Genomic DNA, 57,671 nt, shown 5'->3' on the forward strand with positions numbered 1-57,671 from the left:
ATCGCGCGATCGCTAGCGTCGAGGTATTCGTAAAGCAATTCGGGATTCGGCTTCTCGCCGATGGCGCTGAGCCGGGCGCGACGAAGGCTCCTGATCCGTTCCGAGAACTCGGCGAACTCGGCGAACGGGGATCCTCCCAGTTTTCGGCAGGCCCGGTCGTAGGTCTCGCGCAGCGAGGCGATTTCTTCCTTCTTGGCACCACCGATCTCGAGCAGTCCCAGTTCGAGCCGGGCGAGGCCGGAGGCGGTTCGCCAGAAGTTGGGGTCGGGGGGCGATTCTTCTTCGCTCGAGGTCGGGTCCAGATTCGTCGCCGACCGCGCGGCACGCTCGGCGCGGAACGCGTCCGACTCTCGCTTGAGGTGCCCTTCCGACCCGTCCGAGGACGAGGGCGAGCCGTCCGTCGGCGTCCCTTCCAGGCTTGAGGCGACGGGCCGCGAGCGAACTCGGTTGAGGAGTTTCATCCGGGTCTCGGCCGGAATCAGGGGGACCTTGAGGACCGTGTCGAGGTCGCGCCAGCGGCCCCCTTCCCACTGGTTGTGGAAGTCGTCGGTCAGTCCGCGAAACGACTCGGCAACCGCGCTGGTCTGACGCTTGATGCGCTGGATCTGCTCGTCGCGCCCCGCCAGGGGATCGCCGTCGGTTCGGAGCGGGGGAGGGACCGAGTGGATCAGTCGCGCCAGCTCCGCGGCCGAGTCAAGCAGTTCCTGAAACGCGGGGTCGAGACCGATTTCCAGTCGACCGCCGCGTCTCGCTCTCCATTCGCCGTAGTAGGGTAACTCCGCGGAGAGTTGCTCGGTCAGGTCGATGGCTTGCTCGCAGATCTCGGCGTTCTTGGTTGCGACTTGATAGGCTTCGTCCGCCAGGTCGAGAGCCTCGAGGCAGCGGGGAACGGCCGGCTCCGCGGCGAACAAGAGATCCTGGCCTTTGCGGCGGTGGATGTCCCCCGCCTCGACCCAAGGTCGGATCCAACGGTTGATTCGCTCGTCCGAAGCGGCCGCGCCCTCGGCGAGCGTGCGGGTCTGCATCGCCCTCTCGAGGGCCTCGCCGCGTCGACCTCGGAACGCGTTGCGGTCCGGACCTCGGGTCACGAAGGTGTCGGCCCAGACGACCAGTTGCGCCTCGGGGAACAAGGGACGACGATCGTCATCGAGGGCCGAGAGCCGCGCGATCGGTGAATCCGCTTTGCGACGACTCGTGAGGGTGCCGTGTCCCGACTCCGTTTTCTTCTTATCGAGAGCGCCAGGCGCTTTCTTGGCGCTGATTTCCCGCTTCGCGGGGGGGACCGGCCCCGGCTCCCCCTTTTTTTTCGCCTCGCCTTTGTCTGACTCTTTCTCTTTCTCGGTCACTGCCGCTGGCTCGTCCGCCTTCTCCGCTCCGTCCGCGTCGTCTCCAGGGGTGGCCGACTCGTCCCCACCGAGGATGAGATCGAGCGCCTCATTGATCGAGCCGCGGGCGTCTTCCAACGTTTTTTCTTGGGCTTTCTCCGGCGCGTTGGCCAACTGCTTTTCGAGGAGTGCCAGCGAACCTGCGAGTGCGGGAACTCGGGTCACCTCACCGGCCAGGTTGGGAAGGCTGTTCAGGGCCGACTCGGCCTCGGTCATCTCGCCGGAGCGGAAAAGGCGTTCGGCGCGAAGCAGAGCCTCTTGATACCGCAGCCAGGTTCGTGGCGCGGCGCGATACGGCTTTCGTTTCTGCCAATTGTCGCGTTCGGCCCAAGCCCGCTCCAGTCGTTTGAGGAATCGATTCGTTTCTTCCTTCTCCTCGTCACCCTCCGGTCGCGCCGCGGCCTGAGTCAGCTTGCGGGAGCGAGGAAGGGGGAAGTCGAGTGTGGTGTCACCGAAAAGCTCGGGGGTTTGCTCCGCCTGCCGGTGGTTGCGGACCCAGAGCGCGACCTGGGATCGGACGTAGCGGGTGAGCGATTGAACGGTGAGGCCATTCGGGGTGCTCCCCTTGCCCGCCAGGGCCTGTTCGACGAAATAGCCGAAAACGGAGCGATTGTCGAACTCGCTGGTGGCACTCGTCTGCCCTGGTGCGCATGAACTCAGGATGATCAGGCGTTTGACCGGATTCTCCGCCAGGTACGACCGGAGTTTGGGTAAGAAGCCGTTGGCGTAGACGCCCAGATTGCGATCGGTGCCAATCTGACCGGCATCCCAGATGAGAAACCGCGATTGGCTCGGAAACCGCTCGCCCGCGTCCTTGAACACCTCGAAAAGCTGTTCGAGCGAAATCGCAGACTGCTGCGCATCCGGCTCCGAGCTTTCCCCGATGATTCCGCCGTCGTCGCGGAGCAGAACCGCTCCCTTGTCGTCGACCACGCCCGCGGCCGAGACATAGAGCACCACCGGCCGATTGGCCGCCTTGTTCAAATAATCGCGGAGGACGTCGCGGAACGACCCGTAGTCCGACTCGGGCGCGGTGCCTCGCACGGCCCCCGTAATCTTTTCGATATCCGCGGCCTGGTGGCCGAGCCAGGGCCGAGTCAGCCCGCGCTGGGCGATCCAGCGGCCGCCAATCCCGCGGCGGGTGGGGTTAATCCAAAAGAGGAGCCAAATGAAGAGAACCAGGGCAATCACCATCCCGGTAAAGACCAGGATGAGTCGCGAGAGCCTCGGTTTGGAAATTCGTTGGGTATCGACCAGTCCGAATCGCCGACGGCCGGGCTGTAGCGTTGTTGTCGTCATAACCCGCTCAAAACCATGGGGACGAGACTTGCCGTAACACGGAGCGCAAAATCGACGGAGAGAATCTCGGCGTGCTCAGTTTACGATATTTCGCCTCGTGTTGTGACCGACTTTCTTCAGTATGATGGGCTGTTGGAAAGTGCGTCAATAACTTGTGTCCCAGAGCGCACACCTTCGCGTAGGAATTGAATCGGTTCCGTCTCGAAACTACGGCGCAACCGTCTCGGAGAAACGAGCCCGTTTCCGAATTCTTCCGCGAACCAAGGCCAGCCTTTCAGATCGCCCCGCCGATCGGCTATGCTCTTCACACGTTTCCGATGAGGTCAGGGGCTGGGAGTGTCCGATGGCAAGCCGACCGATTCATTGGCATGAAGGCATGTTCCTACGCCCTCAGCACTTCCAGGTCGCCGACCGGAATGTTCGGGAAGGTCTCCGCGACTCGGAAGATTGGTTCCACCCGTTCAACTGGGGCGTGCGCTCGGTGGAGTTTGACCGCGAAGCGTTCGGCAACTACTCGGCCGTGCTCCGGTCGTGCGAGGCCCGCTTCAAGGATGGGACCAAAATCTCGATCCCGGGGGACGGGACCGTCGATCCCGTCGAGCTGAGGAACGCCCTGGCGAGTGCGGGATCGGCGATGATCTACCTGGCGGTCCCCGCGCTCCAGGCCGGGCGCGCCAACGTCGAGGAGGTCCCGACCGCCAACGGCCCGCGGTACTGGGTCGACGAGTTGGAGATCACCGACGAAAACACCGGTAGCGAGGAGCAGGCGCTCCTGGTCCGGCGAACCCGCGCGCGCTTGCTGCTCTCGACCCAGGATCATACCGGCTACGAAGTGCTTCCCCTGGCACGGGTGGAGCGGGCCGCTCAGTTTGAAGCGCCTCCGCAACTGGATGTCGACTACGTGCCTCCGCTGCTCGTGCTGGACGCCTGGACGCCGCTCTGGCAGATGGTCCAGTCGCTCTACCACCAGATCGGGGCCAAGGTCGACCAACTGGCCGCCCAGATCGTGGACCGGAGCATCTCGTTCGATAGCCAGGTCCCGGGCGACGCGGAACGGTTGCTCAAGCTGGCCACCCTGAATGGAGCGCTCTCGGCGTTCGAGTCGATCGTCTTCGTCCGGGGCCTGACGCCACTGGTGCTCTTCCACGAGCTTTGCCGACTGGTCGGACAGCTTGCCATCTTCATGGACGCGCGCCGGCCGCCGGCGCTGCCGCCGTATGACCACGAGGACATCGGTGGTTGTTTCTACACCGTGATCAAGTATATTCAGCTCGGACTCGATACCATCGCCCCGTCGGCGTTCGAGAAGCGCTACTTCGAGAAGAACGGCGAACGGCTTCAGGTCAGCCTGGAACCCGGTTGGTTGAGCAGTACCAAGACCCTCTTCCTCGGGGTCGAGACCGAACTGGGGGATGATGATTGCGAACAGCTCCTCCGGGCGATGGATATGAAGCTGGGAAGCACGTCAAGGGTCGAGCAGATCTTCAAGCAGGCCTTGCGTGGTCTCAAGCTCGTGCCGATCGTGCGGCCGCCCCGTGCCCTGCCGGCGGGCACTGGAATTGTCTACTACCAGATCGAACGTGACCAGGTGTTCTGGCGTGACGTGGCCGATACTTGCTCCATGGCGATCCGCATGAACCTGGCGCGTGCGACCTTCCAGAGCGATCGGATCTTGTCGGTTGTGCCGCCCAAGGGAAGCAAGACCACCAACCTTCAATTCGCGCTGTTTATTATCTAAAATACTCAATATGACCGACCCCTTCGCCAGTCTCGTTAGCCCCGTGTTCCAGACCGTGCTCGATCTCCAGCAACGTCTGGAAGCGGGGGAGAACCCCCCGCTTGGCCCGGAACGGGAACAAATTGTCGTGGCCCTCGACGAAGCCGCGCGGAAGGCCGGCATCTCGAGCCAGTTGTCGCACGACTTTGAGCTCGCCAAGCACGCCTTGGTGTACTGGATCGACGAGATCCTGATCAACTCGCACTGGTCGCACGCCCTGGAATGGCGCCAGCAGATCTTGGAGTGGGAGATTTATCAGGAACGGCTCCGCGCCGATCGTTTTTTTGAGAAGGCCCACGAGGCCGAAGTGCTTGCCAACACCGACCCCCTGGAGACGTACTACCTGTGCGTAGCGCTCGGGTTTCGTGGGAAGTACGTGGAGAGCCAGCCGGAACTTCGCGCCTGGGCCGAGCGGATCTACAACCGGATTGCCTCGAGTGGTCTTCAACCCGAAAAGTTCCTGCCGGACGAGTCGCTCGAGCGTGAGCCCTTGAGCCCTTTACCCGGGCAGTCGATCTTGCTGGCCGTCAGTGTCCTGGTCTCGATCACGGCGTTGCTGACCCTGGCCTGCTTCGTCTTGGCCGTGCATCCACGATAAACGCCCCAATCCACCGAGAGGCAACGTGAGTTATTACTTCAGCGGATTCGGGCAGTGGGTGGCGTTGACCATTGGGGTCGCGATCACGGCGGTCGGCGCCTTTTTCTTGGCCCGTTGGTCCTGGCGTTGGTTTACCGTGCTCTGCATCGCGGTGGCGGCGGTCGTCTTCCTGTTCCTCCTGCCGATCCGCAATCCCGCACACGCATTCCTTGATGAGTCAACCCCCCCGCTCCTACTCAACTATTTCTGGCCCTGGATCTTCGTCTTGCTTGTCGGGTTTACCCTCTCGTTGATTTCGTTCGGCCGGCTCCTCTACCAGGGTCGAACGGCCGCCGTTCCCGACGGTCCGGTCGAGGGGGGAACCGACCAGTCGTCCGCGATCGACTCCGCGTGGCGGGAGATCCAGCTCCGGCTGAGCAATGCCCGCATCGAGCCGGGAGCGCAGCACGTCTATCTGGTCTTGGTCCCCGACGAAGGATGGGCCTCGGCGTTGGTCCATTCCGCCGGACTTCAACTCTTCGCCGAAGGCCCCGACGGCGAAGCGCCCGTGCATGCGTACGCGACGGCCGACGGCATCTTCCTGAGCGTGGCGGGGGCCTCGGCCTTCGGCGTCCAGAACGAGGAGGGGAGCCGAAGCCTCGAGAACGTCTGCCGACGGCTGCTGGCCGAACGTCCCAATTGCCCGGTCGTGCGCGGCGTGGTCGTCCTGTTCCCGATCACCTGGGCGGGCCAACCTGAATCGGTGAAATGGTCGTCGTCGGTGCGCGAAGACCTGCGGACGATCGAACGCGTGCTCAAGGTCCGCTGCCCGGTGTTCGCGGTCTTTTCCGAGATGGAAACGACCCCGGGGTTCCCCGAGTTCGTGGGGCGGATGTCGACCGCACTCCGGCAAAGCCGTTGCGGTTTCGCCGTTCCCGCGTCGCACCCGTTCAGCGGCGACCTGGTTCAAAACGGCCTGATCTGGATGTCAGGCTGGTATCACGGCTGGATTTTGAGCCTGATGGCCGATGACCTGTTCAACGTGCCCGGGAATAACCAACTCTTCAGCCTCGACATCGAATTCCGCCGCTATCGCAAGCGACTCCGATCCGTGCTGGAAGCGGCCTTCTCGACCCATCGGGAAACCGAGCCGATGCTGTTCCGCGGCTGTTACTTCACGGCGACCGGGGCGAATCCGCGCGAGCAGGCCTTCACGGCTGGACTCTTGCGTGGTCCGCGCGGTCGGATCCTCGCCGAGCATCCGGTGACCCAGTGGACCCAACAGGCCAAGGAGGATGACCGCTTCTACCGCAAGCTCGCCCTGGCAGTGGGGCTCGTGGGCGGTGGCCTTTCCCTGTTGACCTGGTTGGTCATCATCATGATGACGGGCAATGCAATCTGGTGGGCGGGGCCAGTCATCATGCTGATCGTCTGGCTGATCGTGGTTTTCCGCGTCGTCCGCTAGGACGCCGCCGTCAACTCACTGATGTAAGAATCCCATCCTAGGCGCGGTTCACCTTCGAGTGGCTCAAATCCGGTTCACCCGATCGAAAACCACTTTGAAGCGATCGTTCCGCGTTTCTTCGCTAACTTTGGTGGTCGACGACCCGGAACAGGACCAGGCCGGTCAAGAGCACGTCACCCGACGTGACCTTGGTCGAGCCCAGCACATGCACGAAGGTGCCGTTGCGGCTCTTCAGATCCTCGAGGATGAACTTGCCATCCTTGCGATAGATCCGCGCATGCATTCCGCTCACGGAGTTGTCGCTGGTCAGCGCAATGTGCGTGTTCGGTCCTTCGCGGCCGAGGATCGTCGCATCCTGTCTTGTGATCGGGAATCGAAGCCCCGGTTGACCGTTAGGCCGAATCAGGTCCAGAAAGGCCAGCGGTTCGAGATCACGGCTGCAGTATTCCTCGCCGTCTTCCCCGACCAAGGGCGCGGCCGGCTCGAACGCGGCCGGTTCATGAAACTCGATCGTCTGGTTGCCAACCCGAAACCGCATCCCATCGTTCAGCTCGGTCGGCTGAATCACCCGCAGGTAGACGCCGTTGATCGAGCCGAGATCCTCAACGACGAGGGTCGTGCGTTCGTAACGTAACTTCATGTGCCGCACGGCCATGCTGCTGAGGCCAGGAAACTCGGCGCTCGTCTTGGCACGACCGACGTTGAGGCCGTTGGCGTGGATTGGCCCCCAATCGCGCCACTGTCCTTGGTTGTCGAGGATCTGGAGCGTGAACGTGTACTTGGGGATCTTCAGTTTATCGAGGTCGACCCCGCCCAGGAACTGAGTCTTGGCGTATTCGTCCGACCCGCCCGCAAACGGGTCGAGCAGAGAGGGGGGAGCATCGTGGTGTGGCGGCGCACCGGCCCCCGGTTGGCCGGGATGGTGCATGCCGAATCCAGGAACCGGCTGCTGGGGCTGATCGGGCCAGCCGGGTGGTGGTGCCTGATGATGGCCCGGTCCCGGGGCCGGTTGCATGACCGGGGGTGTCTGATGAGCCGCGCCCGGCGGATACATTCCCGGATGCGCGGCCGGGGGCATGCCGGGCTGTGGCTGGGCGCCACCGGGAGGCAGATAGCCGTAAGGGAGAGCACCCGCCCCGGGGTGAGCCTGTGGCTGCGGCTGAGACTGGGGAGGCGCCGGGGGCGCTCCGCCGAGCATCTTGATCATCCAGCCGCGCAACCCGCCTCGACTCTCTTGGGGAGCGGGTGTCGGAGCCGCCTCCGCCGGAGGAGGATAGGCCGACGCATACGCCATTTCTCCGGTGGAGGTCGATGGCGTGTACGCGAGCTGGGGACCTGGTTTCGCAGGTTGCGGCGTCGGGGCATTGGGGCTCTGGGCCGACACCGGCGGGGCGACCGGACGCGGCTTGACTTTCTTGATCGGCCTGGGCGGCGGTGCCGCCGCAGGTGTAGCGGTCTCCCTCTCGTCGGGATAGTCCGACCGCTCCACCGGACTGGCTTTGCGTGCCGTGGCCGGCGCTTTCGCGGGCGTGATCTGCCTGGGACGCGCCGGCGGGATCGTCCGACAAGGATCGAGATCGGCTCCGCAACTTGGACAGCGCGTGAGATCGTCGCCGACAGTCGCATCGCATCGGGGACAGATTTGCGCCATCCGACTTCTCCGGCTCGCTAAAGAACCCGCGACATCGAATTCGAGTCAATCCGGACTTGCTTCGGGCCACCAGCAAAAATCGCGACGGTCCCGATGCAAGTATCGGCACTAACCCAGTGGATTCGTACACTATAGGCGTTGCGGCCCCCCTCGTCAAAGTGCGTTCGAACGAATGAGGCCTGATTTATTACGCGCGATTTTCAAGCGGGTGACGCAGGTGACAGCCTGCGCGCTCTGAGCTTCGACATTGCAGAATGTCAGTGGTCCGATCGTGGACGATCGAAATCGCCAAATCTCACCGGTACGGTGTCCCTTTCTGGCAAACGGCCAGTATGATGTTGGCTCCTCTCCCCAGCGACCTCCCACGCGAAACGTTGCCGGTTGTTGAGACGGCAAGTTACGGTCGACGCAACCAACGCCGCGGCGCCGACAATCTCGAAAGTTCAGGGCTTGCTCGTCCGACGTTCGGAAAAGGTTTACCATGAATGCGAAAGAGTTTCTGGACCGCGGTCAGCTCACGGACTCGATCCGTGCATTGAACGAGGAAATCAAGGCCAATCCGACCGACCTCGAGCTGCGCACCATTCTCTTTCAGTTGCATTGCTACGCCGGCGACCTCGTCCGCGCGGAGAAGCAACTCGACGTGGTTCGCACCAAGAGTACCGAGATCGCGTACGTCAACGGACTGCGGGTCTATCAGGGCCTTTTAAACGCGGAGCGGGCGCGAACGCAGCTCTTCGAGAAGGGCGAACGCCCGCGTTTTCTCGTGAGGCCGCCGGAGAGCGTGACCCTTCACCTCGACGCCCTCGATTCGACCCGAGAAGGACGCTTCGAAGAGGCTCGAGCCCTGCTCGAGCGGGCGGCCGCGAGCCACGAGGCCGTCCGAGGCACCGCGGACGGGGTGGAATTCGACGACTTTCGGGATGCGGACGACATTTTGGCCCCGGTACTCGAGGTCTTCTCAACGACCGGTTACTACTGGGTCCCCTGGGCTCACGTCCAATTCCTCGAAGTCCCCAAGCCGAAGACGTTGCTCGACCTGCTCTGGGCGCCGGCGAAGCTGGCAACCTATGACGGTCAACTCGGTGAGGTCTACCTCCCGAGCCTCTATCCGGGGACGTCGGCGAGCCCCGATGGTCCGCTCCGACTCGGACGCCAGACCGACTGGGTGGACGTCGGCTCCGGAATCATTCGAGGAGTGGGCCGCAAGTCGTTCCTGGTGGGCGAAGAGGTACGGACGCTGCAAGAACTCGGCCAAGCGCAGTTTCCCATGGCAGAAGGCACGACGGGCGAGCTGGACCCGGAATCGCCGGCGGGAGATCGATCCTGACCATGGCCACGACATCGGTTCTGAACGTCGAGGAGTGTCTTTCACCGATCCCAGGGGATAACCCGTCGGGACGCAACCTCGCCTACGAGGCCGTTTACGACGAACTGCGCGAAGCGCGACGGTCCGAGGACGACACCCTGCAAGGGGACTGGCAGCGCAAGGCCAAGGTCGCGGACTGGGAGCGCGTCATCGAGCTGGGCATGGAGATCCTCCAGGGCCAGTCGAAGGATCTGCAAGTCGCCGCCTGGATCACCGAGGCGCTCGGCCGTCGGCACGCGTTCGGCGGTCTCCGCGACGGCTTCTTGCTGATGCTTGGGATCCAGGAGCAGTTCTGGGAAACCTATTACCCCGAGATCGACGATGGCGATCTCGAGTCACGCTCCGGCCCGTTCATCTTCCTTGAGAGTGTGGTCGCTCCCTTGATCCGCAGCCTCCCCTTGTGCCGCGGATTCGGCGACGAGCGGTACTCCTACTACCGCTGGCAGGAGTCGCGAGCGACTGACAACGCCGGGCTGAAAAGCCAGGATGCGATGGATGCGTTGATCGCGGAAGGAAAGATCACCGGCCAGCAGTTCGACGATGCGGTGGCCCAAACGCCCAAGTCGTTCTACGAGACCTTGGTCGAGGACCTTCGTGGGAGCATTGATGCGCTCAAGGCTCTCGATGACAGCATGGATCAACGGTTAGGGCGGGACTCGCCGGGGGTGGTCTCGGTCCGTAAAGCGCTCACCGATTGCCGCAACGTCCTCGAGCCGATTCTGAACCTGAAACGATCGCTCGAACCCGAGCCCGAGGATGAGACGGCGGAGCCCGAAACCGCGGACGAATTCGGTTCCGCTGAGCCGGATGGCTCGTACGATGACGAGCCGCAAGTCGCCGCGCCCCGGCGCCGAGTGCGGCCCGCCCGGTCCACCGGTGGCCCGATCACGAGCGTGGCCGATGCCCACCAACGGATCCTCGAAGCGAGCGCCTACCTGAGAGAGAACGATCCGAGCAGTCCGGCCCCGTTCCTCGTCGTCCGGGCCCTGCGGATGGGGGAATTGTACGGCCAAGGCCAACAACCCGCGGACGTCTCCGTCTGTGAAGCACCCTCGAGCGAGGTTCGGATGAGCCTCAGAAAGCTCGCCCAGGAGGGGGAGTGGACCCAACTCTTGGAAGAGGCCGAACAGGCGCTCGGCCGGCCCGAAGGAACGGCCTGGCTCGATGCACACCGCTATGCACTCGCCGCGATGGCATCGGGCGATATCGACCGCTCGTCGGCCGCGCTGGCGTGTCGCAGCTTGCTGCGAACCTACCTGACCGACTTCCCGGAGCTGAGCAACTCGGAGCTGGGCGACGGAACCCCGACGGCGAATGCCGAGACCCGAAACTGGCTCCTGGAAGAGATCGTCCCACCTGCTCCTGAACCGGTCGCCTCGGAACCTGACGAACCGGTCACTTATGAACCGCCTCCGATGGAACCGTATGTTCCCGACGCCAGCGAGCGAGCGGCCGATGAGCCGGCGGACGTCTGGACCGAGGCCCTTGAGCTGGTCCAGGGGAAGCGGATCAACGAAGCGATCGACTTGATTCGGCGCGCCTTGGCCATGGCCTCGAGCGGTCGCGAACGGTTCCAACGCAAACTGCAACTCGCCGAACTCTGTCTGATGGCGAATCGCCATCAAGTCGCGCTGCCGCTTTCCGAAGATTTGGCGCGGCTGGTGGATGAATTCCGTTTAGAGGAATGGGAATCCGAACAGCTTTGCGCTCGGGTTTGGGCGGCATTCTACCGCTGCCTCCGCGCCGTCGGTGCCGGGAGCTCGGCCGCGGAGAAACTGCAACCCGTTTTTGCTCGCCTCTGCCGCCTCGACATCAACCAGGCACTGGCGTTGGAGGGAGACCACCCTCACTAATCCATGCATGGGGTTATACCCCCCAAGGTCCGCGGCTCGGAGGCCGCGGACCGAACGCTCTCGAGCCAAGGAAGCGACTTGCCTTTCCTCGCGTGCACGCCGAGGAATTCGATTGACACAAACGCTTCAAGGCCACATCCTTGAGCCCTGATACCGCAGTGATGTTACCTTACCTACCCCTCTCGGATTCGAACGTGTTCCGTTCGGGAGAAAAAAACAGATGCCGTCATTCGAGAGCACCCAACACAAGCTGGATCGCGTGCGTCGTCCCCGCGTCCATTTGACTTACGACGTCGAAATCGGTGGCGCCATCCAGGTCAAGGAACTGCCTTTCGTCATGGGCGTTCTGGCCGACCTTTCGGGCAAGCCGATCGAGTCCTTGCCCAAGATGAAGGACCGCAAATTCGTTGAAATCGACCGCGACAATTTCAACAAGGTCCTGAACGCAATCAAGCCTCGGCTGGCGTTCCAGGTGGACAACACCCTGCAGAACGACAACACCAAGATCAACGTTGAGCTTAAATTTGGGCATATGAACGACTTCGAGCCTGAACAGGTCGTTCGCCAGATCGAGCCGCTCCGCAAACTTCTCGAAGCACGTGACCGGCTCTCCGACCTCGTGACCAAGATGGACGGTAACGACACGCTCGAGCAGCTGCTCCAGGACGTGGTCAACAATACCGATTCGTTGAAGAAGTTGAGCAGCGAGACGGGACGCGTCGAGTCCAAGTCGGAGGAGTCTTAAGATGAGCGAAGCCGCCGAACAAAGTCAGCCGACGTCGGCTACCACATCGCACGAGGAGGTCAGCCTCCTCGACCAGATTATCTCGCAAGGCCGGATGGCTCGTGACGAGGAGCAGAGGGCGCTTGCGAAGGATTTGATCGGTGAGTTCGTCGATCAGGTCATGACCGGGACCATGAGGGTGTCGAAAGACACGCAGGCGATGATCAACGCGCGGATCGCGCAGATCGACATCCTGCTCTCCAAGCAGCTCAACGCGGTCCTGCACCACGAGGACTTTCAGAAGCTGGAGGCGTCCTGGCGCGGACTGCACTACGTCGTCCATCAGTCCGAGACGGGACCGACGCTCAAGATCAAGGTCATGAACGTCTCGAAGAAAGACCTCCTCAAGGACATGGAGCGCGCTCCCGAGTTCGACCAGAGCGCCTTGTTCAAGAAGGTCTACGAGGAAGAATTCGGCACGTTCGGCGGTTCCCCGTTCGGCGCGTTGGTCGGCGACTACGAGTTCAGTCGTAGTACCCAGGACATCGCGCTGATGGAGAAGATCTCGAACGTGGCCGCCGCAGCGCACGCCCCGTTCATGACCGCCGCCAGCCCCCAGTTGTTCAACTGGGACGATTTCACCGAGATGTCCGGTCCGCGTGATCTGAGCAAGACCTTCGAGACCAACGATTACGTCAAGTGGCGCTCGTTCCGTGACTCGGAGGATTCTCGCTACGTCGGCCTCTGCCTCCCGCATATCTTGATGCGGACGCCTTATGGGCGTGACAACACTCCGGTCGAAGCGTTCAACTTCGAGGAGGACGTCGACGGTGCCGATCACAAGAAGTATCTCTGGGGCAATGCGGCCTACGCCTTCGCGACCCGCTTGACCGAGTCGTTCGCCCGCCACCACTGGTGCGCGGCGATCCGAGGGGTGGAAGGGGGCGGCCTGGTCAGTGGCTTGCCGGTCCACACCTTCAGCACGGACGAAGGGGACGTGGCCCTGAAGTGCCCCACCGAGATCGCAATCACCGACCGTCGCGAGAAAGAGCTCGCGGATCTCGGCTTCATCCCACTGGTGCACTGCAAGAATACCGACTACGCCGCGTTCTTCAGCGCCCAGTCGGCCCAGAAGTCCAAGCTCTACAACACCGACGCCGCCAATGCCAATGCCCGGCTCTCGAGCCAGTTCCAGTACATCATGGCGGTGTCGCGGATTGCCCACTACCTGAAGTCGATGATGCGCGACAAGCTGGGCAGCTTCATGAGCCGCAGCCAGTGCGAAACGTTCCTCAACACCTGGATCGCCCAGTACGTCACGACCGACGACTCCGCGAGCCAGGAGACGAAGTCGCAATATCCGCTGCGTGAAGCCCGGATTGATGTCATGGAGGTACCCGGCAAGCCGGGCGCCTACAAGGCGATCGCGTTCCTCCGCCCGCACTTCCAGCTCGACGAGCTGACGGTTTCGCTCCGCATGGTGGCCGAACTGCCGCCTCCGGCGTCGGGCGGTTGATCGCAGGGTGGGCTTCCGTCTGGTGACGTCGAGGACCGTTCGAGAAATCTCGTGGGACCGACGTCACCAAGATGCCAGGATGTCGTAATGAAAGTAAGCCCGGTGGGGATGGCCGACCGGACCAAAAGCGGAAACCTGTGAGGAGTTGCTGCAATGGCTGTTGACATGTTTCTGAAGATTACTGATGTCAAAGGTGAATCAAAAGACAAGTCGCACTCCGGCGAGATCGAGATCGAGTCCTTCAGTTGGGGAGCGACCCAACTCGGTGCCTCCTCACACGGGACCGGGGCTGGTGCCGGCAAGGTCTCGATGAACGACTTCCACTTCGTGATGCGGAACAACTCGGCGTCGCCGACCCTCTTCCTCTTCTGTGCCAACGGCAAGCACCTCAAGGAAGCGAAGCTGACCTGCCGCAAGGCCGGCGGTACCCAGCAGAACTTCATGGTGGTCACGCTCTCCGACGTTCTCGTCTCGAGCTACCAGACCGGCGGGTCGCAAGGGGGCGAAGTCCCCATGGACCAGATCAGCCTGAACTACTCGAAGGTCGAGATCGACTACCTGGCCCAGGACGAGAAGGGCATCACGAAGTCGGCCGGCAAGAAGCACTGGGACATGAAGACCAACACGGGCGGCTGAGTGCCGCCAAGCCTGAGTGGGGCTGGATCCCATCAGGCCGGCGGTTGCGGCACCATCACGAGCCAAAAAAAACGCGTCGCACCGGAGGCCTTTCGGGCCCCCGGTGGCGTTTTTGTTTTGGCGGGCCGCGAACGGCGGCCATAATGACTGCCGAGAAAAACGAAATGAGGAGGTCCGATGCCGCGAGCGCCAATCGAATACTCTTTGTTGCCCTCGGTTCTCGACCGGCTGATCGACCTTGAACCGAAAGTCTCGACCGAGTCGCAGTCCGGGCGAAATCCGCTCCCGGCGCAGATCAAGGAGTCGGTCAAGCGCGACCTCGAATGGCTCTTGAACAGCAAACAACTCCTGGCGCAATGGCCCGAGGATTTGCGACAGCTCTCATGTTCGATCTTGACCTATGGGATGCCGGACTTTTCGTCCTCGAGCTTGAGCAATGCCCTTCACCAGGACAAGCTGAGGCGCACGGTCGAGGAAGCGATCGCTCGGTTCGAGCCTCGACTCTCCCGAGTCTCGGTCACGACCGTCGAGGGGCGTGAATTTGATCGGAGCCTTCGGTTTCGGATCGATGCCATGCTCCGGGTCGATCCCGCGCCCGAGCCGGTCACGTTCGACTCCGTGCTCCAGTTGACGACCCGGGCCTTCGTCGTGCAGGGTGATTAAGCAATGATCGACGAGCTGCTGCACTACTACAACGGCGAGCTGGCCTACCTGCGCGAGCTCGGGGCCGAGTTCGCCCAGAAGTACCCCAAGGTGGCGGCCCGACTGCTCCTGGAGTCGGACAAGTGCGAAGACCCGCACGTGGAACGCCTGCTCGAAGGGGTGGCCTTCCTGACCGCGCGGATTCGCCATAAGATCGACGATGAGTTTCCTGAGATCACCGACTCGCTCCTCGGAGTTCTCTACCCTCACTTTCAGCGTCCGCTTCCCTCGTTGTCGATCGTGCAGTTCGTGCTCAACCGGGCGCAGGCCAACCTCGCCGAAGGGTTCACGATCGAGCGCGGGAGCCGGATCAATTCGCGGCCGGTCAATGGGGCCCCCTGCCCGTTCCGAACCACCTACCCGGTCACGCTCTGGCCGATCGAAGTCGTAGCCGCGCGGCTCGATCCGGACCGGGTCGTCGTGGCCGGCAAGCCCCCGGGGGCCGTCGCGCTCCTGCAACTGACCCTCTCGTGCCTCGGGGGAGCGCAATTCTCGCAGCTTGCGATCGATCGATTGCGCTTCTATCTCGACGGCTCAGGCCCCTTGCCTTACAGCCTTTACGAGCTTCTCCTCAATAATGTTTGTCAGGTCCAAGTCCGGAGTAAACTCGAGGATGGGCGGTATGAGTCCCTCGTGCTCCCCCCCGACGCGATTGAATCGGTCGGGTTCGGCCGCGATGAAGGGATGTTCGACTATCCGAACCGGTCGTTCCTTGGCTACCGCCTGATCCAGGAGTATTTCGCGCTTCCGGAGAAGTTCCTGTTCTTCGATCTGACCGGTCTCCAAGCCCTCTTCGGCCGAAAATTTGGCGGGTCGATCGAGTTGATGTTCTTCCTGAACCGTTCGCCTCGGAACGAGCTGCCGGTGCAGGCCGACACATTCCGGCTCGGCTGTACGCCGGTCGTCAACCTCTACACCACGGTCGCCGAGCCGATCTCGCTCAGCCAGACGCAGTACAAGTATCGGGTGGTCCCCGACGTCCATCGCCAGATGGCCACCGAGGTCTACTCGATCGATCGGGTGTCCAGCGTCGGCGGGTTCCTCGACGAACCGTTGGCCTACGAACCGTTCTACTCGATGCGCCATGCACGGCAAGGCGAAGCGCCGGGGGCCTACTGGTATTCGACTCGGCGCGCCTCCCAGGTGAAGGACGACCCGGGAACCGAAGTGGAACTCTCATTCGTTGATCCCGGCTTCAACCCCAAGCTCCCTGCCAGCGAGACGATCACAGTTCACGTCACCTGCACGAATCGCGACTTGCCGAGCCGATTGCCCTTTGGCGGCGAGCAAGGAGACTTTGAGCTCGAAGGGCAAGGACCGGTGAGCCGCGTCCGCTGCCTGCGTAAGCCGACCAAGCCGCTCCGTCCCCCCTTGGGGCGGAACGCCCAGTGGCGTCTGATCTCGCTACTCTCGCTCAATCACCTCTCGCTGGCCGACACCGAGCAAGGGCTGGACGCACTGCATGAAATCTTAATGATCTATAACTTCGCCGATAGCGCGGCGACCCGGCAGCAGATCGCTGGCGTGACCGGAGTGTCGAGCCGGCGGGTTCCGGTCCGCACCGGTCGGAAGATCGGCAGCGCCGTTTGCCTTGGGACCGAGGTGACCGTCGAGTTCGACGAGACCCACTTCGTGGGGGGCGGCGTTTTTCTGCTCGCCAGTGTGCTGGACCGATTCTTCGGGCTCTATACGTCGATCAATTCATTTACCAGGATGGTCGCCAAGACGCGACAGCGCGAAGGAATCTTGAAGCAATGGCCACCCCGAGCCGGCGAACGGACCCTCCTCTAGAGCAAACGCTGTTTGAGGAGCCCTATCGGTTCGATTTTTTTCAGGCGGTCAGGCTCCTGGCCCGGCTGAACCCGGAGCGCGCCTCGGTCGGCCGCGAAGGACCGGCCAACCGTGAAGTTGTCCGGTTCCTGACCCATCTCACGATGAGCTTCCCGGCCAGCTCGATCCGAAGCCTTGAACCTCGCGACCTCCCGGGCGCGGCGCCTGGCATGCGGGTCAACTTCTTCGGCTTGACCGGCCCCTCAGGCGTGCTCCCCCACGTCTACACCGAACTGCTGATGGAGCGTTCGCGACTCGGGGATCACTCGCTCGCGGCCTTCTTCGATCTGATCAACCACCGGCTCATCTCACTCTTTTACAGAGCCTGGGAAAAACATCATTTCATTGTCGCGCGCGAGCACGGCGGCGATGAACCGTTCGCCCGCCACCTCTTCGACCTGATCGGGCTCGGGACCACGGCACTCCGGAACCGCCACGAATTCCCTGACGCCGCGCTCCTGCCTTATTCCGGTTTTTTCGCTCGCAGGCAACGTCCCGCCGTGGTCCTGGAGAGTCTCCTGCGCGACTATTTCGATTTCCCGATCGAGATCGAGCAGTTCGTCGGCCGTTGGCTTCAACTCGAACCGAGCGATTGCTCTTCCCTGGGGGCATTGGGTCGCAACAACGAACTCGGTGGGAGCCTGGTTCTCGGATCGCGCGCCTGGGACGCGCAAGGGAAGATTCGGATTCGACTCGGCCCACTCTCCTTCGACCGGTTCCAAGCGTTGCAACCCGACGGTCCGGAGTTCCTCGCCGTGGCCCAGATGGTCCGGCTCTTCGTCGACGTCGAATTCGAGTTCGACGTCCAACTCATTCTAAAGGCCGAAGACGTCCCCCCTTGCCGTCTCTCCTCGCAAGGAAGCGGCGGCGCCCGCCTGGGACGCCACGCCTGGCTTCGGAGTCGTCCGCTCCAAAAAGATGTCGACGACGCCGTGTTTACTTCGAGCGTCTAGACATGTTGTTTTGTGGCAATATCGCCACGTTACCAGGATTTCCCCCCGAGTCCCATCAACACCGGTGCCGTCCCTTGGTCATTAGTCTTCGCTCGCCTTACCAAGGCGAGCGGGGAGCGTGAGCTCCCTGTCCTCCGATGGACGAAGAGCCTCCCGTAACGTGACGACGGTCTCCAATTTGTAGGGTGGGCACGGCCCACCAGGTTTCGCCCGCTCATGAACCGTGCACCCACGCGTGGCAAGCCGCTTGGAAGAATTTGGTGAGACGTGTCCACCCGATGGGACGATCGATGCCGGCTTTGATTTGAGGTTTGCGGTTAGTCGTTCTTGGTGAAGTCGACTTCGATGACCTTGCCCATCTCACCTGATGGGTTGGTCGGGGCGATATCCTGGGCCTTTCGGCTCTTTGGAGTGTGCATGTTCGCGAACGTCAGGTTCTGAGCCAATCGCTTGCCGTCGGCCTCGATCTCGGTCCAGCGCACCTCACGCATAAATGGTCGGTCTTCATTGGGCCGGGTGATGTCCGTTACCGTGACCTCGATTTCCGAGCCGGTCTTTAATGCCTCGGCCCACGCATCTTCGAGGCCTTTGTACGTGCCGTAGCGGTTCGCCACCCAGTTCTGAAGCGAGAGGTTTTCGGGACCGCCCGGGGCGCCGAAGCGATTGCCGATCAGGTGGCCCGCGTCATCGCCGCTCCCCTCGGAAACCCCGCGCTGGGCGTTCTGGTTGCGATGGGTTCGGACCCGACCCGGAACGCCAAGCCGACCGCTGCCGATTTTGTAGGTCTTACCATCCCTCACCGTTTCTTCAAACCGAAAGTCGTTGCTGATATCAGGAAGCAACGGGTTCGGCTGAATCCGCGGGGCGATCACTCCACTCGTCGAGGCGTTCGCGACCTGGGAGGAACCCTGCCCTTGAAACAAGGCGTCGGCTCGGAAGCGTTCGATCAGCCGATCGTACTGGATGAGGATCCAGGTCTCGAGTCCAACGCTCGCCCTCAGCAGCTTGGTCTCCTTTTGCTCGGCCAGGGCCACGCGAAGCCGTCCTCGGGCCCTTCCGCCCATTTCTTTGGCCAGAAACGCGATGAGGCCCTGAAGGAGCAGGCTGAAGAAGATCCCGACCGCGTCGGCCATGATCAAAGCGGCCGCATGGATCCGGAAGGACGAACCCGCCGACTCCCAGGCCTCGGCGATGCCCCGCGCAAAGGCGCGGTCGACCACCTCAAGATAAGGCGCCAGTTCGCTGAGCAGGAAACCGGCCTCGAGCCCCTCAAGGAACCGCAAACTCAACGCGTAACCGGTGCCCGCGCCAACCAATGTTCCCGGGAGCCCGGTGACGCCGACCCCCAAGGCACTCGCGCCGCCCGCGTTGAGTTCCTCCATGAGGTCGGCCGCCATCAACAGGCCGCCGACCAGGCTGCGGATGAGCGCCAGGAATTCGTCGCCCGTCTGACTCGTGATCGCCGTCTCAACGTCACGAGCTCGGGCCAACTCCCAGGCCTCGGCAACGAACGCGATGTTTCGTTCGAGGTAGGGGTCGCGCGTCCAGCAAATCGGCCCCGGGACGCGAAACCGTTCCGGTCCCCGTCCGGGTGCCACGGTCGGAGCGAACGGAGATCGAGGTCTGATCGATTTCGGTAACGAGTTCATCATCGGCCTCAAGGATCGACGACGGGTCGGCAATCAGACTGGAATTCGAGACATGCCATGACCAATGGATTTCATGGCATGGCGATATTAGTTGATGAGCACTGTGGGATAACCCATGACGATGGCCCCGCCGTGGGCGGTGATATCTCCCAGGCGAGCGGCGGGCTGACCGCTGATCAAGACGGTAAAGCTCCCGAGCGCGATCACATCGGGGGGACCGACGCAGACCGCGAGATCACCCATTCGGGCGGCGGGCAAGCCGCCGATCAGAACGGTCAAGGCGCCCGGCGGGAGGATCGGTCCGCCCACGTGGGGGACGAGAACCGTTACTAGTGGGCAAACGTGCATGTCGGTGACGCGGGCCGCGGGCATGGGCATCGGTTTAGTCCCAGTTGATGGCAGGGCGCGAGGTAGGGGTGCTCGATCGGTCGTCGGGTGTAGCCTTCCGCGGGGCGGTTGCCGCCGGGACCACCGGCTCGCTCCAGCGCTGCGTGCCTTCGGCGACACCGACACCCCGTTCGAAGAACCTCTTGTATTTTTCAGGGGCCTTTTCGGGCTCGGAGCGCACTGCGGCGAGCATCACCGAGCCGGCGACCCCGTGCGCGGTGAGCTCTTCACCGGGTGGAACCACCGGGACGTCGGGAGGGGCGAGGCTCCCGCCGCTCCAGAAGGCCGCGGCCGCGGCGCATCCGGCCGGGGTTCCGAGTCCGGCCGCGTCGGACGCGGGCATCGTCTTGCGTCGGTTTTCCTCGGTCGGGTCGGTGCACCAGGCCTCCGCCGCCTCGAGCGCGGCATGTTGAGGCAACGGTGCGCCCTCGGCCATCACGATTCGGGCACACACGCAGGCCCACCAGACAGCCTCCCGTTTCGGCAACGCGTGCGCCCAGAACCGCGCGGCGTCGGGGAACTCCTGCTTCTCGACGAGCAGGCTCAAGAATTGTTTCGCCGTCGGCTCGTTGCGAAGCAACTCCCGCGACGCCGCGCTGAGCTCAATGGTTTGGCAGAGTTCCCTTGGGGTCTGCTCAACCAGGTGGATCAAGGATTCCTCACTCATCGTCGGCTCCGGCCCTCATGTCGAATCGCCACTTCGAGCGGTTTTTCCAGGCGTGAGCTGCGGGCTGTCCGCAACGACGCTGGCACAATCGTCGTGATCGAGTCATGTCACTAACCGATCATGGTCAGTCCGCCCTTCATTTGCAGGATGGCAGAGGCGCTGATCTGTGTCATCAAGCCTTTCACCTGGGTTTGCACTTGCCCATTGATGTCGATCATCATCCCCTTGATCTGAACACCCGTCTGGTCGATCTTGATGCTGCTCTGGCCGACCTTGAGTTCGATCGACTGCAACGCCTGAGTTTCGCTCTTGCCGAGGTCGAGCTTAGTGGTCTGATTCCCCATCTTGATCGTCAATGCATCATTGCCCATGTCGATCTTGACGGCGCGGTTGCCCATTTTGACGTTGTGGGTGTCATTGCCCTGGCTCACGATCACGTCGCGGTTGTTGTCGACGGTGACCTTCTCGTTGCGCTTGACCTGCTCGGTGCGGTCCCGATCGATCGTAACCGTCTGATCGCGGTGGACCTTGAGGTCGTCGTCGCGTTCGACGACCCGGTGAAAGTCCTTCTCGGCGTGAAAGTAGACGTCTTCCTCCCCCTTCTTGTCCTCGAACCGGAGCTCGTTGAAGTTGGCTTCGGACCCCCTGAGAGAACTACGGGTCTTGACGCCGCTCTGGGTCTTGTTCGCCGGGAGGTCGTAAGGGGGCATCATCGCGGCGTTGTACACGCTGCCGATAATAATCGGCTGGTCGGGATCCCCCTCCTGAAAGTCCACGATGACTTCCTGGCCGATTCGAGGGATGTGGATCATCCCCCAGTTCTTACCGGCCCAGGGGGTGCCGACCCGGATCCAGCAGGAGCTATTGTTGTCGTTCTTGCCCTGCCGGTCCCAGTGAAATTGGACCTTCACTCGCCCATACTTATCGGTAAAAATCTCTTCACCCGCCGGCCCGACGACCACGGCCGTTTGCGTCCCTTGAACGGCCGGTTTCGGCGTCTTTCGCGCGGGGCGGTAGGGAAGGTCGAAGGGCATGCATGTGAATGAGTTGCGATACGAGAATTCCGCCGACTCGTTCGACGACCGGAAGTTGTAGCTTTGCCTGGCCATGTGGCGAATGCCTGTGATCAGATACTTGCCATTCGCATTAAAGTGGTTGTCGAGCAAGACTGTGTGGCCGGTGGCGAAGCTCCGGCAGGTCCCTTCGCCCTGGATCGACAAGCTGGCCGCCGCCTCTTCCTGCATCCGGATCTCGACGGTTCGCTTGTTGTCATCAAAGATCTTTTGCAGGTCCCCCGCGCGGTCGCCGCCGCTCGGGTTGATCCCATCGAACCGCTGGGCGTACTCACCGGGATAGTCGTAAAGCTCGAGTTTGTCATTGTTTCCAATCCTGAGCTTGTGCGACACCTGCCCGGCCATGACGCTGTCGGCGATCTGCTTATCCGCCTCCAGATGCTTGTGGGGAAGCTCGAAGCTATGATCCCAGAGCAGATAACGCCCGGAGCGAAGCTCCTGGGTTTTCTCCCACGAGAGCACCAACTCTTCGCCGCTCACTTCCTCCTCCGACCGGCCGAGCGTCATCCGCGCTTTTCCAGCGAGCTCCGGGCAGGCTTGCGACACGTCGGTCACGACCAGGGTGTGGCCGTTGGCGGAGTGCTTGAAGAAGAAAAAGATTCCCTCTTCTTCCATCAGCCGACAGGCGAAATTGTAGTCGGTCTCGCGGTATTGGACACAGTAGTCGCGCGGTTGGTAGGTTCCCCGCAAGTCGTAGGAGACGTCCAGACCCGCGAGCACCTGCTGGAGGATCTGAGGCACTGACACCTGCTGGAAGATCCGGCTCTGAGCGCGCTTGGTCAGGAACCAGAACTGCGGGACCACGTCCAGGTGGTAGGCCGTGAACGTATTGTCGCGCGCCCCCTGGCTCACCCGGTTGCAGATCCCGCTGAAGAATCGTTGTTTGTTCCCCTCCAGCGCCAGTCTGACGATCGCCTTTTGACCGAGCAACATCTCAAACGGAATCGGCTCGTCATTGGTGGCGAAGAGTTCGAGGCGATACTCGAAGAGCTGCGAGATCGACTCGTGGCCGGAGAACCCAGCCATCAAGAGCGCATCCTTCTTTAACGGCGTCGTGACCGTCATGATCCGATCGGCTTGCAAATAGGTCGCCATTATCGACTCCACGAAATCCGAAGATCTTCCGGTCCCACGCCGAGCGTTCGGCTGATTCTCACACGCGTCGCCCACTCAGGCAAGCGGGCTTGCCCGGCGGGTCCGAGAAGTACGTTGGCCGATTGCTATGAATGCTTTACGGTCGGGTTTGCCACTGTGACGGCCGACGGCCAACTCGCAATCAGGGCGGTCGAACTCATCGCCGGCACGACCGGACGTCACAGAACCAAGGCACCGAAGTAACAAGAACAACGAGCCCTCCGCACCCTCATGCGTCGGGCTGATTGGTCCGATGGGTTCAGGGACCGGTCGAATCGAGACTTGACCGGCCCCGCTTGCGATTGACCTGTCGTCGAGCGATCATTGGGCTGGAAACGTGGGGATTGAATAACATCCAATGCGGCGGAGAGAAGGTGAGTCCCATGCAGTCGGATCAGGCGAACACGTACGACGAAATCCCCTACGGCGACCATTTCTTTCCCTTCACCCACCCGATCCACCTCGCCACGCTGGGGACGCTCTTCGGGATCGACGCGCCCGCGGTCGAGCGTTGCCGCGTACTGGAACTCGGTTGTGCCGAGGGGGGCAACCTGCTCCCGATGGCCTTGGAACTCCCCGACGCCCAGTTTGTCGGGATTGATCTTTCCCCACGCCAAATCGCCAATGGCCAGGCCGTCGTCAAACGGCTCGGCCTCCGCAACCTCGACCTTCGTGCGATGAGCATCACCGAGGTTGACGCGTCGTTCGGGTCGTTCGACTATATCATTTGTCATGGCGTCTTCTCCTGGGTTCCCGAGCCGGTTCGGGACAAGATCCTGGCGATCTGCTCCCAGAACCTGGCCCCCCAGGGCCTGGCCTATCTCAGCTACAACACCTATCCGGGCTGGCACGGACGAGGGATGGTCCGGAGGCTGCTCGCCTACCACCTCGGGCGCACCGCGTCCGCGACCCCACTGGAGCAGGTTCACGAGGCGCGTTCATTTCTCGAAGAGATTGTGCGAGTCATTCCCGACAAGGATAGTTCCTACGCCCGGATCCTTCGGACCGAGAGCGCGTACCTTCGCGGCGTTCCGAATACCTACCTCTTTCACGAGCACCTCGAAGAGACGAACCACCCCTTCTACTTCCACGAGTTCGTGGCCCTGGCCGAGGCCAAACGCCTGAAATTCTTGGTCGAAGCGCGCTCTGGAGGCATGAGCGCCAATCTCCCGGACGACGCGCGGGAAAGCTTGGAGGAATGGGCCGACGATGAACTGGGACGCGAGCAATATCTCGATATCTTATGCAATCGAACGTTTCGGCAGACCCTGCTCACCCACGTGGACGTAGCTCGGCTCGATGAACCCGCGGCCGATGCGCTCGACGCACTCTGGATCAGCACCAGCTTGGGACCAGTTTCGCCCGATCCCGACGTCGTTTCGCTTGCACCCGAAGAATTTCGGATGGCGGAGGGAGAGGCGAACCTGTCGACCAACGATCCGTTGATCAAGGCGGCCTTGGTCGAGCTGTTCGAAATCGCGCCGCGCTCGATTCGCTTTGCGGCCCTCTGGGAACGGGTTCTGTCGCGGTTGGGGGAGGATCCGGATTCGAACCCTTCACGCGATCCCGACCACTTGAAACACGCCTTGCTTCGCTGCTTCATGTCTTCCTTGATCCAACTGCGCACGAAGCCCCCCGCCTTCGCGATCGCGCTCAGCGAGCGACCGGTGGCCAGTCCGCTCGCCCGGGTCCAGGCGGTGGACGAGGAGCGTGTGATCAATCTCCGCGGTCGGACCGTCCGACTCGACCCGTTCGAGCGCCTCGTGCTACGCGCCCTGAATGGGAGCCACGATCGCCGGGCCGTCCTGGAAGCACTTCTGATGAGCGTCGACTCGGGCGAGTTTTCGATTCATGAAGGCGGGCGGCCGATTGAAGATCGGGACAGGATCGCTCAGATTTTCGGTGGTGAGCTCGAGCCATGCCTCGAACGGCTGGCCGCCCGAGCCCTCCTGGTAAGTTGACGCGTTTGGCTCGCGGGTCGGCTCCAAGCCGCTCCCAAAACTCTCTGACTCCTTGAGGTTTTGGGATCACTGGGCGCGATGGAGTTGGGGCCTTTCCCGATCGCTTCGGTCCGCCGCCCACGAGCAAGCCACTTGCGAATTTGCGTACGCGACCTGCCGCCTGCTCCACGATCGTATTCGTGAGACAAATCCTGAACGATCATGTTGAGATGATGCCGCGCCTAATGGGCTCGATGCGAATCTGTCGGGACGCTCTTCCAAAATTCATGGTCTCACGGTACGGTTTTTAACGCTGACTTCATTGTTCAGCGAATTCACCCCGGTTTGGCCGTGTCTCAAGGAGGAGTCAGCGCATGGTAACTCCTGTGCGTGCATGGTCCGGTTTCATCCAGTGGACTTCGCGGTCTCAGCATTCGGCACTCAGGATCGTTACCATCGGTGCCCTGCTCTTCGCGGCCTTTCAGCTCCACGAAAGAGCGAATCGACTCGAGCAACGCGAACGTTTATTGCAGCAGCAAATGGCTGCGATTTCGCGTCAGACCCAGGAACATGACGAACGCGTGCGGAGTCTTGGCACGCTGCCCGCCCCTCTCGAGCGAGTTGCCGAGGCCTCAGCCACCAATTCCACTCCGTTTCTGGACGGCGTTGTCCATCGTGCCAGCCACCCCGACCTGATTCGACCGGTCGCTCTCAAGACCACGGATCGTTGAGTCGTCGGGCGGGGTGCCTTGACGATTCCCTAAGACCCACTCGTGGGTCTCGGTTTTCTTTGATTTTCTGATGGGCGATCGCAGGGATTGCACATCAATCAATACAAAGAGAGACCGGGCTCACCTGGTTAGGGGGCGCTGCTCAGTTGGAGGATTGAGATTTCGGGTGGGCAGAAGAAGCGAATGCGCGGAGCTTGTCCCCGTTCGCAGCCGACTCCTCGGCTGACGTAGAGCCGGTTATCGACGAGCGAATGGAGTCCGCCGGCGGCGACCTGCCGAGGCACATCGCTCAGGGTCATCGGGGGGCCGAAGCCGGGAACGACGATCTGGCCCCCGTGCGTGTGCCCAGCCACGGTGAGGTCGATCCGCGATCGGCGTTTCAGGCCAAGCGCGACATCGGGTCGGTGGGCCACAAGAATGCGGATATCCTCATCTCCTGGGGCCGTTTCCAATTGATGGATGGTTTCCCGGGCTCCGCCGGTCATCGTATCCAACTCCACGCCACCGATCGTCACCTGTCGGTCGCCGAGCTTGATCCGGGTGACCTCGTTGACGAGCATGCCGACCCCCGCCGACTGGAGAATTTCCTCGAGTCCGTAATGTCCTCGGTCCACATCGCCCAGGACGAAGTAAACACCGCCCGGTGCGGACAGCCGACTGAGCAATTCGATCAGATCCGCTCGATTCGCCTCGAGGTCTTTCTCGGATCCCTGGAACAAGTCTCCGGGCATCAGGATCAGGTCGGGGCGAAGCGACATCAGCCGATCGAAGGCGGACCGCTCGTAATCCGTGATCCTTGAGGTTTGTAGGTCGGCGATCACTCCGATCCGGAACGTTGCCTTCCCCTGGCGCGCAGGACCGAGCGGAACGCGGGTCGTTTCCACCTGGAGGCGAAACGGCTCGATCCAACTCGCATAAACGCCGATTGGGATGAGCGCGAAGGTCCCCACCGCGAAAATCCGCGCTGGTTTCGACACGCTCACGCGCCGACCCTCTCCCAGCGGGAGCGACGAAGCAACCAGCAGGGCGACTGCGGCCGCCGGCGGGAGGATCATCAGATCCACATAGACCAGGTGGATCACTCCAAAGAGGTTCAACCCCAACAAAGTCAACGGAGTGAGTTTGATCATGAAGACCAACGCGGTGATCAGCACCGCGTTGAGCACTTGCTTCATGCCGATTTCCGCGGAGCCGCTCCGCACACCAAACCCACGAGCTCCCAAGCAGACGCCCGTGATCACAAGAAAATCAATGAGGGTTGATCCGATCACGACAAGTGCGAAGGTTTGCTGTGACATGGCACCCGTTCAATTCCATCATCGAATGAGAGTGGAACTCGCTCATCATGAGCGAGTCGCCACGGGTCCCTCGATCGAGATCGCCGCGAGTCATTATGGAGGGCTCAGGATAATCGGCAACCCCGGTCGTCGTCGAGAGTGAGCGGATCGCCTGGGCGTTCCAGGGGTGGGGCCCGGCCGGAACCGTCGCGGAGATCGAGCCAAGGGGCGGGGCTTCCGGGGCGGTTGGCGTCCGCGTATGCTGGGATTCTGGCAACCTGGGGAGGGGAGACACCTGACACGACTTCCGTTCCCAAGGGGTCTCGATCGCGTGTTCGGCGAGCAAAAGCCATGATACAATCGAGCTTCGTCGATGGCCCAAGGAGGCCGACGCCGCCATCGCGGGGGGCGTTCCCGAGTTTCTCGCTTTCGACGGCGAGTTGCCACCGGGCAAGGCGCTACCGATTGCACGCGTCCGGTTGAAAATCGGTGACCTTGACGAGACCAAACCGGTTCTCCCCGATGCCAAGGCCGTCACCTTTACCGTGAACTTGCGGAGCGACGTCAAGTTACCCATGCAAAGCTGGTTTTATGATGAGCAGGGTTGCGAGCTTTGTGGCGCCTATTTTGCCTATGTTTCCAGGAATCGACCGTAGTGCGACGGGGGATTCCACGTCTCCTGGACCGACCGAGAGCGATTCATGCTTGGACCGAACTCAACGCTGAACTCGAACCGAGTGGCCCCCTGGCTGAGGCTCCCACGCGTTTGGTCCGAGTCGAACAATCGAGGCAGAGCTTGCGGGCAGGGCACGCTTGCTTTCCTGCTTCTTTGTCTGGGGCTAAGTCGCCTGGTTGAGGCCGCCACGCCCGCTCCCACCGCGTCGACCCTGCCGTCGCCGCGGCGTCCGGTCGCGCTCTGCTTTAACCGGGACGGAACCCGGCTTTTCGTCGCGAACCGAAACAACGGCAGCCTCTCGGTCATTGACGTTCGGCAACAGCGGGTTATCGCCGAATCTCCCGTAGGCCAAGGATTGGCCGACCTCGTTCCCTTGCCCGACGGCACTTCGTGGCTGGTCGTCGATCAGGAGGAGAATGCACTTCTGCTGCTGGAGGAACGCAACGGCTCGCTCCAAGTCGTCGCGCGGCAACCGGTGAAGCTCGACCCGGTAAAGCTTGTGCTTATGCCGGATGGGACGACATGTGTTGTCGCATCACGCCTGGGGCGTTCCCTGACCGTTTGCTCGCGGGTTCAGACCGCAACCGAACCGCGATCGACCTTGCGCGTGACCCGCTCGATCGACTTGCCGTTCAGTCCGCGTGACATGCTTCTGGTACGGGATGGGGCAACGCTCATTGTCGCCGACGCGTTCGGAGGTCAGCTTGCGCTGATTGACGTGCAGAGCGGCCGGATTCTGGCGGTTCACTCGCTCCCGGCCCACAACATCCGCGGTTTGGCACTCACTCCGGACGGCGACGCGTTGCTCCTCGGTCACCAGGAGCTCAACCCGGACGGACGCGCGATTCAGGACGACATCCAGTGGGGGGCCTTGCTCTCAAACAAGGTCCGCGTGCTCAAGCTCGACCGACTCCTCGACCGGCAACCCGAGGCGCGGTTGCGTCCCCCCGCACAATCGGATCAAGTGATCGATCTCGGCCGATTCTCGGGCGATCCATCCGCACTCGCCTGTGACCGTGACGGGCGAGTCATTCTCTCCCTGGCCGGAGTCGACCAAATCGTCACGGGATCGGATTATTCTCATCTGGAAATCCGTACCGGGAGTGGCAAACGCCCGACCGCGATCGCGTTGGACTCCGATCAGGCGCTGGTGTATGTTGCGGACACCCTCGACGACACGATCTCCGTGTTCGAGATCAAGACGGGGAAGCGTCGGGCCCAGATCCCCCTCGGACCGAGTCGAGACGCCTCGATCGAGGAGCGTGGAGAACGTCTGTTCTACGACGCCCGGCTCTCCCGAGGCGGCTGGATGAGCTGTCACAGTTGCCACACCGACGGTCACACGAACGGACTCAACGTCGATACGATTGGCGACGGTGGCTACGGTGCGCCCAAACGCGTCCCCTCCTTGTTCGGCACGAGCCAGACGGGCCCCTGGGGTTGGACCGGTCGCAACGATCGCCTTGATGAACAAGTGCACCAATCCACCGTCACGACCGTTCAAGGCCTCTGGCCGACCGAGACCGAGGTGGCCGAGATGTCCGCCTTCCTACGAACGCTCACGCACCCGCGCACTCCACCGATCGCCCCCTCGAACCAGGCTTCGGCCCAGCGTGGACAGGCACTCTTCGAGTTGCAGTGTGCCACCTGTCATGCCAAGCCCGAGTACACGTCGGTCCGGCTCTATGACGTGGGACTGGCGGACGAGGTCGGCCAACGTCGGTTCAATCCGCCGTCGTTGCGAGGCGTCCGCTATCGTGCGCCGCTCTTACACGATGGGCGGGCCAAGACGCTCGAAGCGGTCTTTCGCAAGCATAAGCATCCCCGCGACACCGAATGGACCGACGAGGAGATCAGCGACATCCTCAGCTTCCTCGATTCGCTCTGAAACCGAAGCATTCACGCTGTTTTTCGTTCCTCCAAGAGGACCGTGACATGAGCATTTTTCGTGACGACCTGTTCCGGGATCAGGTCATCTTGATCACGGGGGGTGGAACCGGGATTGGCCGTGGAATCGCCCTGGCCCTGGCCGCTCACGGAGCGGACACGGCGATCCTCAGCCGGACCGCCGAGCACTTGGATCCGACGGCGGCCGAGATCAGCAAGGCGACCGGTCGCCGCTGCCTGGCTCTCGTCGCCGACGTTCGACAGCCGGAGCAAGTTGACGCCGCGGTTGCCCGAGTCGTCGCCGAACTCGGCCGGCTCGATAGCGTGATCAATGCCGCCGCCGGCAATTTTCTCTGCCCCTCGGCCGACCTCTCGCCGAACGGGTTTGGCACCGTCCTCGACATTGATTCCAAGGGGACATGGAACGTGTCGAGGGCCGCGTATCACGCCTGGTTGCGCGAGCACGGGGGGCAGATCCTCAACATCAGCGCCACCCTGCACTACGGCGGAACCCCCGGGCAGGTCCATGTCGCCGCGGCCAAGGCGGCCGTCGACGCCCTGACGCGTACCCTGGCCGTCGAATGGGGACCGCAACGAATCCGGGTCAACGCGATCGCTCCCGGGCCGATCAGCGACACCGAAGGCGCCCGCCGGCTCTTTCCCGAAGCCATCGCCGAGCGACTCAAACGGATCATCCCCACGCGTCAACTCGGCCGGATTGACGATGTGGTCAATCTCGCACTCTTTCTGCTGAGCGAAGCGGCCGCCAATATCAACGGCGAAATCGTGGTGACCGATGGCGGCCTCTGCCTGGCCGGAAACCTCAATCTCTTTGCCGAAGCGCTCCGCTCGAAATCCTGATCCGAACCCGTTTCCCCCTTTCTTCGGCGCGATCGACTGTGGTGTCATCCTGGGTCCAACGATTCCCGTGGGGTGGGCCGTGACCACCCCATAGAAAGAATCCGATCCTGACCGCCGATCAATCGTCAGTCGTGCATGAGTTTATGGCGGATCAGTGGGCAGTCGCAGGAGGTCGCCGACGATGATCGCGTAGAGTCCGAGAGCAATCAGCATGTGACAACCGAGGCCGCGGGCTACGGGTACGGCTGTTCCGGCCAGGGAAAGCGTGCCGCAGGCCCAGAGGAGTCGAGGACGGTGCGCGAGAAAGATGACCGCTGGCAATAACCAGAGGAAGTAGTGGTGCCAGCAGATGGGGGTGCCGGCCAGCATGATGACCGAGGAGAGCGCAAACACTCCAAGGGTCGCCCGGCGCGGCTCGGCATTCCTCGTTTTCCAGACGCAGACAGTCCAGGCCAGGGTGAGGCCCGCCAGAACGACTCCCCAGAGGAACCAGATCTGGTTCAACGAGAGAATCCCGAGAGAAAGTGAGTGCAACGGATCGTAGGCGCCGAGATCGCCGAAGGTTCGAACCAGAACGATCGGCAGACTCTCGTTGTTCACCCTGAGGTCGGCATGGCGAGCGACCAGGTGCCAGGGCTTCTCGTAGTTGCTGATCCAGTCGACCTGCTCCTCGATCGCCGCGAGCGCTGAGGACCAGCCGACCGCGACCACGATGACACCCAGGCCCAACGTCGCGGTCAGGGCCATGGCCAGCCAGATTCTCCAGGAGCGGACCCGAGCGACGATCGTTGCCCAGTGGACGATCGGCAGGATCTTGATCATCCCGGCCATCCCGACCAGCGCGACGCTCGTCATCGCTTTCTCTTGAAGCAGGGCCGTTAATCCCAACGAAACGAGGCAGACGTTGATCGGGTCGCTCTGGCCAAGCACCAGGGCGTCGATGAAAAACGGGAGCACGACGTACCAGGCCGGGATTTGCCGACGAAAGTTGAGTCCCGTGAGCCGCTCAAAAATCCGGGGCAAGGCGCCGACGGCCGCGAACGATAGTGCGGCCCAGACCAATGAGGCAAGGCCGATCGGCAGCGACGCCAGTGGTGCGAGCAGCACATGGAACGAGACGGGATAACGGGGTTGCGCCGCGACGTGGAGCCGGCTGGTCCTCCAGAGCGCCTTGGCCGCGAGATAAGGATACTTGAAATCATTGCCGCGTTGCGCACTGCGCAGCACCACATACCCGAAGAAGAGTGCCAGGCCAATCGCCGCCCCGAGCCTACGCCTGGTCACATCGAGCCATCCTATCGCGAACCGGAATGTTCGGCGAAGTCCTCAAGGGAAGACCTCACTTGGTGGGAGTCATGCGGCGTGAATCAACCCCAGCCCCCGTCAATTCCTCATCGGATTATCGCGCCGACATGATCGCCGGGTTCCCCCACTCTGGCAACCCTTCTTAGCCCCTTGGTTTGAATTCACCGCCGGTTGACCGTCACGAGTGGAATTCAGGCCCCTGAATTCGGTGATCCGTTCCAACCCCTCGACTTTGCGGTCGCTCCCGAGTATGAGACGGCCGCTCGTATCCTCACCCGACCATTCACCCATGAGGTCGAACCGGTCCTAGCCGGCGTCTCGGCGGGGATTGCCTCGCATGGTTTGATGCGTCGTGGCCGCGGACGACCATGCAACCTGCCCTTGTGGGTCGTGCAGGATGCACGATGCTCGTGTCGTGGTCTGCGGAAAGCGCTTGACATAACGGGTGATAGCGCAATCGTTTGCGGTTTGCTGGACGGTTGGGCACATGCCTTGCTTTTCATCATAGACCGTTCGAGTCGGTCGGACACCGCTCGAGCCGAGGCGAAGGACGAACCCCGGTCGCGGCCGCGTCGAGGCGATGCGGTCCGAACGACTTCGCGGCACGGACGCTTACCGGTTTCGGGACGCCGTCCACCGGTGGGACAAGGAGTAATGATGCAAGTCGATGAAATTTATTTTATGATACCGACCTGTCGCCTTCGGGACGTTGCGCAGACGGTTGAGGCCTACGACCAGCATTTCTGGCGAAACGGCCATTCGCCGATTCTGATCGTGTGTGACGACTCCAGCCCGGTCGCTCAGGAGAAGTATTATCCATTGCTGGAGCGAACGAGCACTCACAGCGAGCTCTACTATGTCGGTCCGCGCGAGAAGGAGGAGTTCATCGGCTTCTTGAGCCGACGGCTGCGCGACAAGCGCTTGGACGGCCTGGTCAAAAACCTGTTTCGTCCTAGCTACGGGGGGAACAGGAACCACACGCTGATGCACACGTTGGGCGGCCTGATGGTTTCGTCCGACGACGATATGCGGCCCTACGCCCTGATGGAGCACAGCCTCGAGTCGCTCGGTGAGGGGGAGGTGAGCCGCGGGCGGCTGCACCGGACCGGCCAGAACGGCTACGGCCCCAAGTCGTTCGACATCCTCGGGTCGTTCCTCGACGTGCTGGGCAAGCGGGCTGGCGACGTCCCGGACAACTATGAGAAGGGCGAGGTCCTGGTCGACACCGCGATGCACCTGGAGACCAACGTGTCGATGGGATTATCCAGGGAGAACTCGCTGATCCTGGAACGGGGCCCGGTGCCGGCCGATGCGGTGGTCAAAATGGCCCAGACGTTCCGCTCCGGCACCAACGACATCGACGCGATGGACTTCGCCGACCTCTTCCTCGAAGACGAGGACCAGATCGACCCGGACGGCCTCAATGAGCTCTACGTGCTCGTCAATTTCCGCCCGGCCGTGACCAATCGGAATTGGCGGATGGACTGCGGCGTCGCCGGGTACGACAACAGCTTCGGGCTACCCCCCTTCTTCCCGACCCGCTTGCGGTTCGAGGACTACATCTACCGGCTCTGGATTCAACAGGACGGGATTACCGCCGCTCACGTCGACTCGGCGCAGAATCACACGCGATCCAACTACATGCGTAACCCGGTGGCCGCCGAGATCTTCAACGAAGAGGTGTCGAACCTGCTCAAGAAGAAGATCAAGGACACGGTCACTCGGGTCGACGAACTGGGCATCGCCTTCGACTACGACGGCGAAGTGACGGCCGAGGATGCCCATGCCGTCCTCGACAAGGTGGCGGCCATGTATGCCCGGGCACTCCAGGCCTCCGAGCGGGCGACGCGACCGGAGCGGAAGGATGCGCTTCGGCTCTTCGCGGCGAATTTGCAGAAGGCCTTCTACGCCTTCGAGCCGGACTTCTTCCACCAAAACCTGCTGCGGATCGTGGACGACGTCGTGACCACGATCAAAGGGTCGATCGAGCTCTGGCCGACTCTGATCGAGATCTGTTACTTCGAGAAGGACCGCCGGGGCCTTCCCCGGACCAAGGTGAACAACCGGCGGGCGAGCTGAGCCGCTTCGTTCCCACTTCCCCGGAGTCCATCCCAAGATGCGTATCGCGCAGGTTGCCCCACTGTATGAGAGCGTCCCCCCCAAGCTGTACGGCGGGACCGAGCGTGTTGTCTCGTACCTCACCGAGGAGTTGGTCCGGCAAGGCCATGAGGTCACTCTGTTCGCCAGCGGCGACTCGCGGACGAACGCCCGGCTGGTTGCGGGCTGCCCCAGAGCACTCTGGCAGGAGCCCGGCTGTCTTGAAACGCTTCCGCACCACGTACGACTCGTCACGATGGTCGTTCGTGAGGCGGATCGGTTCGACCTCATCCACTTCCATCTCGACTATCTCCATTTCCCGGTCGTCGGTCGGTTGCCATGCCCGACCGTGACCACGCTCCACGGGCGGCTCTATCCTCCGGATCAGGAGGCCTTGTTCGACGCCTATCCCGACGTTCCGCTCGTGTCGATTTCGGACGACCAGAGGCGGCCGATCCCACGGGCCAACTGGCGGGCGACGATCTACCACGGGCTGCCCCTTGACCTGCACACCCCGCGCGACGCTCCAGGGACTTATCTCGCCTTCCTCGGTCGGATTTCGCCCGAGAAGGGGCTCGAGAAAGCGATCGAGATCGCCCGACGAGCCGGCATGACGCTCCGCGTGGCGGCCAAGATTTACCCGGAGGAACGAACCTACTACGAGCGTGAGATCGCGCCGTTGCTGCGCGCGTCCCCCTGGGTGGAGTTCGTCGGCGAGGTGGGCGGGGCGGCGAAGGACGCCTTTCTCGGGGGTGCGTCGGCGTTGTTGTTCCCGATCGAGTGGGCCGAGCCGTTCGGCCTTGTCATGATCGAGGCGATCGCGTGCGGCACGCCGGTGATCGCCTTCCGCCGCGGCTCCGTCCCCGAGGTGATGGTCGAAGGCGTGACCGGCTTCGTGGTCGACAACGTGGCCGAGGCGGTGGAGGCGGTCGGCCGCGTGTCGGGACTCAGTCGGCGCCTTTGCCGGCAGGTCTTCGCCCAGCGGTACGGTGCGGACCGGATGGCACGCGACTACCAGGCGGTCTACCGCAATCTCGTCTCGGAGAAGGACTGGACGGCTTCGCAGGACGGCAGGCCCCTCAACGCTTCTCACCCGACCGGGGCAATTCCGAACCGTCGGGTCATTCTCGGGCCTGTCGAAGTCGGCAGGTCGGCCCTGGCCTCCTGACATGGAACCCACTTCGATGAACTCGACTCTCGTCTCGGGGGGCGACCCGCACCATGTGCTGGCCGCCTCGAGTGTGACCGACGACCGCACTCGCGTTCTCAAGCATGGTGATACGTTTGCCGTCTTCGACCACCTCGGCCGCATCAAGCCCGGTGGCCTGGGTGAAGAAGGGCTCTATCACGAGGGGACGCGGTATCTGTCGCTCCTGATCCTCGAGCTGGATGGCGAGTCGCCGTTCTTCCTTGGTTCCACGGTACGCGACCAGAATGATCAGCTCTCCGTCGCCTTGACGAACCCGGACCGGACGCTCGACGGACGGGTCGAGGTGCCACTCGGGACCCTCCATCTCGCCGTGCGGACGCTGCTCTGGCAGGGAACCTGTCACTGGCGGCTCCAGGTGAGTAACCACGGGCCGGACCCGGTCGACGCGGTGATCCAGGTCCGCTTTCGGGCCGACTTCGCGGATATCTTCGAGGTTCGCGGCATGAAGCGCGAGGCCCGAGGCCAAGACCTTTCCCCGGAGGTCGGGCGGGACCGAGTTGTGCTCGGATACGTCGGCCTCGACGGGGAGCGGCGGCGGACGCTGCTCCGGTTCTCGCCTGCCCCCGCGGAGTTGGTCGCGGACCAGGCGCGGTTCGGACTTCGGGTCCCTCCGCATGAGGTGGTCACGTTCGACCTGGCGGTGGCCTGCTGGCGAGGGTACGAGGTCTCCGACCCCCCTGGGTTCGAGACCGCCCAGGCGGCGGCCGCCGCTGCGCTCGAGCGCCACAAGGCCGGTGCTTGCCGGGTCGCGGCGTCGGACGGCCAATTCGACACCTGGCTCAGGCGGTCGGAGTCGGACTTGCATATGCTGAATTCTGAGTTAGCAACTGGTCTCTATCCCTATGCCGGTGTCCCCTGGTTCAACACTCCATTCGGCCGCGACGGGATCATCACCGCCCTCCAGTGCCTTTGGCTTCGGCCGGAGTTGGCGCGCGGCGTGCTCGCCTACCTGGCGGCCACCCAGGCGACCGAGGTGATCGCCGCGCAGGACGCCGAGCCGGGCAAGATCCTCCACGAGACCCGCAACGGCGAGATGGCCACCCTCGGCGAGATGCCGTTCGGGCGCTATTACGGGAGCGTCGACGCGACGCCGCTGTTTGTGCTGCTCGCGGGGGCCTACTTCGAGCGGACTGCGGATCGCTCGTTCGCTGAGGCCCTCTGGCCGCACGTTGATGCCGCGCTCGCCTGGATCGACCGCGATGGGGACCGCGATGGCGACGGGTTCGTCGAGTACGAGCGACGGGCGGGGGACGGCCTGATCCACCAGGGCTGGAAGGACTCCGACGACGCGGTCTCACACGCCGACGGGAGCTTGGCGACCGGTCCCATCGCCCTCTGCGAGGTGCAATCGTACGTCTACGCCGCGCGCCGCTCCGGGGCCGTCCTGGCGACCGCCCTGGGGATGCCGGATCGGGCTTCCGCTCTCGAACGGCAGGCTGAGGTGCTCCGCGGTCAGTTTGAGGCGGCCTTCTGGCGCGACGACCTCGGGACTTACGCCCTGGCCCTGGACGGCGACAAGCGGCCCTGCCTGGTTCGGGCCTCCAATGCCGGGCACTGCCTCTTCGGGGGGATTGCCGCGCCCGATCGAGCCGCGCGAGTCGCGACCGGCCTGATGTGCCCCGGTTCGTACTCCGGTTGGGGGATCCGGACGCTGGCCGCGACCGAGGTCCGTTTCAACCCGATGGCCTATCACAATGGAACCGTCTGGCCGCATGACAACGCCCTGATCGCGTTTGGAGCCTCGAGGTACGGACTCAAGGACCTCGCCGTCGGGGTGTTGTCCGGGCTGTTCGCGGCCGGGAGTAGCTTCGACCTCAACCGGATGCCCGAGCTGTTCTGCGGATTCGCTCGAGAGCCGGGCGAAGGACCAGTCCCGTACCCGGTGGCGTGCGCTCCGCAAGCCTGGGCGGCGGGTTCGGTCTTTCTATTGGTCCAAGCGTGCCTGGGGCTGGGCGCGAGCGGAGTCGAACGGCAAGTCTGGTTCCACCAGCCGCGGCTCCCCTCCTTCGTACCGGAGCTGAAGATCACGAATCTGAGCGTCGCCGGGGCGACCGTGGATTTGCTCCTCGTCCGGCATGGCGACGATGTGGGTGTCAACGTCCTGCGACGGGGCGGTGACCTTACCGTGGTGGTGGCCAAGTAAGCATCAATTCTTCAGTTTGCGAATCACGAGATATTTGCGAGTAACGATGAGTTGCGGGCGAGGCTCCGGTCGGTTGTCGCCAACTCGACGTGAATGGCCGCTCAAAAACGCGATGAAAGAGGAACGAGGCGAGCAGGATCGCCGGAGAGGCGACCAGGACCAAGACCAGGAGCCGTGCGTCGGGGCTGAACGACCCTCGACGCAAGACGGCGTCTCCCAGGGCCAGCAGAGGATAGTGGATGAGGTAGAGACTGTAAGAAATCGTGCCGAGCGTGATGGCCGCTCGACACTCGAGGAGCCGAAGCAAGGGAAGCCGTGGTCCCGCGCCACCTGACACGGCGCGACGCGTCCAGCGTACGAGCAGGCCAGCCATCAGCACGCCGATGATCGGGTCGGTAATCATGAAATCGCGGTCATCTGTCCCGGCGAATGCAACCCCGGCGCAGAGCAGCGCGACGACAATTGGACTGACGGCAAGAACGAATCTTCGAGTGCCCCCGCGTTCGCGAATCAAGGGCGAGGCGTGAGCCGCGAGCGCCGCGGCCATGCCGAGCGTGAAGAGGCCGGCGAACCAGGGACAGAGCTCTCGGAGCGCGGAGTTCTTGAGCGGGATCGCGAGGGCCGCCACCGCAAAACCGATCGCAAAGCCTGATGCGATCGTGGTGACGATGCCAGTTCGTCGCCAGAGCCCCACCAACAAAGGAAATAACAGGTAGATCTGCCACTCGGTTGCCACGCTCCACATCGGCGGGTCGATCTTGAAGATCCAGCGCTCGCTCAGGTTATGAACCAGCAGGACGTGAGACGCGATCACCCCCGGGCTCGCCACCGGGAGTGCACGGTCCCAGGGGCTCCGTTGGGAATGACCGAAATCGGGGATCAATGCGACCAAGATCCAACAGAAGAAGAGCGCCCCAAAATAAGCAGGCAGGATTCGCCGCGCTCGCCGCTTGAAAAAGGCACCCCATTTGAACGGAGCCCGGCTCAAGGGATCGCAGGCCACCGGGAGCATGAGACAATAGCCCGACAGGACGATGAAAACTGCGACCGCGCCGTGGCCATGCCGGAGAAAGAATCGAATCGCAAGGACCGGCCCGGAGAGCCCGGCCGGGGGAATCATGAGCGCGGCGTGGTGCAAGGTGACATAAAGTGCCGCCAGCCCGCGAATGCCATCCAGGAAGGGAAGCCTTGGAGGATGAGTGGCGTTTGGTGAATGCGGCTTGGTCGTCGGCAAGCGCCACCTCCCTGTGATCGCATGACAGCGCCGCCCTGGGGACGCGACAGAATTCGCCGGTTGCCAAGTATGCCTGGTGGGCCGATCTTCGGCGAGCCCAGTCCGATTCGTCTTGACTCTTTCGCCACTTCGAGTCATTCCGTGTGGAGTGGACTCCCCCGTTACCATCAAGCGAGCGCGTGATGCGAACTTCCCGTAAAATCTCCGAGATTCGCCTGCTCAATGGCTCGACGGGCGATCCTGGCCTTTATATCGATCATCCGGGACGCGACGACGCGATCCTCTTCGATGCGGGCGAGAATGCCACTCTCGGAATGGAGCGGCTCGCGGATCTCGAGGCCGTGTTCATCACGCATCATCATGTCGATCATTTCATCGGTTTCGATCGGATCGTACGTGCGAACCTTGACCGGGACAAGACGCTCCAAGTCTATGGACCCGAAGGAACCATTGCCAAGGTCTACGGAAAGATTAAAAGTTACGAGTATCCCTTCTTTCCGTTTCAAAAAATTGTCATTGACGTTCACGAGGTCCACGCGACCCAACTCCGCACCGCGCGACTGGAATGTACGCGACGGTTCCCGCGACCGAAAGTTCAGGAGGTCGACTGGAATCCACCGGTGATCTATGAGACGGACGACCTGAAGGTCGAAGCCGCGCACGTCGACCACACCGTCCCCTGCCTCGCCTTCGCCTGGGTCGAGAAGCCGGGGATTGCTCCCGACCCATCGCGTCTCAAAGGCCGTTCACCCTCACGGTCCCCTTGGATCAATGAGGCCCTGGGACGATTGCGTGCGGGGGCTCCCCTAGAAACTCCGGTGGTGGTCGACGGCCAGGCTCGATTGCTCGGGGAATTGCGTGATCAATATTTTATGGAAACCGAGGGTTCGCGGATCGCCTACGTGACCGATACGGCATGGAGTGAGTCGGTCCGCCCGGCGTTGCTGCGACTGGCGGGCGGAGCCAACCGGCTCTACTGCGACTCGTTTTATGCCCAGGAACAGATTCAGCAGGCCGATAAGCATCATCACATGACGGCCACTCAGGCGGCTGAATTCGCGCTGGCCGCAAACGTTGAGGAGCTGATCCTGATCCACTTCTCGACGCGTTATGCGGGGCGGTTCGACGCACTTGTCGACGAGGCACGCGCTCGGTTTCCCCGGGTCTCGGCTGAGATTCCACCAGCACCCCAAAAGAAGTCGACACGCACGGCGAATCCTTCTTGACGATCCGCAATTTCCCTGTTTCATGAGGTCCTTGTGATGGACGTATTTGAGTCTGAAGCGGCCTTCGACGATTCGGTCCAGGGGTATGAGGCGGGAACCGGCCACTCGGGATCGACCATGTCGGCCGCCGAGGCGTTGGAGAAGCTCAAACGTGGCGAACCGATTGAGCGGACGCGCGTGGTGGGGCTCACGCTCAAGGGCGAGTTCACCGAGCCGGTTCGGTTTTCCAAGGTCACGCTGGTTCGGTTCAGCATCGAGAAGGCGACGTTCGCTCAGGAGGTTGGCTTCGAGCATTGCACCTTGGAACGTCCGCGATTCTCGCGCAAATCCCAGTTTGAGAAAGGGCTCAGCCTGACGGGATCGACGTTGATCAAGGCGGACCTACGGGGAATCACGGTCAAAGGGGTGTTCCGGTGCGACAATCTCCGAACTCGGGGCCGCTTCTTGATCGAAGCCGCGCGGTTCGAGGGTCGGCTCCGGTTCTGGGAGGCTCAGTTCCAGGGCTGGGTCGAGCTCAAGGGATCGGAATTTGTCGACGAGGTGGATTTTCGGAGCATTCACGTGGCCGAGGGCTTCGTGATCAGCGGTTGCCAGTTCCGGTCGAACGTCCTGTTCCGTGGCGCCTCGGTTCAGAAGAAGTGGCAGGCTGAGTCCACGCGGTTTGAGGGCATGCTCGACTTCTCCAAGGCAAAGCTCCACGACTTTGTCTATCTGGAGGCGATCGAACAGGGGGAAACGCAGCGGTTTGCGTTCACCAATGCGTTGGCCGAACGGATTTTGATCCGCCCGGAACAACTCGTCGGTCGGTTGGCGTCGGAAGCGGCGGGCGACCATGCACAGGCCATGCAGGAGTACGGTCTGCTCAAGCGGATTTTCGAGGGGCTGCACCGATATGAGGAAGAGGACTGGGCGTTCTACCGCTTCAAGGTGAATCAGCGGCTCAGCAAGAAGCGAACTTGGTGGCGGCCTTGGACCAAGGTTGCGTGCTGCGCCGATTGGCTCTTACTCGACCACGGGTGTGGCTACGGAACCAACCCGTTCCGGGCGGTCCGCACGGCGCTCGCAATCATCTTCGGGTTTGCCTTGATCTATGCGCTCGATGTGGGCTCGCTGCATACGGATCATGCGCCGTTCGCCGGGGACCAATCGACCCTGGCGAATCGGCTCATGATTGGAACTCTGACGAGTGTCTCAGCCTTCACTTCCGGCTTTGGCGACATTCGAGGGGCGGCCTCGGGCTGGATTAACCTGCCCTTGATCGCCGAGTCGCTGATGGGAACCCTGCTCTGGGGGCTCTTTATTGTCGCCTTCAGCCGAAAAGTGATTCGTTAATCGAAGTGTTGCCGGGTTTCCCAGAAGTGAGCAACAAATTGCACGATCAACGACCGCTGGAGGTCAACGTGAAGTCATGGAACTTGACTTTCTTGGGAACCTCACCCGTCACGGTGAAGAGGCTTTCGAGCATTTCACCAAACGCATCGGTCCGGATGCTGTAGAAATTGTGCTTGGCTTCGCGTCGGGCTTCGATGAGGCCCGACACCCGCATCAGCGCCAGGTGGTGGCTCACGGCGGGCTGGCTCTGCCCCAGTCGTTCGCAGAGATCGGTGACGTGCAGCTCGCTGTGCTCAGCGAGCAAGAACAGAATGCGGAGCCGGGTTTCGTCGCTGAGCAGGCGAGCGACCTGAACCAGTTCGCGGATCGACTTGTCCGCAGCAGTCGGGGCCGGGGTTCCCGTATTCCGTGATGCCGCGGTGGTACGCTTGACGTCTGTACTAGCCATTGTTCAGTTCACCTCAAAAGTAATGCGGAAAAACACTTTCCATGAGCTTTATCAGTAGCATATCACATGCCAATCCTTAGCGACTAGTCAAAAACGATGTCTGACGTTTGTCTATGGATTGCATGTTCATTGTGCTGGCCTGAGCACCGATGGCCGGGACGAAGCCACGGGTCGGAGCGCTCATCGGACTTGGGGAACACGTGAGGAGTCAAATGGGAGGTGTCGACTCTGATGCCTCGCTCGCATATCCAAACGAGTTAAGAAATCGATCGATCAAGCGTGACTTGTTCCTTGACTTGGGGACGATCGCCTGCAGTTGGTAAATCCGGTGTTTGATAATGTAGTAGCGAAGCACACCGTACGACCCCTGATCCGACTCCACGCGCACTTCGCGACCGTTCCATTTCTTGGCGAGCCGGATCGGCTCCTGGGCGATAATCCTGGTTTTCGCGGCGGATGCCGCCTGTTGAGAAATCGTTGACAGGATCTCGTTTTCGCGAGCGAGCGACACATGCGCGGGAATCACGTTTTGAATGCAGCCGAATACCGTGGCGCCGTTGCTCGAGACCCACTTGAGCTCGGTGGTCTCGAACGTGCCCGGACCGTCAGCAACCGAACGCTGGGAGACCTTGGGATTGACCGGCATCCAAAGGCTGCTCTGTCCGTCCGGCATCGAGACCGGCCGCCACTCTACGCGATCGGCCTCGAACGTGGTCTTCGAGCGAACCAAGGTCGCCAGAACTGCCACGGCAACAATCACGAGCAGGAGATTCCCGACCGGGTGAACCCAACGTCGCTTGGCGACTCGCTCGTGGCGTGGTGGATCGGTTGGCTGCATGCTCCTCGGCTCGGCTCTGCGTTGGCGATCTGGTGGGAAATTCGTTGCTCCTCATTGTGCATGTTTCTTCATGATACCTTGGCTCGCGTTTCAGACCAACAGCGCTTGGCGGAGTGAGCCAAAAGACACCGTGGCGCATTCACGAATTCTAAATCGTTGGCAGCGTTCGAGGTCGCAGCCTTGCGCCTCCTCGACCTGACGCAAGCCGACCCCACAATGACAGCCGACCTCTGATGACGGTCCCCAGTTCCGCGATCATCCGTATCTTTCCTGATCGGGTATGTTTGCCCGTCATGCCTCGATAGGATCTTGATGTCCGGGGCTTGCCCCGCCCTCTCACGGAGAAGCCGAATTCGACGGAGTGGTCAACGAGCCGCTCGTGCTCCCCTGATTTCAAAGGGGCGAGCCGCAACCGCAAGCCATCACCTCTTGCACGAAGAGCGATATGCTCAACCCCGATCACCACCTCGGTTGCAAGGCGGTTATCAGCGTCGGCCACGATGAATCCTCGGATCGAGGTCGTTTTCGATGTCTCGAGAAGTGGTGCGGAGCGAGGGGGGGCACCCTTTTTTTTTCAGGGAATTCCCTGGGCGAGTCCTCGGGGAATACCCTGGGTTGGATCACGTCGTACTGCTAACTACAATGATCGAATCGTTTTGGCCGGCCCGAAGGCTCGGAGAGAGATTTCGGTGATCCAGATTCGAAGGATGATCCGCGAGGACATCGCCCACGGGATGCGACTCAAGGAACAGGCCGCCTGGAATCAGGTTGAGCCTGACTGGCAACGCCTGTTTGATTTACAACCGGACGGTGGTTTCGTCGCCACCTTCGACGGCAAGCCCATTGGCACGGTGACCACCTGCCGATTTGGTCCGGTCGCCTGGATCGCGATGATGCTGGTCGATGAAAATTACCGGGGGCAAGGCATCGGCCGACGCCTCATGGTCAGGGCCCTTGAGGACCTCGCCTGCCATGAGGTTTGCTCGGTCCGCCTGGACGCCACGCCGCTCGGCCGCCCGCTCTACGAGTCACTCGGATTTATCCCGGAAACAACCTTCGTCCGATTTGCGGGGATCGTTCACCCCGCGGTTGGCGCCGTGGAACTCCCCGCGGGGAAGTTGCAAGGGCGTGATCATCAACTGATTGCCCTCGATCGCGAAGTGACCGGAACCGACCGAGGTAAGCTGATCTCCCGGCTGATCGCCGACCATGGTGATTCCCTTCGTGTTCTCGAGGACAACCGCGATGTCGTTGGGTTCCTGATGAGTCGCCCCGGCTCGCGGGCGCGCCAGATCGGACCCTGCATTGCGAACGAGTGGTCCGGCCGACAGCTTCTCGCTGACGCAAGCCGGCGATACGCGGGAGAGTCGGTGGTGATCGACATTCCAGCCCGCCATAACCAAGCCCTTACGATGGGCGAAACTCTCGGGTTGAAACCTGCGAGACAATTGCTCCGGATGGGGCGCGGACCTCGGATTGCCGAGGACCTGTCCCGCCTCTGGGCCAGCGCAGGGCCGGAGAAAGGCTGAGCCGCGTGCCGATTCGATGCGGGGACGCCGACAATCGTCGGAATGGATCAAGAATTGCCGATGATCTTTCGGGTGTCACTCCAAGGAGATCTCCCGGCCCGCGCCGCCGTGCGGTGAGTCAATCACCACACCGCGGCCGCCGGGACTGGAATGCGGATGGATCGCATACCGCCACTCTCCGGAAGGAGTCATCGCCCGGGGAGATGACCCCACGGTGAGCGCGTGCTGTGACGGATGTAATCAGGGTAAGGATATTGGTTCCGCGACGGATCCGGATAGGTATCGTTGAGTATGAATTCTTCGTCGGCCAAATCGATGCAATGACCGCTCACGGACAAGACGTTCGGCGCGATCGGCGCGGTCGTCGTACCGGTAAAATTGATCGCCGTGCGAAGGTTACGAGGCCCACTCGTGATTGTGACTCGGATTGCGCAAAAAAAAATTCGCGGTTCCGTCGTGGGGGCAACGGCGGACAGGCACCGGCCATTGATTTGTGTGAGACCTGATCCGTTGGCGCGTGAAGGGGCGAAACCTGTCCGGGCGTCGCGACAGCCCCGTATGGTGTCTCGATCCTTGATGATGAGAGGATATCCTTCGATTCGGATGTCGAACCGGGCATGTGGTTAACCCGCGAGCATGTCGCGACGGACCGCCTGCCGGAAGGTGGCGACCCGTCGCGAGTCAATCATCAGGGTGCGGCCTTTTTCTGTCGTGCGGCCTTTTTGGCGGCCGGTGTGCCTTGGTTTCCACCGATATCGGCTTGATCGTGGGTGGGGAAGAGCTTGGCCAGCTCAGCCTTCTTGGCGGCGTATTCCGGGAGCGTGGCGAGGTTCGTCCACTCGTTCGGGTCCTTGGCCTCGTTGTAGAGTTCCTCGTCGCCATTGGCATAACGAATGTACCGCCATTCCTCGGTGCGGACGGCGTGATTCTTGAATCGGTAGGTTGTGAGCGCGGGTTGGTCCCAAGTCGCCTTGGGGTCGCCGAGCAGCGTGCGGAGACTCTTGCCCTCGACGTGTTTTGGCGTTGGAATGCCGCAGAGATCCGTCAGAGTCGGGTAAATCGACATGAAGTCGACCGGGCGATCGCAGGCGACGTTCGGCTTTGTCAGACCGGGGACGACCCAGATCATCGGCGAGCGAGTTGACTCTTCCCAGAGGGCGAACTTCCGCCAGTGGTGCTTCTCGCCGAGATGCCAGCCGTGGTCCGACCAGAAAACCACGATCGTGTTGTCGCGGTGCTCGCTCTTGTCGAACGCATCCATCAGCCGGCCGATCATGGCGTCCGAGTAACTGATGGCGGCGAGGTAACTCTGGATCGCTTCTTTCCAGCGACCTGAGGCCAGGATTTTGGCGTGATCGGTCTCGGGATGAGCCATCTTAATGCCGGCGGGCGGGATATCGGCGAGGTCGGTCTCGAGGTAGGGGGGGAGCTGGATTTGGTCGAGCGGGTGCATCTCGTAATACTTGCGGGGGACGTTCCAAGGCATGTGCGGCTTGTGCAGGCCGCAGGCGAGGAAGAACGGCTTGTCGTGTTTCTTCTGCAACTGGTCGATCGCGTAGTCGGTGATTTTCCACTCGCGAAGGTCCTCGTCCTTGCAGTCAAGAGGCGCGAACGCGATCCCACCGACGCCGGTGTCACCATTGGGCTTGGGATCGGCTCCCGAGTTCGTCTGGTAAGCATCCCACTCGCTGGTGCGTTTGTAGGCCTCGTGGTAAATCTTCCCCGATCCGCGGACGTCATATCCCGCCTTGCGGAATTGGGTGGTGAGCATCAACTCTTCCGGCATGACCGTGCGCCAGTCGTTGCCGTTGTCGTAAACCCCGGATGTCGCTGGTCGAAGCCCTGACATCAGCGCCGCACGCGAGGGATTGCAGACCGGAGCCGCGCAATAACTTCGTGTGAAGTAAACGCCTCGCGCGGCGAGCTTGTCGAGGTTTGGCGTGATCGTCTGAGGATTCCGGCCGAGATAGCCGACCCAGTCGCGCATGTCATCCACCGCAATGAAGAGGACATTCGGACGTTGGGCAGCCGGTTCGGCCGCGGCAATCAGGGTCGGTGCTCCGAGGAGTAGGGCGACTAGCGAACGGAGGGAACGGCAGGGCATCAATTGACTCCGGATGATGTCATGATCTCTAAAGTCGGACTCTCGACTGCGGACGTCAAGTCGATCGTAGGCGAGTCAAGATTTTTAGACATGGGTGTTTGAAATCGGTGCTTTGCCGCTCCCCCGCCGTCTCGAGGAGCGGGAATTGCCGAGGCGGGCAGGGAGCGTCCACTCCGCGCCCGCCTTCTCGAAACTCAGGAGGGACAACGCGTTTACTTGGCGGTTGCGGAAGGGCTCGGCGTGAGGAACCCACGTCCTTTGAGCCAGGTGGCGCAGAGCTTCGGCCACGCCTGGAACGCCTCGTTCGGGGGGATCTTGTCAGCCCATCCCGTGCCGAGACCGAGTCCATGCTGGCCCTTCTCGAACAGGTGGAGCTCGACGGGCACCTTGGCCTTGCGGAGGGCGAGGGCGAACAGCAGGCTGTTCTCGGGGACAACCCCATTGTCCTCATTCGTGTGCGCGAGGAACGTGGGGGGCGTGTCTTTCGTCACCTGGGTCTCGTTCGAGAGGCTTTCGACCAACGCTTTCGAGGGACTGTCTCCGAGCAAATTCTTCAGCGAACCGGTGTGGCCGTAAGGTGTCCCCATGGCGATGACCGGATAGACCAGGATGGCCAGGTCAGGCCGACTGCTCTGTCGCTCGATCGGGTCGGTGGCGTTGGCCTTGCCACCATCGAAATGGGTGGCGGCCGTGGAGGCGAGGTGTCCACCGGCGGAAAAGCCGATGATGGCGACGCGGTTCGGGTCGAGTTCCCACTCCGACGCCCTCGCCCTCACGGTTCGAATGGCGCGTTGCGCGTCCTCGAGCATCCGGGGATGGTGGTAGCGCGGGGCCAGCCGGTACTTCAGGACGAACGCGGTCAGTCCCAGCGAACGGGCCCATTCGGCCACGTCTTTCCCCTCGTGATCGGTTGCGAGGAAACCGTAGCCTCCTCCCGGACAGACGACGATCGATCCGCCGTTGGCCTTGTCTCGGTCGGGTCGGTAGACCGTAACGGTGGGGATGTCCCCGGCATGGTACGGGTCGCCGGCCTCAGTGCCCAATGCGCCGGGAGCGCCTTCGGCCCAGAGGGGAAAAGTCTTCGGCTCCTCGGCCGCGACGACCGCGGTGGCCGCGACGAGGAGAGCCAGAAACGCTCCGAGAGTGGTCCGCATGATTGGGGTTGCCTCGCTGGAAAATCCGGGAGATTCGGGTGCGAGGCTCCAGTGTGGCGGGACCGAACCGACCTGTCAAATCTCCCGCGAGTCACGATTCCAAGTCGATCGGCATTCTTGAGATTCGCGTGGAACTGGCGGCTTTGGGGTGCTTTTTCGTGGATTGGTTCGCCTGATTTCGCGCCAGCATGTGGCCTCGAGGTCGTGGCTCACCTTATACTCAACTCCTGAAAAATCTGATTCGGTGGTTCAGCGAGGGGAACGGAGCACGATGACCCGCACTGCGACATTGACTTACGGCGACCAGACCATCGAACTTCCCGTGATCGAGGGCACGGAGGGGGAGTTGGGGGTGGATATCTCGCAGTTGCGGGCCAAGACCGGCTTGATCACGCTGGATCCTGGTTTCGGCAACACCGGCGCGTGCCAGAGCGGGGTCACCTTCATTGATGGTGATAAAGGGATCCTCCGCTATCGTGGCTTGCCGATCGAACAACTCGCTGAACATTCGACGTTTGTCGAGACCGCTTGGCTCTTGATTAATGGCAAGCTCCCCAACCGAGCCGAACTGGATCAGTTTAGCAAGCGCCTGACGAAATACGCGCCCCTGCACGAGGGGTTCAAGAACCATTTCGAAGGGTTCCCGCTCAACGCCCCGCCGATGGCGATTCTCTCGGCGATGATCAACACCCTCTCCAGTTCCTCGTGCGATGGGCGGCAAGCTCCCGAAGATGATATCGACGAGCTTTCCGCCAAGCTGATGAGCAAGGTCCGGACGATCGCCGCCTACTCGTACCGGCGGTCACTCGGCCTTCCCTTCATCTATCCCGACCCCAAGCTCCGGTACGTGGCCAACTTCCTCCACATGATGTTCTCGATGCCGTACGAGCAACATATCGCCAGCCAGGAGGTGGTTGACGCCCTCAACCTGATCCTGATGCTGCACGCCGACCATGAACAGAATTGCAGTACATCGACGGTCCGGGTCGTCGGCTCGAGCAAGGCGAACCTGTACGCATCGTGCGCGGCGGGCGTGGGGGCCCTCTGGGGACCGTTGCACGGCGGCGCGAACGTGGCCGTGCTCGAGATGCTCGAAGCGATCCACAAGGGAGGGATGTCGGCCGCGGAGGCGCTGGCTCTGGCGAAGGACAAGCAGAGCGGGTTCAAGTTGATGGGGTTCGGACACCGGGTCTACAAGAACTTTGACCCCAGGGCGTTGATCCTCAAGCGTGCCGCCGACAAGGTCCTCGAGCGTCTGGGAGTGCGGGATCCACTGCTCGACGTGGCTCGGAAGCTCGAGGAACTTGCGCTGATCGACCCCTACTTCGTGGAGCGGAAGCTTTATCCCAACGTCGACTTTTACAGCGGAATCCTCATGCGGGCGATGGGAATCCCCACCTCGATGTTCACCGTGATCTTTGCGATCGGGCGGATGCCCGGCTGGATCGCGCATTGGAAAGAGCAAAATCAGGACGCGGCAAGCCGGATCGCGCGACCGCGTCAGATCTACACCGGACCCACGCTCCAGTCGTACACGCCGATCGATCAGCGTTGAATCCAACGCCCCGAAGCAGGTGACGGACGTCACGCCCTGCTTTTTTCCCTGTCGACATCGGACGTGCCCGAGCCTTGAGTCCACCTGGGGGCTTCACGGTTCGCGAAGTCGCGTCCGCCGTCGCTCGTCGTCGAATGCGCCCGGATCGCCAATGGATTCCATAGGACGGCTCCGCAACGTTTGGGGACCGGCCGCTCCCCTGCTCCACCTTTGTTGGAGTCGGCCGGGACTCGATGTTGCCGCGACCGCGCCTGGGCTAGAATCTTGCCCTGCGTGTGCCTGCACGAGGCTGCCATTTGGCTCGAACGGAGATCCTCCGCCGATGATGATGCTCCCCCATCACCGTTTTCTTGCTCTCCTGACGGTCATGTCGCTCCAGGCGACGACCTTCGCCGTTGGGGCGGACGTGCCCAAGTCCCAGGCTGACATTCCCAAGGGCGTTGTGACCAAGCACAGCTTCGCCCAGAGCAAAATCTTTCCGGGCACGGTGCGCGACTACTGGATCTACGTGCCGAAGCAGTACGACCCCGCCAAACCCGCCTGCGTTTACGTCAACCAGGACAATGTTCAATTCAATGCGCCCGCCGTCTTTGACCGCTTGATTCATGAGAAGGAGATCCCGGTTGTGATCGGGATCTTTGTCACCCATGGTCGGGTGAAGGCCCTGTCCGACTCGGCCCTCGATCGTTTCAACCGAAGTTATGAATATGATGGTCTCGGCGATCATTATGTCCGTTTCCTGCTCGAGGAGCTCTTGCCCGAAGTTGAGAAGCAGACGACTTCGGACGGTCGGCCGATTCGCCTCTCGACGGATGGCAACGACCGCTGCATCGGGGGTTCGAGCAGTGGAGCGATCGCCGCATTCACCGCGGCCTGGGAACGCCCCGACGCCTTCCGACGCGTGTTCAGCTCGATCGGAACCTACGTCGGCCTCCGCGGCGGCAACGTCTACCCAACACTCTTGCGGAAGTTTGAACCGAAACCGATCCGCATCTTTCTCCAGGATGGCAGTAATGATCTGAACATCTACGGAGGCGACTGGTGGATGGCGAACCAGGAAATGGAACGAGCGTTTCACTTCGCCGGCTACGAAGTGAGCCATGCTTGGGGCGAAGGAGGCCACAACGGGACGCACGCCACCGAAGTGTTTCCGGACGCGATTCGGTGGCTCTGGAAAGACTGGCCGAACGCGGTGAAAGCCGGAGAAGGATCCACGCAACTCCGTGAAATTCTCCTACCCGGTGAGCCTTGGACGCTCGTGGCCGAGGGTTACAAATTTACGGAAGGTCCCGCCTCGAACGGCAAGGGCGAAGTCTTTTTCAATGATATCCCCAATGCAAAGACATATAAAATCAGCCTTGATGGCACGGTGAGTCTCTTCCTCCCTGATTCCAAGAAAGCGAACGGACAAGCGTTTGGGCCGGATGGCCGGCTCTATGCGGTGGTCACGGAAACCGAGCAGGTTCTCGCCTACGACGCGGACGGGAAGCCGACGGTGGTGGCCGACGGCATTCGCGGCAACGACCTGATCGTGCGAAACGACGGCACGATCTATGTCACGAATCCGAGCCGCACTAATGCAGAGCCGAGCAAGGTCTGGATGATTCGCCCAGGAGGCGAGAAGCAGGTGGTCGACACCGGCTTGAAGTTTTCCAACGGCGTGACCTTGTCACCCGACCAATCGCTGCTTTACGTCGCGGATAGCCGTTCGCGCTGGGTCTATAGCTATCAGATCCAGGGGGATGGGACTCTCGCATCGAAGCAGCGGTATTATCATCTTCATGAACCCGACAGTGCCGATGACAGCGGCGCCGATGGAATGTGCGTGGACCGCGACGGCCGACTCTATGTGGCCACCCGGATGGGCGTGCAGGTCTGCGATCAAGCGGGCCGGGTCAATTGCATCATTCCGACCCCCAACGGCAAGGTTTCCAACGTCCGGATCGGTGGTGAGCACTTCGATACGCTCGTGGCCACCTGTGGGGACCGTGTTTACAAGCGGAAGCTCAAGGTCAAAGGCGCCAACGCGTTCCAAGCTCCCGTACGCCCCGCGCCACCGCGACTCTGATCGGGGGCTCAAACCAAAGTCGGGGTTGACATTCCGGGCCATTCGGAATCAGATCAAAAGGGACTGCGCTCGTCGTGGTCCCTTTCTCCGTTGATGGGCAAACACAATCTGTCCGGCCTCCTCGTCCCCTCTTTTTGCGAGCGGGCCAAAGATTGTCTGGGATGCCAGGGAAGGTTGGGGCCGTTGGATTTGCCCCGAGGACGGATGACGTCAAGTCATTGCCCGCAATCGGGCGGTGCCGGCCGCAACGGCCGCGCCTTGAACTCCAAGGAAGGAGGTCGTCCATGTCGATCAAAAAGGCCGAAACGCCAAGGCGGCGATGGGTCGTTGGAATTGCGCTTCTCTGCCTCTTCGAAGGGGGCTGTGCGGCGCTGGGCACAGCGGGCCATCGGGAACGAAAATCGGACTCTGACGTTCCCTCAGAACGCGAGTCCAACTCTGGCACCACCCTCGGCACCGATCCCACGTCGGTGAAACCGGGCCGCACGATCACGCCCCCGTCTCTGGGAATCGACCTCAGTCACTGGTCCATTGAGAGAAAAAACACCAATAATGGTGTTTTTCAGGCTTAGTTTGGCGTCTATGGTTGCGGTTCGGTCCGAATGCTCCCGCAAGCCGAGTTGAGCTGTCCGCATAACCCGCAAGGTTGGCGCACCCGGCACTTTCGTTAAAGACTTCCGTTGCGGGGGTCGAATTATTCCTGGTAGTTGACACGTATGGTGCAGACGCCGGTGATACCCTCCGTCCCGGAACGATGTACTCGGGGGAGTCCGAATCATGTTAATGCGTTTGAGATGTCAGAAGGCCTGTGCTGCTCTCCTCGGGCAGGCCTTGTTGGCATCGATTGCTGTGCAGGGAGCCGCTGCGCAGCAGCCCGCGGCGCCCGCGCAGGAACCTGTGGGGGCCCCGACTCCGAATCTCGCCGTCCCCCCGCGGCCGATGGTTCCGAGTTACTGCCCCCGCCGACGACCCCGCGTGAAGGGGAGCTCGAAGCTCGGATTCGCCAGTTGGAAACGATGGTGAATACACTGTCGGGACAAATCCAGCAGCTCAAGCCCGCGGCGGGCGCCGCGGGTGCGGGCAATGGCGGTGGTAACGGGAACACGGGCGAAGGTCCCGGCCCGAACCCGGGCTCGGGCGATGTCGGATCCGCATCGAACATGGCGACCCCGTCTCGGAGCGGTGGAGCGGGAGCCCCCGGGCAGTCGATGCCGCCGACCCCACTCCCCTCCGCGCGGTTCAACTCACCGACCCCGCTTCAAAACGTTCCGGGGAAGGTCAAGTTCGGCCCCGGTTTCGAGATCAAGAGCGACGACGACGAGTACTTTCTCCAGTTTCACAACTTGTCCCAGTTTGATTATCGTGGCTACCTTCAGGGGGGCCAGGATCCGACCCATGATACCTTCGCGATCCCTCGTCAGTGGTTCATGTTCAGTGGTCGAATCACCCGACCGTTTGGCTACTTCGTCTCGTTGCAGAACGGTCTCGATACCGTCTCATTACTCGACGCCTTTCTTGATATCGACTATGATCCACGTCTTAAGGTGAGGATTGGCCGTTACAAAACGCCATTCACATATGAGTTCTATGTTGATCCGATTCAAGGCCTGATTTCGCCGGAACGGTCACTGTTCTTCAACAACTTCGGCTTGAACCGCGATGACGGGATCATGGCTCACGGCCGGATCCTCGATTCCCAGGTCGACTACGCGGTCGCGATCCAGAATGGCACTCGCAACGGTTTCCTCGACCAGAACGACGCGAAAGACGTTGTGGGATTCCTCAACTGGCGTCCTTTTAGCGGCGAGGAGAACACGCTTCTCGAGAACTTAAACGTCGGCGGCTCGGTCGTCGCCGGCAACCAGAACAACGTCCCCCTGCCGCAAACCCTCAGAACGGCGATCGCCACCACCGGCAATCAGATCATCGGCGTCCCCTTCCTGAACTTCAACAACAATGTCCGTGAGTCTGGCGACCGAGCCCTCTGGGATCTCCATGTGGCCTGGTATTATAAGCAGTTGGCCCTCATTGGCGAGTGGGGCAGTGGATTCCAGGACTACGCCAAGGTCGGAAACCTTGCCGATCGCACTCATCTCCCGATCGACAGCTTCTATGTCCAGGCCGGCTACTACCTGACGGGCGAAACGCGAAGCAGCGTCGGCATCGTGAAGCCGCTCAAACCTTTCGATCTGCGTCGGGGACAGTTCGGCCTCGGAGCTTGGGAACTGACCGGTCGATATAATTACCTGAATATCGGTTCGCAGGTCTTCAGCGCCGGACTCGCCGATCCGAACCTCTGGACCAACCGGGTCAGCATGGTCGACGTCGGGCTGAACTGGCATATGACTCAGTATGTCAAGGTTTACCTCGACTGGCAGCACTCGGACTTCGGCAGCCCCGTGTTGTTCGCTCCCGGACGAAGGCAGTCGACCAGCGATCTGCTGATGGCTCGCTTCCAGCTCTACTTCTGAGCAACCGTTCCGTTCGACGATCGCAATATCCAAGGGCCTCGCCTCCAGGGCGTGGCCCTTTTTTTATGGGGATCCATTGGCTTGGCGATCTGTGAGCAGGTGCCTTCATCTTTCACTCACGAGCGGATGACGGCTCGAGTCACGCCAAACCTTTGGGAACTTCCGTATGAGTCGGCTCCGCTCTTGCGGTCCCTCCGTCATGGGGCATCATCGCGGACGACACCTGCAACGAAGCCGCAATCGAAGCGGGTCCTCAAGAGAGGACCCTCTCGGGAATCGTTGGCCCCACGCGACGACTTCACTCAGGGCAAGACGGGTCGGGTCCTCGGCCAAGAACGGTGACTTTGCGGGGCAGGCAACGAGGGGCATGATTGCGCGAGCATTCTCACCGTCGGGTTGCAACTCTGATGATGAAGCGGCTGCATGTGCCACGCATTGGTAAACTGCGGTAAGTGCATGTCAATTGCACCCGCGTGGCTTCACGGCTTCGGCTCGTTGGCGGCGACCGTGGAAGCGCGGTAGGTCCGTCTTGTGTTCCGCCCGGGTTGGTGCGTATAGTTCGTCTCTGATTCCCTGCGAGGAACTCGGAACTGGAACGCGCAACCCTCCCCCCTTTGTTGCTCGTCCAATTCGAGAAGGTTCCCCCTCCTGACCTCGCATGTCGGATCTTGAATTTCCATCAGGGCAGGCATTCCTGATGAGTGTGTGCATGGAAGTGGCTACCCGCCGTACGGGGCGACGCAACGCGGTGATCGAATGGCTTGAGGATCGAACGCTTTTGAGCGTGATCGCTCCGAGTGTGGTTCCACGCCTTGCCGCGGCAGGACGAGCCGAGGTGGCCCCTCCGATCGAGGTGAGGTGGCTGAACGAGACGAAGAACCGTCCCACAACCTCCAAGTCGGTTGCCACCACTCCCATCCGTGTGCCAGTCAGCACTTCCAAGCTGAACGGCGCCTCCGCGGGGCTCACGACCGTCGATTGGATCGATTTGGACAGTACCAGTCTCTCGGTCCCAAGCCTCTTGAACAGCGGCACGACTGGGGGAACCGCTCAAGCCGCTCAAGCCGCTCAAGACGCGAGCATCGACGATGAGAGTGACGATGACGGCGGCCTAGACACCCTGTCGGATCTCTACTTCGCTGAGTGGGCAAGTAGTAACCTGTTCGGAAAAGGGCGATCGCTCTCGAATCGGGCCGGCCTGGCGATCAGCCTCTACGGCCAAAGCAATGACGAAGATCTGCTCACCACCGCGCTGCGAAGGGCTTGGGCCTCCTCGGTTACGACTTCGGTCATACTCCTCCACGGTCACAGCCCCGCCGCGCAGGACCTCGGTCGGATCAGCCTCGAGTCGCAAGCCGGGGCAAAATTGCTCCATGACGGCTCAGGTCCGGGCCGAATGGGTCAGGCCGGACCGGCCAGCGCGGGCACGCGTCCGGAGATGGCCGAACTGCTGGACGGTGTCGGATCCCTCGAGTGGGAGCGGCTCGATCATGACTTGCGGCGATTGCTCGCTCGAGTCGGCGGGATACCGTCGATCCCGGTGGGTCCCGAGCATGGCTCGGTGTTACCGACGTTGATCGCGATCCTCATGACTTCATTGGTGGCTCGTGAGACCGCTCGCCGCGAGGGGTGGTGGCGACAGAGATTCGTTCCGCGCGTCCGGCTCGTGGGGGGAGACCCTGACTCAGCCATTGATCCGATCGGTCCCTGGCCCCTAGGACTGCCATGAAGCCTGATCCATTGGATTCACTGGTCGAGCGTTTGAGTGACGGGGACATGGCTGCGGCGGAGCGGGTGTTCGTGGCGTTCGAGCCTTATCTCCGGATGGTTGTGCGCCGAAAGCTCTCGACACGGCTTCGAACCAAATTCGACTCGATCGACATTGTTCAATCGGTTTGGGCGCATATGCTCTCTGGGTTCCGCGATGCAACCTGGCGATTCGCCAGCGCGGCCCAACTCCGGGCCTACCTCGTGCGCGCGACCCGCAATCGATTCATCGACCATTGGCGTCGGTGTCGAACCGCCGTTGTCCGAGAACAGCCGCTGTCTCAGATCGAACCGACGGCCGCGCCCACATCGCGCCACCCGAGCGCCAGTGAAGTGGCGCAGGCCGACGAACTCTGGGAGCGGATGCTCGTGCTCTGCCCTCCTGCTCACCGCGACGTGCTGAGACTTCGGCAACAAGGAGTCGCCGTCTCCGAGATCGCATCCCAGACCGGCCTCCACGAGGGAAGTATCTATCGGATTTTGCATACCCTCGCTTGCCGAGTCTCAGTCGAACGTGTCGCGCGGATCGTGCCGTCCCGTCAGACCACCTGAGGAACGGTCCATGATTCTGCCGTATGCGAACTCCGGGACATCCGGAACCGACGAGGTGTTGAGACTGCTGTCACCTGCTGAGGCGATCCCTGTGGCGGGCCTATCAGGCGGGGTCGCGACGCTGATGGTCGAGGAAATGGTTGCCGCCTGGGGCCGTGGGCAGCGAGTTCTGGCCGAGGAGTACCTCGCACGCAAGCCCGAGCTTCGCGCCGACGCCGAGGCCGCGATCCGGCTGATTTATGAAGAGGTCTGCCTTCGCCGTGGCGAAGGCCAGGACGTCTCCCTCTCGGAGTTGGTTCGCCGGTTCCCGCAATGGGGGACCGAACTGGAAATTCTGCTCGAATGCGACCGCCTACTGGACTCCAGACCGAAGGCGCTCCCCTTTCCCTTGGTCGGGGAGAACCTTGGCGACTTCCAACTTCTCGACGAGCTCGGCCGAGGCACGCGGGGACGCTGCTTTCTGGCCGCTCAGCCGTCGCTTGCCAACAGGCTCGTCGTTCTAAAAGTCACCTCATGCGATCATGTCGAGCACCTGTCGCTCGCCTGCTTGCAGCATACGCACATTGTCCCACTCTATAGCGAGCAAGAGTTCCCGGAAATCAACCTCCGAGCGATGTGCATGCCCTACCTTGGCGGCGCGACCTTGGGGCAGGTCCTGGCGCTCCTGGGCGAGGTGCCCCCCGACCGACGTACTGGGCAGTCGCTCCTCAACGCTCTCGACCGGATTCAGGCGGTGCGCCCGATGGTTTCCAGCGCGAGTCCGACGCGCCGGTTCCTTGCCCGCACGACCTATGTCCGGGCGATTTGCTGGGCCGGGGCCTGTCTGGCCGATGCGTTGCAGTATGCTCATGAACGTGGGATCGTGCACATGGACGTCAAGCCGTCCAACGTGTTGCTCGCCGCCGACGGTCAGCCGCTGCTCCTCGACTTCCACCTCGCCCGCGCCCCGCTTCGTGCCGGCGAGGAGCAGTCGGAGTGGGTGGGGGGAACACCGGCTTACATGTCCCCCGAGCAGTACGCCGCGATCACCGCGGTCTCTGAGGGGCGGGCGGTGCCCAACGACGTGGACGCACGCACCGATCTCTATGCGCTGGGGCGGACCCTCTGCGAGGCGCTCGGAGGAACGGTTCGTGACGCGACCGTCCTGTTCCCTCGCCAGGTGACGACGAGTTTGGGTGATGTGATCCGGAAGTGCTTGGCGTTCGATCCCAGCGATCGCTACACCGATGCCGTCGCGCTCGCCAACGACTTACGCCGGCATATGGCCGACCTCCCACTCCAGGGCGTCGCGAACCGGAATCTCTCGGAGCGGTGGTTGAAGTGGTGCCGCCGAAGTCCGTCGGCCCTGTTGCGATTGAAAACCGTGGTCGTGGGATCGACCCTACTGATTGCCGTGATCGCCGCGGTTTGGGCTGTCTTTCTCATCCCCCGGTTTCATGCGGCGGAGCAGGCGTTGGGGGACGGGAAGTCGCTTTTGAGCCGACGCGACTATTCAGAGGCCGCTCGGGTCCTGGCACGGGGCGCAGCGCTCATCGAGGGGCTGCCGGGCGGCCGCGTGCTGACCCGAGAAATCGCCGGCCAAGCCCGTCGGGTCAACTGTGCGCGGAACGCCGATCTGCTTCACGATTTGGTGGAGAAGCTTCGGTTTCTGGACTCGACGGCGCCGCTCCCGCTCCGGGAAACGAAGGCCGTCGAGCAACATTGTCAGACCCTCTGGGAAACGCGCCAGATGATCCTCGAAGGGCTTGATGGCACGCTCGGCGCAGAGGATGAGGCTCGCCTCCGGTCGGACATGCTCGACCTGGCCGTCATCGGGACCAGCCTCCGGGTTCGACTCGCGGTCGATGCCGACGATTCCACCAAGGCCAGACGCGAGGCGCTGCGGGTACTTGACGAGGCCGAGGCGAGATTCGGCCCGAGTCATATTCTTTTCTGTGAACGGCAGGCGCATGCTCAGGCCCTCGGGCAAGCCGACACGGCGGCTCAAGCGGCTCGTAGCGCCACACTCGTGCCTCCGCGGACCGCGGGAGAGCACTACGCAATGGGGCGGTACTTGCTCGCCTCCGGCGACCTCGAAGCCGCCGAGGCCGCGTTTGAGCGTGCCCTCGCCCTTCGGCCCGAGGATTTCTGGTCGAACTTCAAACTCGGGGTGTGCGCCTATCGACGCCAACACTTTGAGGACGCAGTCGACGCCTTTCGGGTCTGCATCGCGCTCGCGCCCGATCGTGCCGAGCCCTTCTTCAATCGGGCTCGAGCCCAGACCGCCTTGGGCCACACGATCCAGGCGTCCCGAGACTATGCCCGCGCCCTCAAACTCAACCCCACGCTCGTCGTGCCTCGCATTGACCACGCCTCCTCCGACCCTCGGACGGGACGTAAGCTTGAATCCTCAATGGATTGAGTGACCTGGACCCGCGCGATTCACGCGTCTTCCTCGTTTGTCGAACCGGCGGTTCCACGCGCGGAGTTGGACCCGAGACACACGTCGTTTCGCTGGTGACTGGGCAAGCCTTTTCCTCACTTCCCCAAAGCCCAGGACGGTTCACTTTCAACACTTCATGCCACATTCCATAGGCAATGCATCGTCTGGACAATTCAACAATCTGCGATCCTTTCCGA

The 57,671-nt window shown here is 62.1% G+C and carries 40 protein-coding genes (1 of these 40 cut by a window edge); 27 read left to right on the plus strand and 13 right to left on the minus strand.

Annotated features, from left to right (window positions below; translation table 11 throughout):
• Positions 1-2,684, minus strand: partial view of a hypothetical protein gene (locus BUS42_RS33360; RefSeq protein WP_074314343.1) — the 5' portion only. 1,273 nt of this gene lie to the left of the window's left edge; 2,684 of the gene's 3,957 nt are visible here — the first part of the coding sequence; it begins with the start codon at positions 2,682-2,684; the stop codon falls past the left edge of the window.
• Positions 2,685-3,027: 343 nt separating this feature from the next.
• Here BUS42_RS33360 and tssK point away from each other — a divergent pair, with 343 nt between their 5' ends.
• From tssK to BUS42_RS33375, 3 genes are read left to right on the plus strand one after another with little or no spacing between them, the layout of a single operon-like run.
• Positions 3,028-4,422, plus strand: coding sequence for a type VI secretion system baseplate subunit TssK (gene tssK / locus BUS42_RS33365; protein ID WP_074314345.1), 1,395 nt, complete (start codon positions 3,028-3,030; stop codon positions 4,420-4,422).
• Between the two features lie 10 nt (positions 4,423-4,432).
• Positions 4,433-5,059: a DotU family type IV/VI secretion system protein gene (locus tag BUS42_RS33370; RefSeq protein ID WP_074314347.1), complete on the plus strand. Its 627-nt coding sequence runs from the start codon at positions 4,433-4,435 to the stop codon at positions 5,057-5,059.
• 25 nt (positions 5,060-5,084) lie between these two features.
• Complete coding sequence (locus BUS42_RS33375; RefSeq protein WP_074314349.1) at positions 5,085-6,503, plus strand: type VI secretion protein IcmF/TssM N-terminal domain-containing protein; 1,419 nt, start codon at positions 5,085-5,087, stop codon at positions 6,501-6,503.
• Positions 6,504-6,624: 121 nt separating this feature from the next.
• Here the strand turns inward: BUS42_RS33375 and BUS42_RS42230 are convergent, their stop codons facing one another.
• Positions 6,625-8,154, minus strand: coding sequence for an FHA domain-containing protein (locus BUS42_RS42230; RefSeq protein WP_083670942.1), 1,530 nt, complete (start codon positions 8,152-8,154; stop codon positions 6,625-6,627).
• 481 nt (positions 8,155-8,635) lie between these two features.
• On the opposite strand from BUS42_RS42230, the gene BUS42_RS33385 reads away from it, so the two are divergent.
• From BUS42_RS33385 to tssG, 8 genes are all read left to right on the plus strand, one after another.
• Complete coding sequence (locus BUS42_RS33385; RefSeq protein ID WP_074314353.1) at positions 8,636-9,484, plus strand: type VI secretion system accessory protein TagJ; 849 nt, start codon at positions 8,636-8,638, stop codon at positions 9,482-9,484.
• 2 nt (positions 9,485-9,486) lie between these two features.
• Positions 9,487-11,376 carry a type VI secretion system protein TssA gene (gene tssA, locus BUS42_RS33390; RefSeq protein ID WP_074314355.1) on the plus strand — a complete coding sequence of 630 codons (1,890 nt, stop codon included), beginning with the start codon at positions 9,487-9,489 and terminating at the stop codon, positions 11,374-11,376.
• A 220-nt stretch (positions 11,377-11,596) separates the two neighbouring features.
• Positions 11,597-12,121: a type VI secretion system contractile sheath small subunit gene (gene tssB / locus BUS42_RS33395; RefSeq protein ID WP_074314357.1), complete on the plus strand. Its 525-nt coding sequence runs from the start codon at positions 11,597-11,599 to the stop codon at positions 12,119-12,121.
• A gap of 1 nt (position 12,122) precedes the next feature.
• Positions 12,123-13,616 (plus strand): type VI secretion system contractile sheath large subunit, encoded by a 1,494-nt coding sequence (tssC, locus tag BUS42_RS33400; RefSeq protein ID WP_074314359.1) that lies wholly within the window; start codon positions 12,123-12,125, stop codon positions 13,614-13,616.
• Between the two features lie 153 nt (positions 13,617-13,769).
• Entirely contained in the window at positions 13,770-14,252 is a 483-nt protein-coding gene (locus BUS42_RS33405) for an Hcp family type VI secretion system effector (protein ID WP_074314361.1), read from the plus strand.
• Positions 14,253-14,429: 177 nt separating this feature from the next.
• Positions 14,430-14,915 (plus strand): type VI secretion system baseplate subunit TssE, encoded by a 486-nt coding sequence (gene tssE / locus BUS42_RS33410; RefSeq protein WP_074314363.1) that lies wholly within the window; start codon positions 14,430-14,432, stop codon positions 14,913-14,915.
• A 3-nt stretch (positions 14,916-14,918) separates the two neighbouring features.
• Positions 14,919-16,745, plus strand: coding sequence for a type VI secretion system baseplate subunit TssF (tssF, locus tag BUS42_RS33415; protein ID WP_074314365.1), 1,827 nt, complete (start codon positions 14,919-14,921; stop codon positions 16,743-16,745).
• Complete coding sequence (gene tssG, locus BUS42_RS33420) at positions 16,709-17,737, plus strand: type VI secretion system baseplate subunit TssG (protein WP_074314367.1); 1,029 nt, start codon at positions 16,709-16,711, stop codon at positions 17,735-17,737. Before tssF ends, tssG begins: the two co-directional genes overlap by 37 nt.
• Before the next feature lie 317 nt (positions 17,738-18,054).
• Here the strand turns inward: tssG and BUS42_RS33425 are convergent, their stop codons facing one another.
• The 4 genes from BUS42_RS33425 to BUS42_RS33440 all read right to left on the minus strand — a co-directional run bounded on the left by BUS42_RS33425 (position 18,055) and on the right by BUS42_RS33440 (position 22,608).
• Entirely contained in the window at positions 18,055-19,335 is a 1,281-nt protein-coding gene (locus BUS42_RS33425; RefSeq protein WP_254053960.1) for a DNA/RNA non-specific endonuclease, read from the minus strand.
• Between the two features lie 138 nt (positions 19,336-19,473).
• A complete protein-coding gene (locus BUS42_RS33430) occupies positions 19,474-19,764 on the minus strand; it encodes a PAAR domain-containing protein (RefSeq protein ID WP_074314369.1) in 291 nt (96 codons plus the stop codon).
• Between the two features lie 4 nt (positions 19,765-19,768).
• Entirely contained in the window at positions 19,769-20,440 is a 672-nt protein-coding gene (locus BUS42_RS33435; RefSeq protein ID WP_074314371.1) for a DUF6931 family protein, read from the minus strand.
• 110 nt (positions 20,441-20,550) lie between these two features.
• Positions 20,551-22,608 carry a type VI secretion system Vgr family protein gene (locus BUS42_RS33440; RefSeq protein WP_074314373.1) on the minus strand — a complete coding sequence of 686 codons (2,058 nt, stop codon included), beginning with the start codon at positions 22,606-22,608 and terminating at the stop codon, positions 20,551-20,553.
• A gap of 422 nt (positions 22,609-23,030) precedes the next feature.
• On the opposite strand from BUS42_RS33440, the gene BUS42_RS33445 reads away from it, so the two are divergent.
• The gene (locus BUS42_RS33445; RefSeq protein WP_074314375.1) at positions 23,031-24,608 is read left to right on the plus strand and encodes a class I SAM-dependent methyltransferase; all 1,578 of its coding nucleotides are present in this window, start codon (positions 23,031-23,033) and stop codon (positions 24,606-24,608) included.
• A gap of 353 nt (positions 24,609-24,961) precedes the next feature.
• Positions 24,962-25,318 carry a hypothetical protein gene (locus BUS42_RS33450; RefSeq protein WP_074314377.1) on the plus strand — a complete coding sequence of 119 codons (357 nt, stop codon included), beginning with the start codon at positions 24,962-24,964 and terminating at the stop codon, positions 25,316-25,318.
• 128 nt (positions 25,319-25,446) lie between these two features.
• Here the strand turns inward: BUS42_RS33450 and BUS42_RS33455 are convergent, their stop codons facing one another.
• Positions 25,447-26,616, minus strand: coding sequence for a metallophosphoesterase (locus BUS42_RS33455; protein ID WP_083670945.1), 1,170 nt, complete (start codon positions 26,614-26,616; stop codon positions 25,447-25,449).
• A gap of 680 nt (positions 26,617-27,296) precedes the next feature.
• On the opposite strand from BUS42_RS33455, the gene BUS42_RS33460 reads away from it, so the two are divergent.
• Both BUS42_RS33460 and BUS42_RS33465 read left to right on the plus strand, forming a co-directional pair.
• Entirely contained in the window at positions 27,297-29,159 is a 1,863-nt protein-coding gene (locus BUS42_RS33460; RefSeq protein ID WP_254053961.1) for a cytochrome c peroxidase, read from the plus strand.
• 47 nt (positions 29,160-29,206) lie between these two features.
• A complete protein-coding gene (locus BUS42_RS33465) occupies positions 29,207-30,019 on the plus strand; it encodes an SDR family oxidoreductase (RefSeq protein ID WP_074314379.1) in 813 nt (270 codons plus the stop codon).
• 141 nt (positions 30,020-30,160) lie between these two features.
• On the opposite strand, the gene BUS42_RS33470 is transcribed toward BUS42_RS33465, so the two are convergent.
• The gene (locus BUS42_RS33470) at positions 30,161-31,303 is read right to left on the minus strand and encodes a glycosyltransferase 87 family protein (protein ID WP_083670948.1); all 1,143 of its coding nucleotides are present in this window, start codon (positions 31,301-31,303) and stop codon (positions 30,161-30,163) included.
• A gap of 678 nt (positions 31,304-31,981) precedes the next feature.
• Between BUS42_RS33470 and BUS42_RS33475 the strand changes: the two genes are divergently transcribed.
• Genes BUS42_RS33475 through BUS42_RS33485 form a run of 3 tightly spaced genes read left to right on the plus strand, consistent with a single transcriptional unit; the run spans position 31,982 to position 36,774 of the window.
• Positions 31,982-33,403 carry a hypothetical protein gene (locus BUS42_RS33475; protein ID WP_074314381.1) on the plus strand — a complete coding sequence of 474 codons (1,422 nt, stop codon included), beginning with the start codon at positions 31,982-31,984 and terminating at the stop codon, positions 33,401-33,403.
• A 37-nt stretch (positions 33,404-33,440) separates the two neighbouring features.
• Positions 33,441-34,589, plus strand: coding sequence for a glycosyltransferase family 4 protein (locus BUS42_RS33480; RefSeq protein ID WP_074314383.1), 1,149 nt, complete (start codon positions 33,441-33,443; stop codon positions 34,587-34,589).
• Positions 34,590-34,605: 16 nt separating this feature from the next.
• Complete coding sequence (locus BUS42_RS33485) at positions 34,606-36,774, plus strand: amylo-alpha-1,6-glucosidase (protein WP_074315638.1); 2,169 nt, start codon at positions 34,606-34,608, stop codon at positions 36,772-36,774.
• Here BUS42_RS33485 and BUS42_RS33490 read toward each other — a convergent pair.
• Positions 36,752-38,008 carry an acyltransferase family protein gene (locus tag BUS42_RS33490; RefSeq protein WP_254053963.1) on the minus strand — a complete coding sequence of 419 codons (1,257 nt, stop codon included), beginning with the start codon at positions 38,006-38,008 and terminating at the stop codon, positions 36,752-36,754. The two genes, BUS42_RS33485 and BUS42_RS33490, sit on opposite strands and share 23 nt — an antisense overlap.
• Before the next feature lie 182 nt (positions 38,009-38,190).
• Here BUS42_RS33490 and BUS42_RS33495 point away from each other — a divergent pair, with 182 nt between their 5' ends.
• On the plus strand, positions 38,191-39,234 hold the full coding sequence (locus BUS42_RS33495) for an MBL fold metallo-hydrolase (RefSeq protein WP_074314385.1): 1,044 nt from the start codon (positions 38,191-38,193) through the stop codon (positions 39,232-39,234).
• Positions 39,235-39,270: 36 nt separating this feature from the next.
• Positions 39,271-40,566, plus strand: coding sequence for a hypothetical protein (locus tag BUS42_RS33500; protein ID WP_074314387.1), 1,296 nt, complete (start codon positions 39,271-39,273; stop codon positions 40,564-40,566).
• A 46-nt stretch (positions 40,567-40,612) separates the two neighbouring features.
• On the opposite strand, the gene BUS42_RS33505 is transcribed toward BUS42_RS33500, so the two are convergent.
• Together BUS42_RS33505 and BUS42_RS33510 are read right to left on the minus strand one after the other, a co-directional pair.
• Positions 40,613-41,014: an ArsR/SmtB family transcription factor gene (locus BUS42_RS33505; RefSeq protein ID WP_074314389.1), complete on the minus strand. Its 402-nt coding sequence runs from the start codon at positions 41,012-41,014 to the stop codon at positions 40,613-40,615.
• Between the two features lie 208 nt (positions 41,015-41,222).
• Positions 41,223-41,852: a hypothetical protein gene (locus BUS42_RS33510; protein ID WP_254053964.1), complete on the minus strand. Its 630-nt coding sequence runs from the start codon at positions 41,850-41,852 to the stop codon at positions 41,223-41,225.
• A 689-nt stretch (positions 41,853-42,541) separates the two neighbouring features.
• Between BUS42_RS33510 and BUS42_RS33515 the strand changes: the two genes are divergently transcribed.
• Positions 42,542-43,381: a GNAT family N-acetyltransferase gene (locus BUS42_RS33515; protein ID WP_074315641.1), complete on the plus strand. Its 840-nt coding sequence runs from the start codon at positions 42,542-42,544 to the stop codon at positions 43,379-43,381.
• Positions 43,382-44,069: 688 nt separating this feature from the next.
• On the opposite strand, the gene BUS42_RS33520 is transcribed toward BUS42_RS33515, so the two are convergent.
• Both BUS42_RS33520 and BUS42_RS33525 read right to left on the minus strand, forming a co-directional pair.
• Entirely contained in the window at positions 44,070-45,485 is a 1,416-nt protein-coding gene (locus BUS42_RS33520; protein ID WP_074314391.1) for a sulfatase, read from the minus strand.
• Between the two features lie 212 nt (positions 45,486-45,697).
• The gene (locus tag BUS42_RS33525; protein ID WP_074314393.1) at positions 45,698-46,639 is read right to left on the minus strand and encodes an alpha/beta hydrolase; all 942 of its coding nucleotides are present in this window, start codon (positions 46,637-46,639) and stop codon (positions 45,698-45,700) included.
• A 271-nt stretch (positions 46,640-46,910) separates the two neighbouring features.
• Here BUS42_RS33525 and BUS42_RS33530 point away from each other — a divergent pair, with 271 nt between their 5' ends.
• The 6 genes from BUS42_RS33530 (at position 46,911) to BUS42_RS33560 (ending at position 57,453) form a co-directional block, all read left to right on the plus strand.
• Positions 46,911-48,194 carry a citrate synthase gene (locus tag BUS42_RS33530; protein WP_074314395.1) on the plus strand — a complete coding sequence of 428 codons (1,284 nt, stop codon included), beginning with the start codon at positions 46,911-46,913 and terminating at the stop codon, positions 48,192-48,194.
• A 325-nt stretch (positions 48,195-48,519) separates the two neighbouring features.
• Entirely contained in the window at positions 48,520-50,262 is a 1,743-nt protein-coding gene (locus tag BUS42_RS33535; protein ID WP_074315643.1) for an SMP-30/gluconolactonase/LRE family protein, read from the plus strand.
• A 1,016-nt stretch (positions 50,263-51,278) separates the two neighbouring features.
• Positions 51,279-52,733 (plus strand): OprO/OprP family phosphate-selective porin, encoded by a 1,455-nt coding sequence (locus BUS42_RS33545; RefSeq protein ID WP_254053966.1) that lies wholly within the window; start codon positions 51,279-51,281, stop codon positions 52,731-52,733.
• A gap of 709 nt (positions 52,734-53,442) precedes the next feature.
• A complete protein-coding gene (locus tag BUS42_RS33550) occupies positions 53,443-54,462 on the plus strand; it encodes a hypothetical protein (RefSeq protein ID WP_254053967.1) in 1,020 nt (339 codons plus the stop codon).
• On the plus strand, positions 54,459-55,052 hold the full coding sequence (locus BUS42_RS33555) for an RNA polymerase sigma factor (RefSeq protein WP_074314399.1): 594 nt from the start codon (positions 54,459-54,461) through the stop codon (positions 55,050-55,052). The genes BUS42_RS33550 and BUS42_RS33555 overlap by 4 nt, the downstream gene beginning before the upstream one ends.
• Before the next feature lie 10 nt (positions 55,053-55,062).
• Positions 55,063-57,453, plus strand: a complete 2,391-nt coding sequence (locus BUS42_RS33560; RefSeq protein ID WP_074314401.1) for a protein kinase domain-containing protein — start codon at positions 55,063-55,065, stop codon at positions 57,451-57,453.
• Positions 57,454-57,671 lie beyond the last annotated feature (218 nt).

Source organism: Singulisphaera sp. GP187 (assembly GCF_900129635.1).
GTDB lineage: Bacteria > Planctomycetota > Planctomycetia > Isosphaerales > Isosphaeraceae > Singulisphaera.

What these genes read in the sequence shown, in the direction of transcription:
- BUS42_RS33460 (WP_254053961.1), top strand. Translation starts at nt 27,297, where the DNA reads ATGCTTGGACCGAACTCAACGCTGAACTCGAACCGAGTGGCCCCCTGG.
- BUS42_RS33450 (WP_074314377.1), top strand. Translation starts at nt 24,962, where the DNA reads ATGGTAACTCCTGTGCGTGCATGGTCCGGTTTCATCCAGTGGACTTCG.
- BUS42_RS33535 (WP_074315643.1), top strand. Translation starts at nt 48,520, where the DNA reads ATGATGCTCCCCCATCACCGTTTTCTTGCTCTCCTGACGGTCATGTCG.
- BUS42_RS33430 (WP_074314369.1), bottom strand. Translation starts at nt 19,764, where the DNA reads ATGCCCATGCCCGCGGCCCGCGTCACCGACATGCACGTTTGCCCACTA.
- BUS42_RS33465 (WP_074314379.1), top strand. Translation starts at nt 29,207, where the DNA reads ATGAGCATTTTTCGTGACGACCTGTTCCGGGATCAGGTCATCTTGATC.
- tssA (WP_074314355.1), top strand. Translation starts at nt 9,487, where the DNA reads ATGGCCACGACATCGGTTCTGAACGTCGAGGAGTGTCTTTCACCGATC.
- BUS42_RS33455 (WP_083670945.1), bottom strand. Translation starts at nt 26,616, where the DNA reads ATGTCACAGCAAACCTTCGCACTTGTCGTGATCGGATCAACCCTCATT.
- BUS42_RS33530 (WP_074314395.1), top strand. Translation starts at nt 46,911, where the DNA reads ATGACCCGCACTGCGACATTGACTTACGGCGACCAGACCATCGAACTT.
- tssC (WP_074314359.1), top strand. Translation starts at nt 12,123, where the DNA reads ATGAGCGAAGCCGCCGAACAAAGTCAGCCGACGTCGGCTACCACATCG.
- BUS42_RS33480 (WP_074314383.1), top strand. Translation starts at nt 33,441, where the DNA reads ATGCGTATCGCGCAGGTTGCCCCACTGTATGAGAGCGTCCCCCCCAAG.
- tssG (WP_074314367.1), top strand. Translation starts at nt 16,709, where the DNA reads ATGGCCACCCCGAGCCGGCGAACGGACCCTCCTCTAGAGCAAACGCTG.
- tssB (WP_074314357.1), top strand. Translation starts at nt 11,597, where the DNA reads ATGCCGTCATTCGAGAGCACCCAACACAAGCTGGATCGCGTGCGTCGT.
- BUS42_RS33510 (WP_254053964.1), bottom strand. Translation starts at nt 41,852, where the DNA reads ATGCAGCCAACCGATCCACCACGCCACGAGCGAGTCGCCAAGCGACGT.
- BUS42_RS33475 (WP_074314381.1), top strand. Translation starts at nt 31,982, where the DNA reads ATGCAAGTCGATGAAATTTATTTTATGATACCGACCTGTCGCCTTCGG.
- tssK (WP_074314345.1), top strand. Translation starts at nt 3,028, where the DNA reads ATGGCAAGCCGACCGATTCATTGGCATGAAGGCATGTTCCTACGCCCT.
- tssF (WP_074314365.1), top strand. Translation starts at nt 14,919, where the DNA reads ATGATCGACGAGCTGCTGCACTACTACAACGGCGAGCTGGCCTACCTG.
- BUS42_RS33550 (WP_254053967.1), top strand. Translation starts at nt 53,443, where the DNA reads ATGGAAGTGGCTACCCGCCGTACGGGGCGACGCAACGCGGTGATCGAA.
- BUS42_RS33560 (WP_074314401.1), top strand. Translation starts at nt 55,063, where the DNA reads ATGATTCTGCCGTATGCGAACTCCGGGACATCCGGAACCGACGAGGTG.
- BUS42_RS33500 (WP_074314387.1), top strand. Translation starts at nt 39,271, where the DNA reads ATGGACGTATTTGAGTCTGAAGCGGCCTTCGACGATTCGGTCCAGGGG.
- BUS42_RS42230 (WP_083670942.1), bottom strand. Translation starts at nt 8,154, where the DNA reads ATGGCGCAAATCTGTCCCCGATGCGATGCGACTGTCGGCGACGATCTC.
- BUS42_RS33485 (WP_074315638.1), top strand. Translation starts at nt 34,606, where the DNA reads ATGAACTCGACTCTCGTCTCGGGGGGCGACCCGCACCATGTGCTGGCC.
- BUS42_RS33555 (WP_074314399.1), top strand. Translation starts at nt 54,459, where the DNA reads ATGAAGCCTGATCCATTGGATTCACTGGTCGAGCGTTTGAGTGACGGG.
- tssE (WP_074314363.1), top strand. Translation starts at nt 14,430, where the DNA reads ATGCCGCGAGCGCCAATCGAATACTCTTTGTTGCCCTCGGTTCTCGAC.
- BUS42_RS33405 (WP_074314361.1), top strand. Translation starts at nt 13,770, where the DNA reads ATGGCTGTTGACATGTTTCTGAAGATTACTGATGTCAAAGGTGAATCA.
- BUS42_RS33520 (WP_074314391.1), bottom strand. Translation starts at nt 45,485, where the DNA reads ATGCCCTGCCGTTCCCTCCGTTCGCTAGTCGCCCTACTCCTCGGAGCA.
- BUS42_RS33495 (WP_074314385.1), top strand. Translation starts at nt 38,191, where the DNA reads ATGCGAACTTCCCGTAAAATCTCCGAGATTCGCCTGCTCAATGGCTCG.
- BUS42_RS33440 (WP_074314373.1), bottom strand. Translation starts at nt 22,608, where the DNA reads ATGGCGACCTATTTGCAAGCCGATCGGATCATGACGGTCACGACGCCG.
- BUS42_RS33505 (WP_074314389.1), bottom strand. Translation starts at nt 41,014, where the DNA reads ATGGCTAGTACAGACGTCAAGCGTACCACCGCGGCATCACGGAATACG.
- BUS42_RS33445 (WP_074314375.1), top strand. Translation starts at nt 23,031, where the DNA reads ATGCAGTCGGATCAGGCGAACACGTACGACGAAATCCCCTACGGCGAC.
- BUS42_RS33545 (WP_254053966.1), top strand. Translation starts at nt 51,279, where the DNA reads ATGGTGAATACACTGTCGGGACAAATCCAGCAGCTCAAGCCCGCGGCG.
- BUS42_RS33385 (WP_074314353.1), top strand. Translation starts at nt 8,636, where the DNA reads ATGAATGCGAAAGAGTTTCTGGACCGCGGTCAGCTCACGGACTCGATC.
- BUS42_RS33435 (WP_074314371.1), bottom strand. Translation starts at nt 20,440, where the DNA reads ATGAGTGAGGAATCCTTGATCCACCTGGTTGAGCAGACCCCAAGGGAA.
- BUS42_RS33525 (WP_074314393.1), bottom strand. Translation starts at nt 46,639, where the DNA reads ATGCGGACCACTCTCGGAGCGTTTCTGGCTCTCCTCGTCGCGGCCACC.
- BUS42_RS33370 (WP_074314347.1), top strand. Translation starts at nt 4,433, where the DNA reads ATGACCGACCCCTTCGCCAGTCTCGTTAGCCCCGTGTTCCAGACCGTG.